Origin of the sequence: Acidithiobacillus sp. (genome assembly GCF_023256195.1) — a bacterium.
Classification (GTDB): domain Bacteria; phylum Pseudomonadota; class Gammaproteobacteria; order Acidithiobacillales; family Acidithiobacillaceae; genus Acidithiobacillus_A.
This window is the reverse complement of record NZ_JAGDWX010000030.1, coordinates 59,449-117,119: the sequence shown is the minus strand read 5'-3', so window position 1 is coordinate 117,119 and position 57,671 is coordinate 59,449. Positions and strand designations below refer to the sequence as shown.

53 protein-coding genes (2 of these 53 only partly in view) are annotated in these 57,671 nt (G+C 62.1%); 24 read left to right on the top strand and 29 right to left on the bottom strand.

Features of this window, described 5'->3' with window-relative positions; genetic code table 11:
* The 4 genes from Q0C23_RS07955 to Q0C23_RS07940 form a co-directional block, all read right to left on the bottom strand.
* Positions 1-216, bottom strand: the 5' portion of a protein-coding gene (locus Q0C23_RS07955) for a DUF3293 domain-containing protein (protein ID WP_291511835.1). Its footprint begins 162 nt before the window's first position; only the first 216 of its 378 coding nucleotides appear in the window; it begins with the start codon at positions 214-216; the stop codon falls past the left edge of the window.
* 4 nt (positions 217-220) lie between these two features.
* A complete protein-coding gene (dacB, locus tag Q0C23_RS07950) occupies positions 221-1,657 on the bottom strand; it encodes a D-alanyl-D-alanine carboxypeptidase/D-alanyl-D-alanine-endopeptidase (RefSeq protein ID WP_291511834.1) in 1,437 nt (478 codons plus the stop codon).
* A 197-nt stretch (positions 1,658-1,854) separates the two neighbouring features.
* A complete protein-coding gene (locus Q0C23_RS07945) occupies positions 1,855-3,066 on the bottom strand; it encodes an MFS transporter (protein ID WP_291511833.1) in 1,212 nt (403 codons plus the stop codon).
* A gap of 53 nt (positions 3,067-3,119) precedes the next feature.
* A complete protein-coding gene (locus Q0C23_RS07940; protein ID WP_291511832.1) occupies positions 3,120-3,647 on the bottom strand; it encodes a c-type cytochrome in 528 nt (175 codons plus the stop codon).
* 68 nt (positions 3,648-3,715) lie between these two features.
* Between Q0C23_RS07940 and Q0C23_RS07935 the strand changes: the two genes are divergently transcribed.
* Positions 3,716-4,072, top strand: coding sequence for a hypothetical protein (locus Q0C23_RS07935; protein ID WP_291511831.1), 357 nt, complete (start codon positions 3,716-3,718; stop codon positions 4,070-4,072).
* A 228-nt stretch (positions 4,073-4,300) separates the two neighbouring features.
* Entirely contained in the window at positions 4,301-5,407 is a 1,107-nt protein-coding gene (locus Q0C23_RS07930; RefSeq protein WP_291511830.1) for a fatty acid desaturase, read from the top strand.
* Between the two features lie 73 nt (positions 5,408-5,480).
* Here Q0C23_RS07930 and Q0C23_RS07925 read toward each other — a convergent pair whose 3' ends face one another.
* Together Q0C23_RS07925 and rfaD are read right to left on the bottom strand one after the other, a co-directional pair.
* Positions 5,481-6,491, bottom strand: coding sequence for an NAD-dependent epimerase (locus Q0C23_RS07925; protein WP_291511829.1), 1,011 nt, complete (start codon positions 6,489-6,491; stop codon positions 5,481-5,483).
* On the bottom strand, positions 6,488-7,477 hold the full coding sequence (rfaD, locus tag Q0C23_RS07920) for an ADP-glyceromanno-heptose 6-epimerase (protein ID WP_291511828.1): 990 nt from the start codon (positions 7,475-7,477) through the stop codon (positions 6,488-6,490). The genes Q0C23_RS07925 and rfaD overlap by 4 nt, the downstream gene beginning before the upstream one ends.
* Before the next feature lie 59 nt (positions 7,478-7,536).
* Between rfaD and Q0C23_RS07915 the strand changes: the two genes are divergently transcribed.
* The 4 genes from Q0C23_RS07915 to fdhD all read left to right on the top strand — a co-directional run bounded on the left by Q0C23_RS07915 (position 7,537) and on the right by fdhD (position 13,751).
* Positions 7,537-9,531: a monovalent cation:proton antiporter family protein gene (locus Q0C23_RS07915; RefSeq protein WP_291511827.1), complete on the top strand. Its 1,995-nt coding sequence runs from the start codon at positions 7,537-7,539 to the stop codon at positions 9,529-9,531.
* 10 nt (positions 9,532-9,541) lie between these two features.
* Positions 9,542-10,399: a fumarylacetoacetate hydrolase family protein gene (locus tag Q0C23_RS07910; protein WP_291511826.1), complete on the top strand. Its 858-nt coding sequence runs from the start codon at positions 9,542-9,544 to the stop codon at positions 10,397-10,399.
* Between the two features lie 75 nt (positions 10,400-10,474).
* A complete protein-coding gene (locus tag Q0C23_RS07905) occupies positions 10,475-12,790 on the top strand; it encodes an FdhF/YdeP family oxidoreductase (RefSeq protein WP_291511825.1) in 2,316 nt (771 codons plus the stop codon).
* An 82-nt stretch (positions 12,791-12,872) separates the two neighbouring features.
* The gene (fdhD, locus tag Q0C23_RS07900; protein ID WP_291511824.1) at positions 12,873-13,751 is read left to right on the top strand and encodes a formate dehydrogenase accessory sulfurtransferase FdhD; all 879 of its coding nucleotides are present in this window, start codon (positions 12,873-12,875) and stop codon (positions 13,749-13,751) included.
* A 33-nt stretch (positions 13,752-13,784) separates the two neighbouring features.
* Here the strand turns inward: fdhD and speA are convergent, their stop codons facing one another.
* From speA to Q0C23_RS07885, 3 genes are all read right to left on the bottom strand, one after another.
* Positions 13,785-15,674, bottom strand: coding sequence for a biosynthetic arginine decarboxylase (gene speA, locus Q0C23_RS07895; RefSeq protein ID WP_291511823.1), 1,890 nt, complete (start codon positions 15,672-15,674; stop codon positions 13,785-13,787).
* A 122-nt stretch (positions 15,675-15,796) separates the two neighbouring features.
* Positions 15,797-17,206, bottom strand: coding sequence for a PhoH family protein (locus Q0C23_RS07890; RefSeq protein ID WP_291511822.1), 1,410 nt, complete (start codon positions 17,204-17,206; stop codon positions 15,797-15,799).
* Positions 17,203-17,682 (bottom strand): peroxiredoxin, encoded by a 480-nt coding sequence (locus Q0C23_RS07885; protein ID WP_291511821.1) that lies wholly within the window; start codon positions 17,680-17,682, stop codon positions 17,203-17,205. The genes Q0C23_RS07890 and Q0C23_RS07885 overlap by 4 nt, the downstream gene beginning before the upstream one ends.
* Positions 17,683-17,808: 126 nt before the next feature.
* Between Q0C23_RS07885 and Q0C23_RS07880 the strand changes: the two genes are divergently transcribed.
* Entirely contained in the window at positions 17,809-18,333 is a 525-nt protein-coding gene (locus Q0C23_RS07880; RefSeq protein ID WP_291511820.1) for a Fur family transcriptional regulator, read from the top strand.
* On the opposite strand, the gene Q0C23_RS07875 is transcribed toward Q0C23_RS07880, so the two are convergent.
* Together Q0C23_RS07875 and Q0C23_RS07870 are read right to left on the bottom strand one after the other, a co-directional pair.
* On the bottom strand, positions 18,221-19,798 hold the full coding sequence (locus Q0C23_RS07875) for a glycosyltransferase family 39 protein (protein ID WP_291511819.1): 1,578 nt from the start codon (positions 19,796-19,798) through the stop codon (positions 18,221-18,223). The two genes, Q0C23_RS07880 and Q0C23_RS07875, sit on opposite strands and share 113 nt — an antisense overlap.
* 76 nt (positions 19,799-19,874) lie before the next feature.
* Positions 19,875-20,660, bottom strand: a complete 786-nt coding sequence (locus Q0C23_RS07870; protein ID WP_291511818.1) for an HAD-IA family hydrolase — start codon at positions 20,658-20,660, stop codon at positions 19,875-19,877.
* A 169-nt stretch (positions 20,661-20,829) separates the two neighbouring features.
* Between Q0C23_RS07870 and dksA the strand changes: the two genes are divergently transcribed.
* The 7 genes from dksA to Q0C23_RS07840 all read left to right on the top strand — a co-directional run bounded on the left by dksA (position 20,830) and on the right by Q0C23_RS07840 (position 27,696).
* Positions 20,830-21,291, top strand: coding sequence for an RNA polymerase-binding protein DksA (dksA, locus tag Q0C23_RS07865; protein WP_291511817.1), 462 nt, complete (start codon positions 20,830-20,832; stop codon positions 21,289-21,291).
* Between the two features lie 208 nt (positions 21,292-21,499).
* Entirely contained in the window at positions 21,500-22,495 is a 996-nt protein-coding gene (locus Q0C23_RS07860) for a 2-hydroxyacid dehydrogenase (RefSeq protein WP_291511816.1), read from the top strand.
* 60 nt (positions 22,496-22,555) lie between these two features.
* Positions 22,556-22,939 (top strand): EexN family lipoprotein, encoded by a 384-nt coding sequence (locus Q0C23_RS09860; protein ID WP_367273188.1) that lies wholly within the window; start codon positions 22,556-22,558, stop codon positions 22,937-22,939.
* Positions 22,940-23,224: 285 nt separating this feature from the next.
* Positions 23,225-24,445: a glycine betaine/L-proline ABC transporter ATP-binding protein gene (locus Q0C23_RS07855; protein WP_291511815.1), complete on the top strand. Its 1,221-nt coding sequence runs from the start codon at positions 23,225-23,227 to the stop codon at positions 24,443-24,445.
* 99 nt (positions 24,446-24,544) lie between these two features.
* Positions 24,545-25,399 (top strand): proline/glycine betaine ABC transporter permease, encoded by an 855-nt coding sequence (locus Q0C23_RS07850; RefSeq protein ID WP_291511814.1) that lies wholly within the window; start codon positions 24,545-24,547, stop codon positions 25,397-25,399.
* A 3-nt stretch (positions 25,400-25,402) separates the two neighbouring features.
* Complete coding sequence (locus Q0C23_RS07845) at positions 25,403-26,275, top strand: glycine betaine ABC transporter substrate-binding protein (RefSeq protein ID WP_291511813.1); 873 nt, start codon at positions 25,403-25,405, stop codon at positions 26,273-26,275.
* Positions 26,276-26,343: 68 nt separating this feature from the next.
* On the top strand, positions 26,344-27,696 hold the full coding sequence (locus Q0C23_RS07840) for a hypothetical protein (RefSeq protein WP_291511812.1): 1,353 nt from the start codon (positions 26,344-26,346) through the stop codon (positions 27,694-27,696).
* Positions 27,697-27,744: 48 nt separating this feature from the next.
* Here Q0C23_RS07840 and Q0C23_RS07835 read toward each other — a convergent pair whose 3' ends face one another.
* Entirely contained in the window at positions 27,745-29,124 is a 1,380-nt protein-coding gene (locus Q0C23_RS07835; RefSeq protein ID WP_291511811.1) for a glutamate decarboxylase, read from the bottom strand.
* Between the two features lie 436 nt (positions 29,125-29,560).
* Between Q0C23_RS07835 and Q0C23_RS07830 the strand changes: the two genes are divergently transcribed.
* Positions 29,561-31,279 (top strand): ABC transporter permease subunit, encoded by a 1,719-nt coding sequence (locus Q0C23_RS07830; RefSeq protein ID WP_291511810.1) that lies wholly within the window; start codon positions 29,561-29,563, stop codon positions 31,277-31,279.
* A gap of 8 nt (positions 31,280-31,287) precedes the next feature.
* Positions 31,288-32,592, top strand: a complete 1,305-nt coding sequence (locus Q0C23_RS07825; RefSeq protein ID WP_291511809.1) for a nitrate/sulfonate/bicarbonate ABC transporter ATP-binding protein — start codon at positions 31,288-31,290, stop codon at positions 32,590-32,592.
* Positions 32,593-32,612: 20 nt separating this feature from the next.
* Here Q0C23_RS07825 and Q0C23_RS07820 read toward each other — a convergent pair whose 3' ends face one another.
* The 13 genes from Q0C23_RS07820 to thiL all read right to left on the bottom strand — a co-directional run bounded on the left by Q0C23_RS07820 (position 32,613) and on the right by thiL (position 44,553).
* Positions 32,613-33,227 carry a flavin prenyltransferase UbiX gene (locus Q0C23_RS07820; RefSeq protein WP_291511808.1) on the bottom strand — a complete coding sequence of 205 codons (615 nt, stop codon included), beginning with the start codon at positions 33,225-33,227 and terminating at the stop codon, positions 32,613-32,615.
* Positions 33,217-34,593, bottom strand: coding sequence for a UDP-N-acetylmuramate:L-alanyl-gamma-D-glutamyl-meso-diaminopimelate ligase (gene mpl, locus Q0C23_RS07815; protein WP_291511807.1), 1,377 nt, complete (start codon positions 34,591-34,593; stop codon positions 33,217-33,219). Before mpl ends, Q0C23_RS07820 begins: the two co-directional genes overlap by 11 nt.
* Before the next feature lie 2 nt (positions 34,594-34,595).
* Complete coding sequence (locus tag Q0C23_RS07810) at positions 34,596-35,174, bottom strand: hypothetical protein (RefSeq protein ID WP_291511806.1); 579 nt, start codon at positions 35,172-35,174, stop codon at positions 34,596-34,598.
* The gene (locus tag Q0C23_RS07805) at positions 35,174-35,956 is read right to left on the bottom strand and encodes a thiazole synthase (RefSeq protein WP_291511805.1); all 783 of its coding nucleotides are present in this window, start codon (positions 35,954-35,956) and stop codon (positions 35,174-35,176) included. The genes Q0C23_RS07810 and Q0C23_RS07805 overlap by 1 nt, the downstream gene beginning before the upstream one ends.
* Positions 35,957-35,992: 36 nt before the next feature.
* Positions 35,993-36,193, bottom strand: a complete 201-nt coding sequence (gene thiS / locus Q0C23_RS07800; protein ID WP_291511804.1) for a sulfur carrier protein ThiS — start codon at positions 36,191-36,193, stop codon at positions 35,993-35,995.
* A 129-nt stretch (positions 36,194-36,322) separates the two neighbouring features.
* A complete protein-coding gene (locus Q0C23_RS07795; RefSeq protein WP_291511803.1) occupies positions 36,323-36,937 on the bottom strand; it encodes a ferritin-like domain-containing protein in 615 nt (204 codons plus the stop codon).
* Between the two features lie 128 nt (positions 36,938-37,065).
* Positions 37,066-37,773 carry an anti-sigma factor gene (locus Q0C23_RS07790; protein WP_291511802.1) on the bottom strand — a complete coding sequence of 236 codons (708 nt, stop codon included), beginning with the start codon at positions 37,771-37,773 and terminating at the stop codon, positions 37,066-37,068.
* On the bottom strand, positions 37,745-38,305 hold the full coding sequence (locus Q0C23_RS07785; protein ID WP_291511801.1) for a sigma-70 family RNA polymerase sigma factor: 561 nt from the start codon (positions 38,303-38,305) through the stop codon (positions 37,745-37,747). Before Q0C23_RS07785 ends, Q0C23_RS07790 begins: the two co-directional genes overlap by 29 nt.
* 87 nt (positions 38,306-38,392) lie before the next feature.
* Positions 38,393-41,035: an alanine--tRNA ligase gene (gene alaS, locus Q0C23_RS07780; protein WP_291511800.1), complete on the bottom strand. Its 2,643-nt coding sequence runs from the start codon at positions 41,033-41,035 to the stop codon at positions 38,393-38,395.
* Between the two features lie 30 nt (positions 41,036-41,065).
* The gene (locus tag Q0C23_RS07775; protein ID WP_291511799.1) at positions 41,066-41,548 is read right to left on the bottom strand and encodes a regulatory protein RecX; all 483 of its coding nucleotides are present in this window, start codon (positions 41,546-41,548) and stop codon (positions 41,066-41,068) included.
* Positions 41,545-42,588 (bottom strand): recombinase RecA, encoded by a 1,044-nt coding sequence (gene recA / locus Q0C23_RS07770; protein WP_291511798.1) that lies wholly within the window; start codon positions 42,586-42,588, stop codon positions 41,545-41,547. Before recA ends, Q0C23_RS07775 begins: the two co-directional genes overlap by 4 nt.
* A 137-nt stretch (positions 42,589-42,725) precedes the next feature.
* A complete protein-coding gene (locus Q0C23_RS07765) occupies positions 42,726-43,550 on the bottom strand; it encodes a CinA family protein (protein WP_291511797.1) in 825 nt (274 codons plus the stop codon).
* Positions 43,540-44,553: a thiamine-phosphate kinase gene (thiL, locus tag Q0C23_RS07760; RefSeq protein ID WP_291511796.1), complete on the bottom strand. Its 1,014-nt coding sequence runs from the start codon at positions 44,551-44,553 to the stop codon at positions 43,540-43,542. Before thiL ends, Q0C23_RS07765 begins: the two co-directional genes overlap by 11 nt.
* 103 nt (positions 44,554-44,656) lie before the next feature.
* Between thiL and gluQRS the strand changes: the two genes are divergently transcribed.
* The 7 genes from gluQRS to hflD all read left to right on the top strand — a co-directional run bounded on the left by gluQRS (position 44,657) and on the right by hflD (position 51,625).
* Positions 44,657-45,601, top strand: a complete 945-nt coding sequence (gene gluQRS, locus Q0C23_RS07755) for a tRNA glutamyl-Q(34) synthetase GluQRS (RefSeq protein ID WP_291511795.1) — start codon at positions 44,657-44,659, stop codon at positions 45,599-45,601.
* Positions 45,602-45,653: 52 nt separating this feature from the next.
* Complete coding sequence (locus Q0C23_RS07750) at positions 45,654-46,439, top strand: MBL fold metallo-hydrolase (protein ID WP_291511794.1); 786 nt, start codon at positions 45,654-45,656, stop codon at positions 46,437-46,439.
* A gap of 28 nt (positions 46,440-46,467) precedes the next feature.
* Positions 46,468-46,812 carry a hypothetical protein gene (locus Q0C23_RS07745; protein ID WP_291511793.1) on the top strand — a complete coding sequence of 115 codons (345 nt, stop codon included), beginning with the start codon at positions 46,468-46,470 and terminating at the stop codon, positions 46,810-46,812.
* 49 nt (positions 46,813-46,861) lie between these two features.
* A complete protein-coding gene (gene sfsA / locus Q0C23_RS07740) occupies positions 46,862-47,560 on the top strand; it encodes a DNA/RNA nuclease SfsA (protein WP_291511792.1) in 699 nt (232 codons plus the stop codon).
* An 18-nt stretch (positions 47,561-47,578) separates the two neighbouring features.
* The gene (map, locus tag Q0C23_RS07735) at positions 47,579-48,388 is read left to right on the top strand and encodes a type I methionyl aminopeptidase (protein ID WP_291511791.1); all 810 of its coding nucleotides are present in this window, start codon (positions 47,579-47,581) and stop codon (positions 48,386-48,388) included.
* Positions 48,389-48,456: 68 nt separating this feature from the next.
* Positions 48,457-50,970, top strand: coding sequence for a [protein-PII] uridylyltransferase (gene glnD, locus Q0C23_RS07730; protein WP_291511790.1), 2,514 nt, complete (start codon positions 48,457-48,459; stop codon positions 50,968-50,970).
* Between the two features lie 4 nt (positions 50,971-50,974).
* The gene (gene hflD / locus Q0C23_RS07725; RefSeq protein ID WP_291511789.1) at positions 50,975-51,625 is read left to right on the top strand and encodes a high frequency lysogenization protein HflD; all 651 of its coding nucleotides are present in this window, start codon (positions 50,975-50,977) and stop codon (positions 51,623-51,625) included.
* A 110-nt stretch (positions 51,626-51,735) separates the two neighbouring features.
* On the opposite strand, the gene Q0C23_RS07720 is transcribed toward hflD, so the two are convergent.
* From Q0C23_RS07720 to ligA, 3 genes are all read right to left on the bottom strand, one after another.
* A complete protein-coding gene (locus Q0C23_RS07720) occupies positions 51,736-52,893 on the bottom strand; it encodes a mechanosensitive ion channel family protein (RefSeq protein WP_291511788.1) in 1,158 nt (385 codons plus the stop codon).
* Between the two features lie 179 nt (positions 52,894-53,072).
* Positions 53,073-53,591, bottom strand: coding sequence for an ATP synthase F1 subunit epsilon (gene atpC / locus Q0C23_RS07715; RefSeq protein ID WP_291511787.1), 519 nt, complete (start codon positions 53,589-53,591; stop codon positions 53,073-53,075).
* Positions 53,584-55,611 carry an NAD-dependent DNA ligase LigA gene (gene ligA / locus Q0C23_RS07710; RefSeq protein WP_291511786.1) on the bottom strand — a complete coding sequence of 676 codons (2,028 nt, stop codon included), beginning with the start codon at positions 55,609-55,611 and terminating at the stop codon, positions 53,584-53,586. The genes atpC and ligA overlap by 8 nt, the downstream gene beginning before the upstream one ends.
* Before the next feature lie 93 nt (positions 55,612-55,704).
* Here ligA and Q0C23_RS07705 point away from each other — a divergent pair, with 93 nt between their 5' ends.
* Positions 55,705-56,394, top strand: coding sequence for an HAD family phosphatase (locus tag Q0C23_RS07705; protein ID WP_291511785.1), 690 nt, complete (start codon positions 55,705-55,707; stop codon positions 56,392-56,394).
* Positions 56,395-56,424: 30 nt separating this feature from the next.
* Here Q0C23_RS07705 and smc read toward each other — a convergent pair whose 3' ends face one another.
* A protein-coding gene (gene smc / locus Q0C23_RS07700) for a chromosome segregation protein SMC (RefSeq protein WP_291511784.1) crosses the window boundary here: on the bottom strand, positions 56,425-57,671 show its end. It continues 2,221 nt past the right edge of the window; only the last 1,247 of its 3,468 coding nucleotides appear in the window; its start codon lies beyond the right edge, outside the window; the stop codon is at positions 56,425-56,427.

Here is a 57,671-nt window from a genome sequence, read left to right as displayed (position 1 = left end):
GCCACCCCACACACTTCGTGGAGTTTCGGATATTTCTCGTGCAAGACGCTGTTTAAGCTGGCGATCTGCACGGAGATTACGCCAGAGGCTTTGGCGCTGCGAGTGCGGATTCCAGGCGCCTAGGATCGCGCCGCGATGTCCGCCGGCCGGACCGCCAATCGTCCAGTTGTGCCGGAGGCTTGGGCAGACGTAGTTGGATGACCGATACGCTTCCATGAGTTCAGCCACCTGCACCGGCAACAGCAGAGACGCTCTTCGCTTCGCTCGGCGTTTCCAACGCAAGGGTGCGCACCCATTCCCGCACAAAATGGTCCATGATTCGGCGCAAGGCCGTGCGTGACACGGAAAAATCGTTGACCAGAATCGCAAATACATAGGCCTGTCCGGGTTTGACGTAGAGGATACCAGCCAAAGACAAGGCTTCGGCCAGGGTGCCAGTCTTGGCCAGAACGATCCCCGCGTCCAGATCCTGTAAACGGTGGCGCAGGGTGCCATCGCTGCCCGCTTCCGGCAAGGAGGCGGCATATACAGGCCACCATGGCTGACGCAGGGCCCAGCTCAGCAGGTGCACCAGATCGTTGGCGCTCAGCCGATCCTCTCGCGACAGACCACTGGCGTCCACCAGTCGCGTCTCGGCATCGACCAGTCCCCGTGCGCGCGCCCAATCCTGCAGGCCGGCCACGGCCGAGCTCCGGGTGCCGGTGCGACCTTGGGCGAGGTCCGCCAGGCGCAGCAGGGTCTCGATGTGCGTGTTTTGACTGACCTTGTTGATGACTTGGATTTCCTCTGCCAATGGCGGCGACCAATGCTCTGCCAGCAAGAGCTTGGCGTGGGCCAGGGGGGGCATCGCTGCTCCCACAGTTGGCATGCCCTCCCCTGCATCGGCGTGGACGGAAAGAGGCTGTACCTGAATTCGATTGGAAACGACTATCCCCTGCTCTTGCAGCGCGGTCATCAGAGCTACAGCGGCAAAGCGTGGGGGATCGGGCTGTGCAAGACCCGCAACAAAAACCCCAGATCCCACACGTACACTGCCGGACAGGCGCCAGCCGGAAGCCTCGGCCACCAGACGGATCGGCTCGACTTCCTGCTGTTTGCCTACCGTGCGCACGGCGTTGTGGATGAAGCCCTGAGGATTCGGCGTAATCTGCGCCTCGGCCAGAACGCCCGATCTTGCTGCCGGACGGATGCGTACCAGGACACTGGCATCGTTGATGGTGAGCCCGTGAATGGGAGCGCCATACCAAAATCGCTGATCGTCCGAGGTCCAGCCGGGTGGCGGACTGGATTCCGCTGGGAATGGCCCATCCACGGCGACGATACCTTCGGGAATGCGGCGCACGCCCGCCTTCCACAACTGCGCGGCCAGGTCGCGCAGAGCGATCAAGGGATCGGGTCCGTGCTCTGATCGGCCGGTGTAGGGAAAGCTGCGGGAAGAGAGATTGGGATCGCCACCACCCACAAGATACAAGGGACCCAGAACCGTGCCCCGATCCAGGCCCTCGGCCCGCAGCTCCGTGCGTTGGCGCGCATCGGCTCCGAGACGATCCAAGACGTAGGCAGTGCTGAACAGCTTTAGAACGGAAGCGGGAGCAAGCGCCGTGTTCGCCTGATGGGCAAAGATCGGCTGTGCCTCGTCTGCTCTCTGGATGAGCACGCTCCACTTCCCATCGGCCGCGTGGGTCGGCAGCGCCGGCAGGGGCGTCGCGTGTACTCTCGGAACCCCAAACCAACCGCCGCACACCAGCAACAGCAGGCCCAGTCGGAGCAGCCTGCACCCAGGGATCGGCGGACAGCGTCGTGTTATGCGCATGAAAAAACTTTCGGGCATCGCTCGGTTCCTTCTGGGTTCGCTCAGACCCTATGGCGGTGTTCTGGGAAGAGGTCCTTTGGCAACAGGTATGCAATCACCAGACTAGGCAATGCGGCGACGAATGCCAAGAGAAAAAATGTGGTAAAACCCACTTCAGCCGCCAGAAATCCGCTGTAGCTTCCAGCCACCGTAGAGGCGACGGACATCAGTGCGGAGCCGATGGCAAAATGGGTGGCCTCGAAACTCTTCTGACAGCGCTGCATGAGAAACACCATAAGCACGGCAGTACCCAAGCCTGCCGCGGCCTGCTCGAAAGCCACCACCAGGCCGACCCAGAGCAGATCGGGCGTTGCCCACGCCAGCCAGGCGTAGGCAGGAATGGCAAAGGACTGCACGGCCGCCAAAGGGAGAAGCGCGCGGCGCAGTCCCCAGCGGGCAATGATCACCCCCCCCAGCAGGGCGCCGCCGATACCGGTCAGGGTACCGACCGCCCCGGTGAGCAGGCCGCGTGCCACCAGCCCATACCCGAGATGGTTGAGAAAGGGCGTGACCATGGCAAACATCAAGGCATCCCCTGCACGAAAAAAAAGGATGAAGGCCAGCGCCCAGACGATATGTTTTTGTCCCAGGTAAGAGCGAAAGGCCTGCACGGTGGCGATGCGGCGGCTTGCCCTGACTACTGCCGAGGGTGGTTGCGGGAGGATCCAGCGATGGAAGGCGGCGAGCAGCCACAGCATCCCCCCTGCTGTAAGGAAGCAGGCGGTCCAGGATACCCAGCCCGCCAGGACAACCAGTCCACCGTTGCCCACCAGCATGGCCACACGATAGGCGGCAACGCGCAGACCGGAGTAGGCGGCCTGTGCATCTACCGCCAGGGTCTGAATGTAGTAGCCATCCACGGACATATCGTGGGTGGCTGAGAGAAAGGCCATGAGCGCAAAAATCTTGAAAGCCAGATCCAGGTCGAGCTTCTGGGCCGGCCAAATGAGCAGGATGGCGACAGCGCCCAGGAGCAGCTCCATGAGGACCAGCCAGCTTTTCTTGTTGCCAAACAGATCGATGAAGGGGCTCCAGAACCATTTGAGATTCCAGGGGAGGCCCAACAGGGATAACAGACCGATGGTCTGCAGACTGGCGCCCGCAAAGGTAAAGAACTGGACCGATACCTGCTGCACCAGGGAAAAGGGCAGACCCTCAGCATAATAGGTGCTGGCAATCCAGGAGAATTTCTTCAGTCGCTCGTGAATTCGCATGGCTCAAAACAAAAACCCCCGCCAAAGCGGGGGTTGGATCGCCGACTGAGTACTCAGGAGGCTTTGGGAGGAGCGATAGGCTTTTGAGCAAGTACCCAACTGGCCAGCTCTTTGGCCTGTTCCGGCGTAACATTCTGGGCCGGCATGGGCATACCGCCCCATACGCCAGCGACGCCGTGCTGAATGGCGTGACTGACGGTCGCCAGAGCCTTGGGATCGCCCTTATACTTATAGGCTACCCAGGCAAAGGCCGGACCAACCACCTTGGCTTCCACCTGATGACAGGCAAAACAGCCCTTGGCTTCCGCCAGGGATTTGGCCTTGGCCATCTGGTCGCTGCTCATGGCGGCTGCCACCTTGACCAGGTGACCGCCCCCACTCTGCGGCTGGAAAGCCGCAGGCGAATTGGTCGCGGCAGAGGAACCACTGTCGGAGGAAGAGCTGGAACTGGTCGCACCGGAATCACTGCTTCCGGTGGACTCGCTCTGCTTCCCTTGGCCACAGCCGGCGGCCAGCGCAACTACGCAGGACATGGCCAGGATGCGGAGCCAAGACGCCCGAATGTTATCTACACGAATCATGATGCCCCTCCCTGTTCAGAGGACTCTGACAAGCGTTGGTAAAGATGGGTTATTAATCGGAACTGCCGTTGTCGCTGCTGCTCGTGCCGGCACTGCTGGACGAGCCGCTTTCATCGGAAGAAGCAGCGGATTCCATCGGAGCGGTGGAGCTGGAGGACATATCGCTGGAGCTGCTGCTCTCGGTCGCGGCGCTGCCGTTGTCCGAAGAAGCGGAAGACGAGGACTCGGTGGTGGCGGAGCTGCTCGCCGGGGCGCTGGACTCTTCCTTCTTGGCACAGGCGCTGGCAAGAGCGATGACGCCGGCGATGAAGATAACGCGAGCGACGGGCTTGAATTTGGCTACGTCTAACATGTTTGCACTTCTCCTTGCACGATGGATGAACAACACAGATGTAACTACACGAAGGTCGCTGACATACCTCTGAGAAAGAGTAGCACCTTCAGCGCCGAAAGGGGAAGAGCCCACGGCCGATGGTCGCGCCTGGTCGTGCGCCGGTGGTGGTCCGAAGGCAGACCCGCAGCATATGAGTGCATTCGGCCGCCCAAGGGCACCAACACGTGCTGCCCAGGACTTGCCTGACGAACTTCATCTTAGCATAATCGCGTATTAATATCGTTGTTCATGTACCTATCTTGCTGGAGGAGGGAGTGCAATGTCCGAAGCAAACGCGTCTCAGGACTGGGAAGCCCTGCAATCGGTAAAGCTACAAGAGCTGCGTAACGCCATCTCACCCGAGCGCTACCGTCGTTCGCCGGCGCGAGCGCTGCTGTGGTACGGATTTGACGGCGCGCTCTATCTGCTCAGCATCGCCGGTGCCCTTCTGCTCCCGTGGTGGTGGGCGCAGATACTCTGTGGGTTGTTGGCGGGCTCGGCCGTTGCCTTCATGTTTGTCTGGGCCCACGACGCCGCCCACGGCGCCCTCTTCCAGAGCAAGCGTGTGGGAGAGATACTCGGAACCCTCTTCATGTTGCCTTCCCTCAACATGTATCGCCTCTGGGCCTTTGGCCACAACCGCGTGCACCACGGCTTCACCAGTCTGGTATCCATCGACTGGATCTGGCGCCCCTGGACACCGGCGGAGTATCGCGCCAAGAGCGTCTGGCAACGACTCCTCTATCGGCTGGAGCGCAGCCCCTACGGCTGCGCTCTGCACTATCTCCTGCGGGTGTGGTGGCCTGGGATGGTACGTTTTCGCGCCGATCCAAAGAACAAGGACCAGCGTTCCTTTTTGCTGGCAAAGATCTATACCCTGCTCTTTTTCTTAGTGTTTTCCGCCGTGGCGCTGTGGCTGTCGGGCTGGGTTGGCTGGTTTGCGGCCCTGATCCTGCCTTTCGTGGTCTTCAACTACTACATCGCCTTGTTCGTGTTTCTTCACCACACCCATCCCGATCTTCCTTTTTTCTCGGAAAAAGAGGAATGGAGTCAGAGCATTGGGCAGATGTATTGCAGTACCGTCGTACGTTGCTCGGCCTTGAGTGAGGCCCTCATCCACGGCATCCTGATACACGCGCCGCATCACGTGGACCCGCGTATCCCTTTCTATCATCTGCGCGGTGCCTATGCGGATCTGCGCAAACATTATGGCGCCTATCTACACGAGAGTCGCTTCAGCTTTGCGCTGGTACGCCGGATTTTTCGCCAGTGCCAGCTTTACGATTATGAGAACAAGCGGTGGCTGAGTTTTCGCTCCCTACGGCAAATGGTGCCGGGGGCTGAATTTGCAGAGGGAGCGCAGATCGGGGCAGTCACTCCACACTAGGCGTAAACGCCGGCTCATCCGGCGTTCGACCCCTTGTCTCGTGCATGGCCCGGATCCGGAAGCGGCCCGCCGGCTACTGTGTGCCGTAATACTGGCGATACCACTGCACGAACTGCTCGAGCCCCCGCACCAGAGGGGTGCGCGGGGCGAAGTCCACCAATCTCGCGAGATCGTCCACCTCGGCGTAGGTGGCGAGCACGTCGCCCGCCTGCATGGGTAACAATTCCAACTGTGCCTTGCGTCCCAGGCACTCCTCCAGAATGGTAATGAAATCGAGAAGTTCCACCGGCTGATGATTGCCGATATTGTAGATCCGAAAGGGCGCCGCACTGCTGGCCGGATCCACCGGCCACTGCGTCTGTCTCTGGGGCGGATGATCTACAAGACGCACGACTGCCTCGACGATATCGTCAATATAGGTAAAGTCGCGCTGCATCCGACCGTGATTGAATACGGGAATGGGCTCGCCGGCCAGGATCTTGCGGGTAAAGCTGAAGTAGGCCATGTCAGGCCGCCCCCATGGCCCGTAGACGGTAAAAAATCGTAGCCCCGTGCTGGGAATGTCGTAGAGCTGCGCGTAGCTGTGGGCCATCAGTTCGGCCGCCCTTTTGGTGGCGGCATAAAGGCTTACCGGATGGTCCACGGGGTCGTGTTCGCTGTAGGGCAAGCGGCTGTTGGCGCCATAAACCGAGCTGGACGAGGCAAAGAGAAGATGCTTTACACCTTGCTGGCGACAGCCCTCAAGGATGTGTACGAAACCCGTGAGATTGCTGTCGGCATAACTGTAAGGGTTATCCAAGGAGTAGCGGACGCCCGCCTGCGCGGCGAGGTTTACCACCAGATCGAAGTGGGGCCCGGAGAACACCGCATGCATTTCCGCACGCTGGGCGATATCTCTGTGCAGGAAGGTGAAGGCGGGATGTCCCTCCAGTTGATTCAGACGGGCACGCTTGAGCGCCGGGTCGTAGTAATCGTTGAGGTTGTCGAGGCCGGTGACCGTCCAGCCTTCGGCCAGCAGGCGTCGACACAGGTGAAAGCCGATGAAGCCTGCGACGCCGGTGACGAGCACACGACCGGGCGTCACGCGCTCTGCCCCTCGAGCCAGGCGATGTAGCGGGCCACGCCCTCTTCCACCGACAGCATAGGCGCCTGGTAACCCGCCGCCCGCAACTGGCGGATGTCGGCCTCGGTAAAGCTCTGGTATTTATCGTGCAGACTCTCGGGCATGGGAATGTAACGGATGACCTCGGTTTTCTGGAGCTTTTCCAGGTCGCGGCTCGGACCGCCCTGGCGGGCTTCGATAGCGTTGATGACGGCCACCGCCATGGCGTTGAAGGTTCGCGCCACGCCCGTGCCCACATTGTAGATGCCCGAGCGCGGATGCTCGAGAAAGTGCATGTTGACGGCACAGACGTCGTCGACGTGGATGAAGTCCCGGCGCTGCTCGCCATCGGCATAACCGCCGGAGCCGGCAAAGAGATGCACGTGTCCATCGAGGCGATATTGGCGGGAGAAATGCAGGGCAACGGAGGCCATCCGCCCCTTGTGGAATTCTCGCGGCCCATACACGTTGAAATACCGGAATCCGTGGACGGGCGCACGCAGCTCCTGCCAGTGGCGACGCAGGTATTGATCGAACTGGAATTTGCTGAAGCCGTAAATGTTGAGTGGATCTTCTGCGTCCCGAGTCTCCGTGAAGCGACCGCTGCGGCCGTACACCGAGGCGCTGGAGGCGTAGAGCAGCGGCACATCCTGTCTCTGCGCCCAATGCAGCAGGGCCTTGCTGTATTCATAGTTGTTGGTCATGACGTAGCGACCGTCGCTGGCCATGGTGTCGGAACAGGCACCCTCGTGGAAAATCGCTTCCACACCCGCGAAGCTCCCGGACTCGAGGCGGGCAAGGAAAGTCTCCGCTTCCAGATAATCGGCAATGTCCAGGCCCGAGAGATTGCGGAACTTGTCCGCCTGCTGAAGGTGGTCCACCACCAGGATATCGCGCTCTCCCCGCGCGTTGAGTGCGGCCACCAGATTGGCGCCGATGAAACCTGCCCCGCCCGTAACGATGATCATAATGTCGTGCTCCTTTTGCGCTATGATAACAAAAAACCCGCCCGGGAGACCCCTCAACCATGCCCGACTCCAGCCTGCTCATCGTCGTCGTGCTGCTGGCGACGACGGTAGTCCTCGTCGGACTTTTGAAGTGGCTGCGCCTACCGGCGATATTCGCCTATCTGCTGACGGGCGTCCTGCTGGGACCGCACGCCCTGGCGGTGGTGCCCGATCTCGAACGCACGCGGCAACTGGCGGAATTCGGGGTGGTTTTTCTCATGTTCAGCATCGGCTTGGAGTTCAGTCCGGCGCAGTTCATCACCATGCGGCGTCTGGTGTTCGGCATGGGCAGTCTGCAGGTACTGGCCTCGCTGGCGGCCTTTCTTGGCATGGCGGCGGTCTTGGGGCTGGGCTGGCGCAGTGGAGTCGTCGTCGGCGGAATCCTGGCGATGTCATCGACGGCCATGGTGGCGCGGGTACTGGCGGAGAAAATGGAAAGTGCCTCCCGCCACGGTCGAATCGCCATCAGTATCCTGCTGTTCCAGGATCTCGCCGTGGTGCCGCTGCTGGTATTGATCCCCGCCCTGGCCGGGGATCGGGCTGCCCTGCCCGCCGCCCTCGCCTTCGCTGGGGTAAAAGCGGCGGTGGTTCTGTTGATTCTGCTGGTGCTGGGGCGGCCGGTGATTCGGCCTTGGTTCCAGCTGGTGGCGCAGCGTAAGTCCAGTGAGCTTTTCACGCTCAACGTCCTCTTCGTCACCCTGGGGCTTGCCTGGATCACCGAGGCGGCAGGTCTATCCTTGGCCCTGGGCGCCTTCGTGGCGGGTATGCTCATTGCCGAAACCGCCTACCGTTATCAGGTAGAGGCGGACATCGCGGCCTTCCGCGACATTCTTCTGGGGCTGTTCTTCATTACCATCGGCATGCTGGTGGATCTGCGCCTGATCCTGGCCGATCTTGCCTGGATCCTTGCCCTACTGGCAGCGATCCTGATCATCAAGGGTGCGGTGGTCTGGGGCAGCTGCCGCCTATTCGGCTTCGAGCAGGGAGTGGCGCTGCGTACGGCGCTGGTGCTGGCGCAGGCGGGAGAGTTCGGTTTTGTCCTCTTGTCCCTGGCCAATCAATTCCACCTGTTGCCCGCACCGGTGCTGCAGCCGCTCCTCGGTGCCATGCTGATGTCGCTGATGCTCGCGCCCATTCTCCTGGAGCACAACGGCTGGATAGCGCGACAACTCGTCGGTAGCTACCGGCGCAGTCGCGAGCGTGCCCTCCGCGAAATTCGCGGCATCCAGCTCAAGGAGCACGTCATTCTCTGCGGCTACGGACGGGTGGGCCAGAGTATCGGTCGGGTGCTGGAAGAAGAAGGCATTCCGTACCTGGCCCTGGACCTCGATCCCGCCCGCGTGCGCCAGGCGCAATCGGCCGGTGAATCCATTTTCTTCGGCGACGCGAGTCGTCGTGACGTCCTGCTCGCTTCGGGTTTGGCCGATGCTCGCGCCCTGGTGGTAACTTTTGGGGATGTGACGATCAGTCGTCGGGTTCTGGCCGTGGCTGCGGAATTGCAGCCGCAGCTGCCGATTCTGGCTCGCGCCCACGACGACAGTCAGATTGCCATCCTGGAGGCCGCCGGCGCCGACGAGGTCGTGCCGGAAGTGACGGAAGGCGCGCTCATGCTCGCCTCTCAGACCCTGCTGCAGTTGGGCTTCCCCATGAGTCAGGTGTTGCGCCGGGTGCGTCGCTTCCGGCAGGAACGCTATCACGTCTTCCGCGCCAGCTTCTGGGGCGGTTCGGAACCGGGCGAGGACCGGGACTCTCCACGGCTGCTCTCCGTCGCCTTGGGTGATACCGGCTGGGCCATTGGCAAGACTTTGGCCGAGCTGGATCTGCCCGCTTTGGGGGTGCAGGTCACGGCGCTGCGCAGGCGGGGTATCCGCGGGCGTGATCCGGCCAACAGCATGCGTTTGCGCGCCGGCGACGTGCTGGTTATCTTCGGGGATCCCAAAAGTCTGCAGGCCGTGGAGCAGTTCTTGCTGGAAGGCCCGGACGCGGGTGCCTTTGCCACCCCGAACAACGACTAGGAGGTGTGCTGTGCAGTGGAGCCGTTATGTTCGCAGGGGCGTGGTGGAGTGGGGAGTCTGGCTGGAGGAAGAGCTATTCTCCCTGCAATCGCTGGACGAGACGCTCCAGCCCCAGCACTTGCTACAGGAAGACCCGAAAATCCTCTCCCGCCATCTGCGCCGGCGCCGTACCGCGCATATCCGTTCTGTCGATCCGGAGAGCATCCGCTATCTGCCGCCCACATCGCCACAGAAAATACTCTGCGCCGGCTTGAACTATCGCGATCATGCGCTGGAGAGTGGGGCAGAGTTGCCCGGCGCTCCCAACTTTTTCATCCGCTTTCCCGATACCCTGTGCGGCTCTGGTGAGGCCCTCCCCTACCCCGCCCAGTCCGAGGCCATGGACTACGAGGGCGAGCTGTTGGTCATCCTGGGTCGGACCGTCCATGGCAGGGTCCATCGTCGCGAGGCTCTCGCGGCCGTGGCCGGCTACAGCATCTTCAACGACGTCAGCCTGCGCGACTATCAGTTCCGAACGAGTCAGTGGACCCTGGGTAAGAACTTCCCCAACAGCGGCCCCTGCGGTCCGCGTGTGACAACCCCGGAGGAACTGCCCGAAGGGGCCCGGGGACTTTATCTGCGCACCGAGGTCGACGGCGATGTCCTTCAAGACGGCAATACCGCGGATCTCCTCTTTGATGTCGCCACACTCATTCAGGCGCTGGCTGAGGTGACGCCCCTGCATCCGGGCGACCTCGTCGCCACCGGCACTCCGGCTGGCGTCGGCTTTGCTCGCAAGCCGCCCCGCTTCCTGCAGCCCGGCAATCTCGTTCGGGTGGAGATCGAGGGCTTGGGCTTTTTGGAGAATCGGGTAGTCCCTGCGCCTTGACAGGGCTTGTCCCCCTGCCTAGGTTTAATGGAACATACCAAACGGTTTGCAACTGGCCTGCTCGGGGGGATGGACATGGCACAAAAGCAGAGAAGGATCACAGGAACTCGGGTAGGTGCGGCAGGTGGCTGGGGCTCGCTGCGCGGCATCGTCGACGTCTACGGCGCGGAACACCCAGTGCCCGGCGTCGGCCGGACCCTGATCCAGCTCAACAAACCCGGCGGCACCATGTGCACTTCCTGCGCCTGGGGAAAGCCGGCCAAGCCGGGGCTTTTCGAGATCTGTGAGAATGGTGCCAAAGCTACTATCTGGGATCTGACCACCGATCGCTGCACGCCGGAATTCTTCGCTGAACACTCCTTGGAAGAGCTGCGCCGTTGGTCCGACCACGACCTGGAGATGCAAGGTCGTCTGACCGAGCCCCTGCGCTACGATGTCGGTTCCGATCGCTATATACGCTGCACCTGGGACGAGGCCTTCGCCAGCATCGGAGCCACGCTTCGGCAGCTCGATCCGCAGTCGGTGGTCTTCTACGCCTCCGGTCGCGCCTCGTTGGAAACGTCCTACCTCTACGCCCTGTTCGCACGGCTTTACGGCCATAACAACCTTCCCGATAGCTCGAACATGTGCCATGAGACTACCTCCGTGAGCCTGAAGGAGCACATCGGTACCCCCGTGGGCACCTGCGTTCTGGAAGATTTTGAACACTGCGATGCCATCTTCTATTTTGGTCAGAACCCTGCCACCAACAGCGGCCGCTTTCTGCACCCCTTGCAGAAGGCCGTGCGTCGCGGCTGTCGTCTCATCGTGTTCAATCCCGTGATGGAAAAGGGTCTCGTGGAGTTCATCGATCCGCAAAATCCCCTGGAAATGCTGACGGGCCACGGCACGCGCCTGGCGCATCAGTATCTGCAGGTAAAGGCCGGCGGCGATATCGCGGCCATTGTCGGCGTGTGCAAACATCTGCTGGAAATGGACGACGCAGCGCTCCAGAGAGGGGGTCCCGGCATCCTCGATCGCGACTTCCTGCAGGAGCACTGTCATCAACACGAAGCCTTCCTGGAACAGGTGCGTCGGACCTCTTGGGAAGAGATCGAGCAACACTCTGGTCTCCAGCGCGACGCGCTCGCCAGTGCAGCGTCGGTCTACGCTGAGGCGCAGCGCGTGATTGGCGTCTACGGGATGGGTCTGACCCAGCACGTACACGGTTCCCAGGCCATCGGGACGCTGCTGAATCTTCTCTTGCTGCGGGGCAATATCGGCCGCGAGGGTGCGGGCATCTGCCCCGTGCGCGGGCATTCCAATGTGCAGGGACAGCGCACCGTGGGTATCTCGGAAAAACCCGAGCTCGTGCCTCTGGATCGTTTGGCGGAGCTCTTCGACTTCCAACCGCCGCGCGAGCAGGGACTGGCTACCGTCGACGCCTGCGAAGCTATTCGCGCCGGGAGGGTCAAAGCCTTTATCGCGCTGGGTGGCAACTTTCTGCGGGCCATCCCGGAGCAGGAAGCCATGGAGAAGGCTTGGGCTGCTCAGGAGCTGACGGTCAGCATCGCAACCAAGCTCAACCGCAGTCACCTCTTTCCGGGCAAGGAGGCCTGGCTGCTGCCCTGCCTGGTGCGCTCCGAGATCGACGTACAGGCCGGCGGAGCGCAGGTCGTCACCATCGAGGATAGTTTCAGCCACATCCACGCCTCGCACGGACAACACGAACCGGCCAGCCCCCATCTGCGCTCCGAGTTGGCCATCGTGACGGGCATGGCCAAGGCGACTCTGGCGCCGAACCCGCGCTGTGACTGGGATGCTTGGACTGCAGACTACGGCAAGGTGCGCGACCTCATCGCGGCCACCTACCCAGAATTTCACGACTTCAACGCACGTCTGGATACGCCGGGCGGTTTCTACCGCGGTAACCCTGCCCGCGAGCGGCGCTGGCAGACGGCCAGTGGCAAGGCGGAGTTTACCTTACCCACGGTGCTGTCTTCCCTGGGGCTGGGCGATGCACCGGGGCGCTACCATCTCATCACCATGCGTTCCAACGATCAGTTCAATACCACCATCTACGGCTATAGCGATCGTCTGCGTGGCCTGGAAGGCTCGCGTATGGTCCTGTTGATGAACAGCGAAGATATGACGGCGGCAGGACTGCGCGAGGGCCAGGAGGTCAGCCTGCAGTCCGATGCCGGAGACGAGTTGGTACGGCAGGTGGATGGCTTGCGCGTCACGACTTTTCCTCTGCCCCGCGGTTGCGTGGGAGGGTACTACCCGGAGCTCAATCCACTGATACCCCTGTGGTATCACGACGAACACTCGAAAACTCCCGCCGCCAAAGGTGTACCCGTGCGTATCCATACCGGTGCCATCCGCGAGAGCCGACATGCCGCTGCATTGTAAGAGCGCGCTGGCCCGAATGGGCCTTGGGATGCCGCGCGGGACCGTCCGGAACGTCCGGGTGTTCGGTTTACTGGGTGGCTGAGTGAATCGCGAGCCAGAGATCGGTGGGGTGATCTGGTCTTCGGCCAGATGTCTTGATAAAGAGGTAGACTTCGGGGTCCATCGTGAGGCCATTCTCGAAGAGTGCGCCGTCTCCATCGTCATCAACGGTGCGGTCTATGGAGTGATGATGCTCACCCCCCGGGACCTCGAGGACTTCGTGTTGGGCTTTCTGTGGACCGAGGACGTGCTGCACTCGCCTGAGGATATCCTCGCCTGTGAACGGGAGCAAAGCGCGGATGGTCAGGCCCTGTATCTGCAGCTGCGAACCGAGGCGGCCATGCGTGCCGATGCCAGACGTCGCTGTCTGCCGGGAGGCAGTGCCTGCGGACTGTGCGGCGTGCCGAACTTCAGCGGATTGCAGCCCTTTCCACCGATCCGTGACGAGGGCCGAATCTCCTGTACCCTGATTGAACAGAGCCTGGCCCGCCTCTGTGCGGAGCAGCAGCTCAACCACCATACCGGTACCGCACATGCCGCCGGAATCGGCACCGAGGATGCTTTCATCGTACGTGAGGATATCGGTCGTCACAATGCTGTGGACAAGGCCATCGGCGCCGCTCTGCGTTGCGGCTGGAGCGCAGGAGATGCCCGGCTGTTGGCGGTCTCCTCGCGTCTCAGTTTTGAGATCGCGTTGAAGGCCTTGAGCTTTGGTATTCCGACGGTAGTGGCCGTATCGGGTGTCAGTAGTCTGGCGATCCAGCTGGCGGAGCGCTGCGGCTTGACCCTCATCGGCTACGCCCGAGACGGGCGACTGACGATCTATGCCAACGCCTGGCGCATCCTTCGATCCGCCAGCCCGAGGGCAGAACCCCCTGGTCCGAGCTTCGATTTAGAGATACCGCGCTGTGCCGGCGATTGAGCCACGGCAGCCGCTCAGCCGCGGGTTGGGGTTCTACTCGAGGTAAGTGTAGCCCTTCAGTCCTTCCTCATACTGGCGCAGGAAGTCTCGGGCCTCATCGGGGCTGAGGTCTGTCCGCGCCGCCAGCTGCTCGCCAAAGCCCTGAGCCAAGGATTGGGCCGAAAACTGTACATAGGCCAGCACTTCTTCGACGGTATCGCCGGGTACGGGCTCCTGCAACTGAAAACCGCCGTCGTCGGTACAGACTACGTTCACGGCATCGGTATCACCGAAAAGGTTGTGCATATCGCCCAGGATCTCCTGATAGGCGCCTACGAGGAAGAACCCCAGATGGTAGGCTTCGCCGCGGGTCCAGGGATGCAGCGGCAGAGTCGGTCCGACGCCGTCGGCAAAAACGTAGCTGTCGATGCGCCCGTCGGAGTCGCAGGTGATGTCCTCAAGCCGACCGCGCCGCGTCGGTTCGCTGTCCAGCCGATGGATGGGTAGGATGGGGAAGACTTGATCGATAGCCCACACGTCGGGCAAGGACTGAAAAAGGGAAAAGTTGACGAAATATTTATCTACGAGCTTTTCTTCCAGTTCATCCAGAATCTCACGATGGGCGCGTTTGGCAGGGTCCAGGAGGGTCCGCACCCGCCACATTAGGTGCGCATAGCTGTTCTCGGCCTGTGCCCGTTCCGGCAGCTTCAACAGGCCGAGACGAAAAGCCTCCTGATTTTCCGCCAGAAGGAAAACCGCCTCTTGATAGATTTCCATGGCTTGTGTCGCGCTGGCGCCGCGAAGCCGATCCAGAAGCCGCTGCCAGGCCTGCGCAGAGAGGCTGGTGGTCGAGCCTGCCGGCGGATGCTCGCCCGGCGCTGGCTCTACATCGATGATGTTGCTGATGAGTACGGCGTGGTGAGCAGTCAGCGCGCGGCCGGACTCGGACACGATCTCCGGGTAGGGGAGCTGTTCGCGCTGGCAGAGCTCGGCCAGGATTCCCACCACCGTCTGCGCGTAATCGGCGACGCGGTAGTTGGCGGAGCAGTAGGCGCGGGAGTGGGTGCCCTCGTAATCGACGCCGAGCCCCCCGCCCACGTCCACCACGCGAATATCCGCACCCTGCCCCCGCAGTTCTTGATAAAGACGGGCACATTCGCGCATACCACCCTGAATGTGCTGAATATTCGGAATCTGGGATCCTAGGTGGAAATGCAGCAGTTGCAGATTCTGCAGCGCCCCGGCTCGGCGTAGCTCCTCCAGAAGTTGAAGAATCTCGTGGGAAGAGAGGCCAAACTTGGATTTTTCTCCACCCGTGTTCTGCCATTTGCCCGCACCGGCGGAAGCCAGCCGAGCGCGTACGCCGATACGAGGCTGTACCCGGAGTTCACGGGCAATCTGCAGGATCAAGGGCAGTTCGGAACTTTTCTCTACCACCAGAAAAACCCGCCGACCCAGCCGCTCACCCATGAGCGCCAGGCGGATGTACTCGGCATCCTTGTAACCGTTGCAGATGATGGTGGCTTTTTCCGGTGACAGAGCCAGCACCGTCAGCAGTTCCGGCTTGCTCCCCGCTTCCAGACCGACGCTGCCGTCACCTGCCTGCAGGATGCTCTCTACCACCCGTCGATGCTGGTTGACCTTGATGGGATAGACGGGCGTGTAGGCCGCCGGGTAATTCCAGTTCTCCATGGCTGCACCAAAAGCGGCTCGCAGGCTGTGAACACGCTGGGCAAGGATCTGCGGGAAGCGCAGCAGACAGGGCAGGGTCAGGCCCTGCTCTCCCAGAGCGGCCACGACCTCGCTCAGGCGCACCCCTTCCGAACCGGGCGATCCGTGGGGGAACACCCGCAGGAAACCGGACTCGTCGATATCGAAATATCCGGCGCTCCAGTGAGGCAGATTGTAAAGCTTGCGACTGTCGGCAACGGTCCAGGAGGGCATGGCGGCGGTTTCCGGGGATGGCACGTGATGGGAGCCCAAAAGATACCGGACTGACGTGGAGAATCAAGAAATGGGCAGAGTTCTCGTGGAGGGTCGCGCCAGCGCTGCCTCCAAAGCGGAACTTACAGAGCCTCGTTGGCAAAATCTGCCAAGCGCGAACGCTCGCCGCGTCGCAGGGTGACGTGACCGCTGTGCTCCCAGGATTTGAAACGATCCACCACATAGGTGAGACCCGAGGTGGTTTCCGATAGATACGGGGTGTCGATCTGCGCGATATTGCCCAGGCATACCACTTTGGTTCCGGGTCCCGCGCGGGTGATCAGGGTCTTCATTTCCTTGGGGGTGAGATTCTGTGCCTCGTCGATGATGACGAACTTCTCCAGAAAGGTCCGCCCCCGCATGAAGCTCATGGATTTGATGCGAATACGCTTGTTCACCAGATCCTGAGTGGCGCTGCGTCCCCAGCTGCCTCCTTCCTCGCCGCCGCGTGCGAGGATCTCGAGGTTGTCCTCCAGCGCCCCCATCCATGGCTGCATCTTTTCTTCTTCCGTGCCGGGCAAAAAACCGATCTCATCACCGACGGGCACCGTCGCCCGCGTGATGATGACCTCTGAATATTGTTTGTTCTCGAAAATCTGGTGCAAGGCCGCTGCCAAGGTCAGCAGGGTCTTGCCGGTCCCGGCGGAGCCAATGATGCTGACGAAATCGATGTGCGGATCCATGAGCAGATTCAGGGCAAAATTCTGTTCCGGGTTGCGCGCGCGAATGCCCCACACGGAATGCCGTTCTGTGCGGAAGTCGCTGACCCGCTCGATGACCGCCTGCTGTCCCTCGATACGCCGGACGATGGCGGCAAAGCCTTCCTGGGCATCGTCGCTCTGCGGCAGAAACAGAAACTGATTGGGATACCAGTGTTCCGCGGACGGGCCGGTAATCCGATAGAAACTGCGCCCGGTTTCCTGCCAGGCATCCAGATCGCGGCTGTGAACGTCCCAAAAATCGGGGCTGAGGATCTCCACCCCGGTATAGAGAAGATCGACGTCCTCCAGGGTCTGGTCGTTCCGATAATCCTCGACGCGAATGGCCAGCGTGCGCCCTTTGATGCGCAGGTTGATATCCTTGCTGACCAGCACGACGTCTTTTTCCGGATGCCGATTCTGCAGCGCCAAGGTGACCGCGAGAATCTCGTGATCGGCCTTGCCTCCGGCGAGATCCGCCGGCAGGGCCTGTTCATAGGCGGCCGTCTGGAAGAACAGTCGACCTTGGGCGTGCGGCAGGGGTAAGCCTATCTCCAGGTCTTCGTGGCCTTCCAGCAGATCGTCCAGGGTCCGACTGACCTGGCGGACGTTGCGCGCCTGCTCACTGAGCCCTTTCTTGTGCTGATCGAGTTCCTCCAGAACCACCATGGGGAGGAAGATGTCGTGCTCTTGAAAGCGAAAAAGAGCCGAGGGGTCGTGCATGAGCACGTTGGTGTCGAGCACGTACAGCCGAGGTCGAGGTGCTGCCGTCAGCGAGCTGACCACAGCGGTCATGGCAGTGTCTTGACGATGTCGAGAATGTGGGCCGCGTGCCCGGCAACCTTGACCTTGCGTTCGATATGGGCCAGCTGTCCGGCACGATCCACGACAAAGGTGCTACGTTCGATTCCCAGATAAGTCTTGCCGTAGTTTTTCTTTTCCTGGATGACGTCGTAGGCGCGACAGACCTTTTCATCGGCATCGCTGATCAAGGGGAAAGGCAGGGAAAACTTGTCGATGAAGCGCTGGTGACTGGCCAGCGAGTCGCGTGAGACACCGATGACTTCTGCACCCATGGCCTGGAACTCCGGGTACATTGTGGCGAAGTCCTGGGCTTCCAAACTACAGCCCGGAGTGTTGTCCTTGGGGTAGAAATAGAGGACCACTTTGCGACCGAGGAGGCTCTTCAAGCAGAGCTCACCGCCGCTGGAGACGGGTGCGCAGAATTCCGGAGCCGGCTGGCCAACGGACAGGGACGTTGCTGTAGTCATGGTCTCTCCCGCAGAATCTCTGGCTCAATCTAGCGCGTGCTGCGGTGCCTTGTCCAGCCGCCTCGAGAAAGGTCCTCGTCGGCTCCAGCCCTTGCTCCGACGAGGTCCGCGAGCCTAAACTGAGCCATGGCAGATGGTCGGCACGGGCAAGACCCAGAACTCTCGGCGGCACTTCGGATTCGAGCTTCGGGAAGCCGTGCTACCCGCTGGCGGATTCGCATCCTGCAGGCGCTGCTGGATGCCGGCAAGCCCCTCAGCCACCAAGAATTGCAGGAGAGCCTGCGGCAGGACACCGGGGAGTTGGTGGATCGGGTAACCCTCTACCGCAATCTGGATTGGCTGCTGCAGCAAGGTCTGGCGCATCGCATCACTACCGACGATCGGGTCTGGCGCTTCGGTGTCGCCAACGATGCGGCACATCCGCCACACCCCCACTTTCGCTGTCTACGCTGCGGTGAGTTGCTTTGTCTGGCCGATACCCAGTTACCCAGACCCGAGCTGCCCCAGGGTTATGCCCTGCGTGACGTAGACATGGTGGTCAATGGAATCTGCCCCCACTGCCAGGGCCAGAGCGCGACTGAGGACCCAGAAAGTCGCGACACAACAGCAGCGTCACCCGATGCCAGGTCACCCCGGCAGAGGTCGCGCTGAAGTTTTCCGGCCTGCCGCAACGGCGGAACTGTCGGATCCAGGAGCTCGGAATCGCCGCGTTTTCTCCATCGAGGACCAATAATGCGTTCTCGCCCAGGCGACCCTCGTAGCCGGGCCACAACAGATACTGGTTGCCGTGGATACTGCACTTGCTCGGCTCGCTGGAAAAACTTTGGTAGTACACAAAGGGATGGGTCGGCAGATAAAAAGCCAGGGTGGCACTGTACTGGTAGAAGTTGGTTACGACGAAAGCCGGTTGGGCCCGTTCGAGCCGATCCTGCGCCGCGGCTGCCAGTTCGCGCCAGCCACGGGTCTGCTTGAAGGGAACGTACCACTTGCTGGGTAAAGGTACGCCAAGGGCGTGTAGTTGCGGGAGTGCCAAAACCGTCGCGATGAGCAGGGTGCAGACGGCAAGGGAGGCCAGGGCCCATTGCCGCCAGGGCGCGCGGCTCAGGGGGCCCGCGGCCCAGATGATCAGTCCCAGATAGGCGGCAATGGGCCAGTTGGCATCGACTTGGCCGGAAAGACTCTTCAGCGCGTAGAAGACCCAGGTAATCAGACTGATCCAGACCAACACGGCGCTGCGACCGGCAGGCCAGGATCGGCGCTCCCGCCACAGCAGCACGGCCAGCAAGAAAAAGGGGAGTACGCCCAGGACCCCAATCTGTCCGCCCAAGAAACTCCACCAGGACGACCAGCCACCCTGCCCGCCCGTGACATTTCCCCAGGTGGCCAGCACGGTGGCCCATCCATGCTGGGAATTCCACCTGAGGTTGGGTGCCAGGATCAGCAACGCCACAACGACTCCGAGCCAGGGCCAGGGCGTTCGCAGTTGCCGACGTCCGGAGCCGTGGCCGAGAAGCGTGACGAGTACTGCCGCGGGCAGAACCCCCAAGTTGTATTTGGCCTGCAGACCCAATCCTACGGCAGTCCCCGCCAAAAGCCAGGCCCACCGCTGCTCACAGACGATGGCCCGCCAGAATGCCCAGAGCGCCAGAAGCCAGAGCAGCAGCATGGGCACATCCGTGGTCATGACCAGCCCGCCCAGGAAATAGACCGGAATACAGGCCATCCACAAGGCCGCGAGGCGCGCGGGTGCCGGCTCACCGTGCACCTCTCGAGCGAATAGATAGGCGACGCCCGCCAGCGCCAGCGCAAAGATCGGCGCAAACAGGCGCACTGCTAGCAGACTGTTACCCGCCAGCAGCGTACTGAGGGCCAGTATGCCGGCGATGAGTGGAGACTTGGTGTAATAGCCCCAGGCCAGATGCCTGGACCACAGCCAGTACTGCGCCTCATCGCCGGAGATGCCGAAAGGGCCCCATAGGATGAGGGCGTAATGAACGCCCACCAGCAGAGCCAGACCAAGCCACAGCAGCGGTGACTCCGCCAGAATCTTCGGGAGCACCCTATCCCGGGCTTGCCACGCGTTTTTCTCCAGGCCCGTTGTTGTCTTTTGCATCATAGGTATTTCGACCATACGCCCTATGTTGTGGAACGCCCGCGAGAACCGACGCGGTAATCGCAGGGTTGCGGGAAGCCTAGGCGCTTGGACGCGTCGATTTGGCGGCGTGCGCCTCTTCCCACCAGGCTTGAAGCTCCTCGAGTCCGACACAGACCGGCTTACCGCAATCCTTACCCTGGACGATGCGTGCCGGTGCCTCGGGTTCGCCAAGATGGTCCAGGACTCGCAGCGCGCCAGAGAAATCCTGTCCGCGGGTGTAGTCGGTCTGGGTGACGACGGTATGAAGTCCTGCTGCCAGGGCCGAACGCAGGCCGTTTTCCGAGTCCTCCAGGGCCAGGCAATCTGCGGGATCCGCTGCGAGAGCTTGCAGGACGTGGGTGTAGATGTCCGGGGCCGGCTTTTTGTGCGGGACGATATCGCCGGCGCCGATATAGTGGAAGACGCGCTCCCCCTCCTCGCCCAAGGTGCTGCGAAGCAGCGCTTCGACATTATCCGGGGTGGTCGTGGTGGCGATACCCAGCCGCCAGCCCGCAGCCCGTGCGGCCCGCAGCAGGCGGGCAACACCGGGGCGCAAAGCGACTGCGCCGCTCTGGACAATCTCCACATAAAGGTCTGTCTTGCGACGATGGATGCGCGCGATATCGGCATCGCTGAGCCGCTGGTGTTGCGGATGATCGTCAAGGAAGCGACGCAGGCGTTCCTTACCACCGGTGACCTTGAGATAGCGACCGTAGGTCTCCACATCCCAGACAAAATTCAGACCCGCCTCAGCAAAGGCACGGTTGAAAGCCACCCGGTGGGCGTCCCGCTCGGTGTCCGCCAAGGTACCATCTACATCAAAGATCAGGGTATTCAGAGGCATTTTCTGGCGCCACTCCATTTCAGACTCTGCTTATAATTTGAGAACGCGAAGGACGCCTACCAGCCGTCCGGTCGGTCGGCTCGCAGTATAGCCGCCCACGGAGGAATTGCCAAAGCCTGGCTTCTCTGTTAAACGTAGCGCCATTTACCGAGAGGACAGGAACCTTTCCATGACCGACCAACGTGCCAATCCCGTCGCATCTCCCGCCAGCAGCCAGCAGTTTACGGCCTTCACTCCCTATCAACCGGCTCCGGACGAGGCCTACATGAGCCCCGCGCAGCTTGCGCACTTTCGGAAGATCCTGGAAGACTGGCGCGACGAGCTGATGTCCGAGGTGGAGCGCACGGTCCAGAACATGCAGGTCGAAAACGTCAATTATTCCGACCCCAACGACCGGGCTAGTCTGGAGACCGATATGGGTCTGGAGCTGCGGGCACGCGACCGGGAGCGAAAACTGATCCGCAAGATCAACCAGGCGCTGGCCCGTATCGATGCCGGTGAGTACGGATATTGCGAAAGCTGCGGTGTAGAGATCGGTCTGCGTCGCCTGGAGGCGCGCCCCACCGCCACCTTGTGCATCGACTGCAAAACCCTGGAAGAAAAGCGCGAAAAGCAGATGGCCCAGGACTGATTCCCTCGCGCTGAGGTTCTGAGCACCGTCTCCGCCCAGTTGCCCCAACGGCCCACGCGGGCGCGGGCGATCCACGCCGTGGCTTGGCATTCTGCGCTTCTCGCAGTGGGAACTGTAAGAACGTAAAAGCGTCCTCGCGCATCCCCACAGTCCGGACTAGGCTTAAGGATATATCGGGTCCTTTTCCTGTCCTTCGGAGGGTTCTCCCATGCGCTGCCTGGTCACCAGCGCCCGCCCCTATGACGAGCAGTTCCTTCGCGCAGCTAACCAGGGGCGCCACGACTTGGTTTTCGTGGAAACCACACTCAGCGCAGAAACCGCCTTCGTTGCTCAGGGCTTTCCGGCTATCTGTCCTTTCTTCAACGACACGCTGGATGCCCATACCTTGGAAACCCTAGCGCGTTTGGGAACCAGGCTGCTGGTCCTGCGCAGCACCGGTTTCAATCACGTCGACGTCCCCGCCGCCGAAAAACACGGCATCGCCGTGATGCGGGTACGGGATTATTCGCCCTACTCGGTGGCGGAATTCACCATCGGCATGATGCTCACGCTGAATCGCCACTTACACAAAGCCTATAACCGCGTACGTGATGGCAACTTCCTCCTCGACGGCTTGCTCGGTTTTGACATGCACGGTAAAACCGTCGGCATCATCGGAACCGGCAGCATTGGTACCGCGCTCGCCCGTATCCTCAAGGGTATGGGCTGTCATCTCCTGGGTTACGATATCGCGCCCAATCCCGTTTGCCTGGAGCTAGGCGTCGTCTACGTCCCACTAGAAGCGCTCCTCAGAAAAAGTCAGATCATCAGTCTCCACATACCCTTGGTGCCGGAAACGCGCCACCTGATCGATGCCGAGCGAATTGCGCTCATGCCCGAAGGAGCCATGCTCATCAACACCAGTCGAGGTCCATTGATCGATACCAAGGCCCTGATAGCGGCGCTGAAAAGCCGCCATCTAGGCGCCGTGGGGCTGGATGTTTATGAGGAAGAAGCGGAGCTATATTTCAGGGATCACTGTGACGACATCATCTGTGACGATACTTTTGAACGCTTGCTCACTTTCCCAAATGTGATCGTCACTGGCCATCAGGCCTTCTTTACGCGCGAAGCGCTCAGTACCATTGCTGAGACAACGATCCAGAATCTGGATACCTACAGCCAGGGAAAAGATAGCCCGAATTATGTACGCGCAGCGCGCTAGTCTGCCGGAATAACAGCGCGGGGTGTGACCAGTCTGCGCCGTGACTTGAACTCATACATCATGGAATCCATAATAGAGGGAGACCATTTTTTATGGAGGTTGCAAATGGATGCGTTGCGCCATGTCGTGGAGAGTCGATTTACCCATACCTGCGAAGATCCCGATCCTCACCATAAGCTGTTTCGCGTGAATCTGCGGCACGTACGCAGTCTCCTGATTTCTGCCGTCGCATTAGGCCTTGCGGGTTGCTCCATTGGTGGACACGGACCGCATGGTGGACACAACGTGTCCTGGTATCTGCACCATCAAAAAGCCATGCGAGCACAGCTGGCATGGTGCCAAAACAGCGCGGGAAGAGATAAGTATCGTTCTTGCAAGAACGCGAGAACGGCACAGGGCAGAGCCCTGGGTCATAACGTCAAAAACACCATCAACAGCCTGTAATAACGGGCAGAAAGTAGCACCCGCCACTGTTTCGGCAGCGGACATTGCATCTGCTCATGACTGGACGCAAAGCGTTCTAGCGATCTGATATAATTAAAAAAATTTAACAAATTAAGCGATTTTTCATGGTTCGTCGATGGACTTTTAATGGATTGGTTTGACAATTGTTAACCTATCCTATAGAATTTAAAAGAAATTCATACGACAATATGGGGATCGATGGATCAGAACGCTGCCAAAATTGAGATCAGGCACGCTAGCAAGGTCTTCGGCCGGGAAGAGCGTTTGGCTCTGGATCTCTTGGATAAGGGTCTGAGCAAATCGGAGGTTCAGAAAAGAACCGGTGTGGTCGTCGGCATACACGACATCTCCCTGAATATACTGGCGGGCGAGATATTTGTCATAATGGGCCTGTCCGGTAGTGGTAAATCGACTCTGTTGCGGTTGATCAATCGTCTACACGAAGCCAGCCGGGGATCGATCCTGGTGGATGGTGTGGATGTCACGAAGATGAAAGCGTCGGAATTGCGTGCCCTGCGCCGTCGTGCCTTCGGGATGGTCTTTCAGAACTTTGGCCTTCTCCCTCAACGCACGGTATTGGGAAACGTGGAATTCGGTCTGGAGATTCAGGGAATACCACGGTCGCAAAGACGAGAAAGAGCGCAGGAGGTCATTGAAACCGTAGGGCTGCAAGGATACGAACAGAGATACGCGGCGGAACTGTCCGGAGGCATGCAGCAGCGCGTTGGTTTAGCCCGCGCCCTGGCGGCAGACCCGGAGATACTGCTGATGGACGAAGCTTTTAGTGCCCTGGATCCCATCATCCGCAGCCAACTGCAGGACGATCTCCTGGAAATCCAGGATCGTTTGAATAAGACCATCGTCTTCGTTTCCCACGATCTGGATGAAGCGCTCAAATTGGGAAATCGTATCGCTATTCTGCGCGATGGACGCCTGATCCAGGTGGGTGATCCACAAGAGATCCTCTCCCATCCGGCGGACGAATATGTGTCGACCTTCGTCGAAGGGGCGGATCGCAGCAAGGTGCTCACGGCCCGCGATGTCATGCAGAACGTACGGACCGCTGCCAACCCCAAGGATTCTCCGCGGGTCGTGCTGCGCAAGATGGAACGCAGCGGCTTTGGCGGACTGATGGTGATCGATAATGGGCGGCGCCTGCATGGCTATATCGATCTGTCTGCGGTACGCAGTCAGCGGGAAAAGGAACAACTCTCGACGGATCTATTCCGACCCATTCCCACCGCCGATGCGAACGCGAAGCTGGTGGACCTCATCCAGATCATCACCGATAAAGGATCGCCTGTGGCGGTGATCGACGCTCGCCAACGGGTCATCGGTGTAGTAGACAAGAGCACGATTCTGGCGGCACTGGCTCAGAACGACGACGGTCCGACCGTGGAGGAAAACCACGCCGATCCGACGCCGGCAGTCGCGATGGCGTCCGTACCAGCTTCGCAGGCGGAGAGCTCTGCCAGCGGCAGCTGAGAAAAACGTGTCGCGGTATAGGCGACCGGGTACCGATGCAATGTCCGCAACGCTGACTCGGCCCTTATGGAAGCAAGCTGTAGCGAGGAGGTAGCAGCGGTGACGTCAATACCGACCATTCCCTTGGGACACTGGGTGAGCCACGGAGTGGACTATCTGACGGCGCACTATGGGGCTAGCTTGAATGCCGTCAGCCACTTCATCCACTCCCTCATATCTCTCCTGGAGCATGGGTTGCGGGCTGTACCGGTCCTGATTTTCATACCCCTGGTAGCCGTGCTGTCCCTGCTGGCCTTGGGCTGGCAGCGACCGCGGGCCTGGGGCTTGGCGCTTTTTTCTCTGTTCGGCCTTGGTTTGGTCTGGGATCTACACCTGTGGCACGCCCTGATACAGACGCTGGCGCTGGTGCTTGCGGCCGAGTTGCTCATCCTCATCGTGGGCATCCCCCTGGGGATTTTCGCCGCACAGAGCCACCTCGCCGAAAAGATCCTGCGGCCTATCCTGGATGTGATGCAGACCATGCCTGCCTTTGTCTACTTGGTGCCTGCCGTGATCTTTTTTGGACTGGGTCTGGTCCCCGGGGTGATCGCCACGACTATTTTCGCCCTGCCGCCCCTGGTGCGCCTGACGGCCTTGGGCATACGCCAGGTTCCCGCAGAGTTGGTGGAGGCCACGGAGTCCTTTGGGGCTACCTGGTGGCAGCTGCTATGGAAAGTCCAGATACCCACGGCCCTGCCCTCCATCATGGCGGGCGTCAATCAGTCCATCATGCTGGGCCTGTCCATGGTAGTGATTGCCTCCATGATCGGAGCCGGCGGTCTGGGTAACGAGGTACTCCAGGGCATTACGCAATTGGATGTGGGCAAAAGTTTCGTCGGCGGGATCAGTGTGGTCATTCTCGCCATCATCATCGATCGTCTTACTCAGGCCTTCGGTCAGCAGCGCAAGGAGTGATTCATGAACACACCCATTCACAAGCTTCTCTGTCGCGCAATACTCGTCAGTATCATCGGTACCGGCGTCGCGTTGGCAGCGGATAAGCCCACGGTGAGCATCACCAATGTGGCATCGTGGTCCAGCAGTAATATCACCACCCATATCGCCGCCCGGATCATTCAGGACCAGCTGCATTATCCGGTAAAAATCATCGATACCGAAGCCGGACCGATGTGGGCCGCCGTGGCCACAGGGCGTGCCGATGCCACTCTCACCGCCTGGCTACCGGTGATCCAGAAAAGCTACTGGCAGCGCTATAAACATCAGGTCGTAAACCTCGGTCCCATCACCAAGGGCACCTGGGCCGGTCTCGCGGTGCCGGATTATGTGCCGGTGCACAGCCTTTCCCAATTGGAGCAGTATCACCAGAAGTTCCACGATCGCATCGTCGGCATCGGCTCGGGCGCCGGGGTGATGATCACCACCCAGAAGGCTATCGAGAGCTATGGCATGCGGCACATGCGCCTATTGAGCAGTTCGACGCCAGCCATGGAGGCAGAGCTCAAGCGTTCCATCGCGGCCCACCGATGGATCGTGGTGACCGCCTGGACTCCCTTGAGTATTTGGGCGCGCTTTCATCTGCGCGAACTCTCGGATCCGAAGAATGTCTATGGTAAGCCTGGCAACATCGATGCCGTCATAAACCCCAAATTGGAGAAAAAAGCGCCCCAGGTCGTCGCTTTCCTGCGCCAGTTTTACATTTCCATCGGCAGCCTGGAGAAGCTCATGAACGAGCGACGCCAAGGCGCGTCTTTGGACAAGGTAGTTCAGCAGTGGATCAAGGCACACCAATCGGAAATTACTTCCTGGGTACAAAAAAGTCGTAGCGCCTGAACTTGACACACCCAGCCCGATCATCCCAGAAGGAGGGATAAGCGCCCTAGCAAAAAGGAGGAAGCACCATGTCTTACCAGATGCAGCGGATGGTACTCGTAGCCCTGGTCGTGGGCCTCGGCCAACCCGTCGTGGCGGCCGCGCAGACACCGAGCAAGGCACAACTACAAAGTGAAGTAGAACGTCTGCAGAGAGAGCTCGATGTTCTGAAAGCGCAATTGGCGAGATCACACCCACAAACGCAACCGACAACGATATCCGGTCAGAAAGTGGCCCATACGTCGCCAACGCAGACTGGCACGGTGGCGGCCAAGAAGAAAAAACCCCAGTCGACATCGGCACTCACCATTGGCGGCGGCCTGGTGACGGAGTATCAGTATCAGCGGCCAGACAACACGGGCGGTCATTTGATCCTCGATTATCTCGACCTGAACGTGCACGGGCATTACGGCAAACATTGGATTTATGCGGCGGATGAACGATTTTCGACGGTCAACATCAAAAATCATGCCTATCTACATTATGGCTGGTTCGCCTACAATTTCGGTAAAAATTATCAGCAACAGCAGATAAAATTCGGGCTATTTCACGAGCCCTTCGGCAACCTTCCCTATGGTTACGACTCCTTTTGGGGAAGCTTGGCCTACTACGCTGGGTTTACGGATCATCAAGGGGCGGGAGTGGGCTATCGTCTCCAGGATGGGCCGTGGCAGGTGAATCTTGCGGCCTTCAAGAACGATAATCTGGGCCAGCCCAGCACCTACGCCGGAGGCGTCCCCACCGACGGCTATCACAGCGACAATGGTGGGGCCGTCCGTCTGGCCTATCACTGGCGAGGGAATGCGCGGGACCATCGCGCCGTCTTCTCCGTCGCAGCCAAAGGCGGGCAGCTGCAGGCCGGGGATCGGCAAGGAAGCCGCTGGGCTGTCACCGCAGCCATGGACGGGACCTGGGGGCCCTGGAACCTTAAACTGCAAGCAGTGGACTACGCCTATAACGTGCCACGCGACGCCGGCTACGGCGGTATGCTCCTGCCGCGTAGCTCCATCATCGCTGAGAATTACGGTTTTGCGTACCACATGCCGGCCAAGGGTCAACTCTACGGGGTAAGCCTCAAGCGTAGTTTTCCGGTGCGTTGGGGGCCTGTGCACACGGTCAGTCTGTACGACGACTATGGCTACCTGCACGTGGCCACAGCCGGTGGCTTCAACGTCGGTAGCGTGGCCAATCCGCACCGGGTGGGTGACGTACAGCTGAATGTTGCCGGCGTGGAGTTCGCCGCCAATCCCGTCTACATCTGGGCCGATGTGATCAGCGGCCGTAACGCCGCCATGGCCTTCGATGGTCCCGACGATGGCGCCTGGCACACTCGCTTCAACCTCGCCATCGGCGCCTATTTCGATGGCACCATCAAGAACTGAGGCATCCATCGCAGGCGGCCGCTGCGCGAACGCGGGCCGCCATCCTCGTCAATTGTGATGGAATATCGGGGCTTGGTGCTCTGGGGTTTGGGCATGGCCCTGACGGAGCTCGCGTATGGTCGCCTTGAGATCGTTGAGAAACAATTCGGCCAAATCGCGACTGAAGCCCTCGCGTAGGACCAGACGCAGGATGGCAATATCCTCGCAATCGGCGGGCAAGGTATACGCTGGTACCTGCCAGCCACGCCCTCGCAGCCGCTCGGAAATGGCAAAGACGTCGAAGTCGCGTATTTCCTTTCGTAGACGCAAGGCGATCACGGGGATGGTATCTCCGCGGTTGATGATCTGGAACTGCTGCGTCTTTTCCAGGGCGTCTGCCAACCACAGAGCGGTATCCCGGAGATTTTGCATGATCCGGGTGTAGCCTTCCCGTCCCAGTCGCAAAAAATTGTAGTATTGACCGACGATCTGATTCCCCGGGCGGGAAAAATTCAGGGTAAAGGTGGGCATGTCACCGCCCAGATAATTGACGTGAAAGACCAAGGCATCTGGCAGGCAGTCGCGATCGCGCCAGAGGGCCCAGCCGACTCCCGGATACACCAAGCCGTACTTGTGCCCTGAACAGTTGATGGAAACTACCTGGGGCAAACGAAAATCCCAGACCAGATCCGGCTGCAAAAAGGGTGCGACGAAGCCCCCGCTGGCAGCGTCGACATGCATGGGGACTGCGTAGCCCAGCTTTTCCGTCAGAGGCACCAGGGCATCGTGGATGGCCGCGATAGGGTCGTACTCACCGGTAAAGGTCGTTCCCAGCACCGCCACCACGCCAATGGTATTCTCGTCCACAGCGGCCGCCACGGCTTGCGGCGACAGCGTATAACGATCCTCTTGCATGGGTAGGTAACGTGGCTCTACCTCCCAGTAGCGACAGAATTTCTCCCAGACCACCTGGACGTTGCGACCCAGGATCAGGTTGGGCTTGTGCGCGGGCCGGCCGGCCTTTTCCCGCGCCTGCCGCCAGCGCCACTTGAGCGCCATACCGGCGAGCATGACGGCCTCGCTGGAACCAATCGCCGAGACGCCAACGGCCTTACCCTGCTGCGGCGCGTGAAAAAGCCGCGCCAGCATGTTCACGCAGCGGGTCTCGATCTCCGCAGTCTGGGGATATTCGTCCTTGTCGATCAGGTTCTTGTCGAAGGTCTCCGCCATCAGCTGCTCGGCCTCCGGTTCCATCCAGGTGGTCACGAAGGTTGCCAGGTTCAGGCGAGCGTTACCGTCCAGCATCAGTTCGTCGTGGATGAGCTGATAGGCGGTGCGGGCGTCCATTTCCTTTTCCGGCAGTCGATATTTCGGTACGGAGCAATCCATACTTCGACTGGCGAAAGCCGGTTGTAGAGTGCCGTCATCCTCTTGCCACGATTTGACCATATCTCTTTCTCCTGCGCGCAGTTATGGAAGGATAGCTTGTCAACAGACACACACAGTCCGACTCCCAGTAGGATCAGAGGTTCCAGATGGCCGGAAAGCGGATCTGTAGACCTGGGAATTGCGTGGCATTTTGCAGAATCTACTGTGACATGCAGGCTGCCATTGCGTATCGATGTGGCGCGAGCCTCGCAATCCGTCAAAGGGGATCGAAAAACAGACCTGGTTGTCATGATATTGTCACAATTCCTCGTTATACTCGGGCGATGGAACTGCTCGATAGTCGCTTGGGTCAAGGTCGTGTTGCTTTTGGGGCGGCTACACACCTCAAAACCCGAGACGACGCGGGCAGTGGTCGTATAAGTGACTGAATCGATGTTCTATTAGGACAGGTCCCGAGGGTAGCCTTGCATAGCCACAGCGCTCGAAAAGGATTGCCATGAGTCGCGTTCACAACGCCGGCATCTGGCTGGCGCTGCGTGGGAATCGGCAGGATCTGCTGCTGCTGCCGCTGGTCGTGTTGGGATTTTTCACGCTATCCCACGCCATCCGGCAGATGGCGGTACCTTTTTCCATCGGTCAACCGCTGCCCATTTCCACCGAGCCCAATGCCCTCTTCGACGATGCCCTCTTCACCACTCTGCGTATGCTCGCCGCCGTACTGGCTTCTCTGCTTTTTACGGTGGTGTACGCCACCCTGGCGGCCAAGAACCGCTATGCCGGGAAGATTCTCATCCCGCTCCTGGATATCCTCCAGTCCGTTCCCATCCTGGGTTATCTCTCCATCACCGTGACGGGCTTCATCGCGCTCTTTCCAGGAAGCCTGGTGGGTGTGCAACTGGCGGTTATCTTTGCCGTCTTCACCTCACAGGTCTGGAACATGACCTTTGCCTTTTATCAAGCCCTCATCACTCTGCCCCACGATCTGGACGAGGCCGCCCGCCTCTATCGCCTGAATGCATGGCAGCGCTTTTTTCGCCTGGAACTGCCCTTCGCCGTCCCCCCTTTGTTGTGGAACACCATGATGTCCATGTCGGGTGGCTGGTTTTTTGTCGTTGCAGCGGAGGCCATTACCGTGGCGGGGCATGAGGTCATGGTCCCCGGCATCGGCTCCTACATCGCCATGGCGATCCAGCAGAAAGATCTGGTGGCCATTTTCTGGGCGATCTTGGCCATGATCGTCGTCATCGGCCTCTACGATTTTCTGCTTTTTCGACCGCTGGTAGCCTGGGCTGACAAATTCAAGTGGGAGATCGGCACCGATCTGCAACGACCCCGGTCCATCGTTCTGGAGGGTCTGCGCCGTAGCCGTATTGCCCAGGTCTTCGCGCGCTTGCTCGAAGCGCTATGGGAGATTTCCCTGCGATGGCTGCCTCCGGGCCGGCCTCACTGGCAGGACGAGCGGCCCCCCACACCCTGGCGCGACGGCTTTTTTTCCGTCGCTATGGTCCTTGCCCTGGGGCTCTTCTCCTGGCACTTGGTTGAGACCCTCCTCCGTCATTTCAGCACGCAGGAAATCGTGCACGTTTTCTTGCTCGGTCTCGTCACTGGCCTGCGTGTCTTTATCCTGGTCGTGCTTTCTTTGTTGGTCTGGGTACCTGTGGGCATTCTCGTGGGCCTGCGCCCCGGCCTTTCCGGACGCGTCCAGGCTGTGATCCAGTTTCTCGCGGCCTTTCCTGCCAACCTGCTGTTTCCCCTGGTGGTGCTCGCCATTCTCCGCTGGCACTTGAACGTCAACGTCTGGGTAAGTCCCTTGATGATCCTTGGCAGCCAATGGTACGTGCTCTTCAATGTCATCGGCGCTGCCGCCGCCCTGCCCAGCGACCTCAAGGAGGCGGCGCGCAATCTGGGCCTGCGGGGCTGGCTGCTGTGGAAGCGTCTGCTGCTGCCCGGAACCTTTCCCGGCACCGTGACGGGCGGTATCACGGCCAGCGGTGGCGCCTGGAACGCGTCCATCGTCGCCGAAGTGGTATCCTGGGGCCATCATACGCTCATCGCTACGGGACTCGGCGCCTACATCACCCTGGCCACCGCCGCCGGCCAACTCGACGCCGTAGCTTTGGGCATCGGTGTGATGTCCTTTTACGTGGTACTCGTCAATCGCCTGTTCTGGCGCCGGCTCTACCATCTGGCGGCGCACCGTCTACGCTTGGATTGAGCAAACACATGCCCACCGATACGCTCCCTGCCCTCTACCGCTTACGTGGCGTCTCTCGCCGTTTCGCCAATCCCGAGGGGGCTGAAATCCGCGTGCTCGAGGATGTCGATCTGGACCTGCGGGACGGCGAGATCCTGGTCATCGTTGGTCGCTCCGGCTCCGGTAAGTCCACTCTGCTCCGTGTTCTCGCCGGTCTTTTACCCGCCAGTGGCGGTGAGGTATGTTTTTGCGGCGAACCCGTGCGCGGGCCGGTGGCAGGTGCGGCCATGGTGTTTCAAAGTTTTGCGCTTTTTCCATGGCTCAACGTCTTGCAGAACGTGGAGCTGGGCCTGGAGGCACGGCGCGTACCGCGCAAGGAGCGGCGGGCGCGGGCCTTGGCGGCCATCGACGCCATCGGCTTGGACGGATTTGAATCGGCCTTCCCCCGGGAACTTTCGGGAGGCATGCGTCAGCGGGTAGGCTTCGCCCGCGCTCTGGTGGTGGAACCACAGGTCCTGCTCATGGACGAGGCCTTCTCCGCCCTGGACGTACTGACCGCCGAGACTTTGCGCGGCGATCTCTTGGATCTCTGGCTCGAGCACCGGACGGCCACTCGCGGCATCCTGCTGGTCTCACACAATATCGAAGAGGCCGTGCTCCTGGCCGACCGCGTTCTGGTGTTCGGTAGCCACCCGGGACGCGTCCGCCAAGAGATAGCCATTCCCCTGCCACACCCCCGGGATCGCAATGCCGAGGATTTTCGTGCGTTGGTAGAGGAGATCTACGCATCGATGACGGCAGGCGACGGGCATACCCCGCTGGTAGCCGATCTCCCGGACATTCATCGCGTGTTGCCGGCCGTATCCGTCAACCGCATGGCGGGCCTCCTGGAGACCCTGGACAGCCTGGGCAACGGGAGCCAGCCGGGGATACGTCCGGCGGAGCTGGCACGCTCCATGGCTTTTTCCGTGGACGATCTCCTGCCACTTCTGGATAGCCTCCAACTGCTGGGTTTTGTGGAGCTCGTCGACGACCGGGTGCAACTGAGTGCCGCGGGCAGGCGCTTCGTACAGGGGGATACTCAGGAGCGCAAAACCCTCTTCGCCCGTCATCTGCTCCAGCACGTGCCTTTGGCGGCCCACATCCGCAGCGTCCTGGATGCGCGTAGCGGTCATCGCGCGCCCGCCGCCCGCTTCTTGTCCGAGCTCGAGGATCGACTACCCGAAGACAAAGCCCGTTCGGTACTGGAAACCATCATTTACTGGGGTCGCTACGCCGAGATCTTCGCCTACGACGATCGTCGTGCCGAATTCAGTCTGGACGATCCCCACTGAGCGCTTTCCCGAGGCCCGCTTCAAAGGCCCCACTGGGGACCGAAATCGCGACCGACGCCGAGCTGATCGAGAATACGCGCAACAACGAAGTCCAGCAGCTCGTCGATGCTCTGGGGTCGGGTATAGAATCCGGGGCTTGCCGGCAAGATGCATACGCCGAGCCGGGCCAACTTCAGCATGTTCTCGAGGTGGATGGCGGAGACGGGGCTCTCGCGGGGGACCAGGACGAGCTTGCGTCCCTCCTTGAGCATGACATCGGCGGCCCGCTCCGAGAGGTTGTTGGAGAGCCCTTGCGCGACGGCTGCCAGCGTGCCTCCGGAACAAGGGCAGATGACCAGGGCATCCGGAGCGTGAGAACCGGAGGCGAGCGGCGAAAACCAATCGCGCTCGTCGTAGCAGCGCAACGTCCCGGTATCGGGCAGAGCGGCACGCAGGACGGTGGCCATTTCCTCGACGTCGGTGGGCAGTACTTGTCCCAGTTCCTCCCGCCAAACGATCCGTGCCGCAGCGGAAAAGACCAAGGCCACGTCGCAGTGTGCGGCGAGAAGATGGTGCAGGAGCCGCTGCGCGTAGGGCGCCCCCGAGGCGCCGGTGACTGCCACGCCGATGCGCCCCGGCCTCCCGCTATCGGCCATCGCTCATCCCTTGGCCCATCTGTTTCTGCTCCAGGGCCCGAAGCAAGCGCTCGTGGATGCCGCCGAAAGCCCCGTTGCTCATCACCAGAAGGTGATCCCCTGGGCGCGCTACGTCGACGACGGCGTGCACCAAGGCATCGAGATCGGTGAAGACGTGCTCTGGATGACCCAGCGCCGCTGCAAGGTCCCAAGACAGGTCCGGCGGCGCGTAGGCAAAGAAGGCGTCGGCGGCGTCCAGACTGGCTTTGAGCTCGTCTCGGTGCACGCCCAGTCGCATGGTGTTGGAGCGCGGCTCCAGCACCGCCAGCACGCGCCCCTGAGGCTCCCGGGCCCGCAGGGCCTGCAAGGTGGCGGCGATGGCCGTGGGATGGTGGGCAAAGTCGTCGTAGACTCGGATGCCTGCAACCTTGCCGCGCTCCTCCAGGCGGCGGCGAACGCCCGCAAATTGCGACAGGGCCGCGCAGGAGATCGCGACGGGTACACCCGCGTGCCGGGCGGCAAGGATGGCGGCCAGGCCATTTTCAGCATTGAAGCCGCCATACAGACTCCACGCCACCCGGCCCTGCAGCTGTCCGTCCTCATACACCCGCCAGGCGGAGCCCGCTGGGTCTTCCAGCTCCACGGTCCACCGGCCCTTGCCGGCAAAGGGAATGGCTTCGGACCAACAGCCGCGATCCAGAACCCGCTGCAGGGCGGGAAGTCCGTCGCGGTAGATCACCTGGCCGTTGCCCGGCACAGTGCGCAGCAGGTAGTGGAACTGGGTCTCGATGGCGGCTAGATCGGGATAGATGTCGGCGTGATCGTACTCCAGGTGGTTGAGCACTACGGTACGGGGACGGTAGTGCACGAATTTCGCGCGTTTGTCGAAAAAGGCCGTGTCGTACTCGTCGGCCTCGATGACGAAAAAGGGTCCCTGGCCGAGACGCCCGGATTCGGAAAAGTTCTTGGGCGCCCCACCGATGAGGAACCCCGGCGCGAGACCCGCGTGCTCCAGGATCCAGGCGAGCATGGCGGTGGTCGTGGTCTTGCCGTGGGTTCCGGCAACGGCCAGGATCCAGCGCCCGGCCAGCAGCTCCCGCGTCAACCAGGCCGGGCCGGAGTCGTAGGGAATCCCCTCCGCCAGTACGGCTTCCACAGTGGGATTGCCGCGGGACAAGGCGTTGCCGATCAAGACCAGATCCGGCCGTGGGGATGGCAACTCGGAGTCGTAACCCAGCGTCATCTCGATACCGGCCTCAGCCAGCAGCTCGCTCATGGGCGGGTAGATGGCGGCATCCACCCCCGTCACCCGGTATCCCGCCGCCTGGGCAATCCGCGCCAGACTGCCCATGAAGGTGCCGCAGATCCCGAGGATGTGGATGTGCATGGCTAGTGCATGGTACCGAGGCGGGGCGATTCCAGGCGCTGGTCGAAAAGACGGTTGGCCAGGTCGTAGAGAGCGTTGAAACGCTCCTGGATCTCCTGATACTGACTACGCAGCTCGGCCTCCGCGGCGAGCACGGGGTGGTCTTCCAGGGCGCGACTCAAGAAATCCCGGGCCATGCCGAGCCGCTCCAATACCTCAAAGTAGGCCCAGGCATCGGGGGGCTGGGCGTTGGCCGAGCTGACTTCCTGCTGATAGTACCAGACCAGGGCGGCGCGGGTGACGGCGCGGGCCGCCGTGGACTCCTCCAGATCCACCATCTGCCACTCGAGGCTGACCGTATCCTGCCAGTCGAGATAGCAGCGCCAGCGGCCGCCGTGCTCATCCACCACGTGCTCGAGACGCACACCCACACCCTGATCGGCCAAGCGGGCGATGAGCCGCTCCGCTTCCTCCCAGTCTTCGGCGTAGGCTGGCGGCGCGCCGACGCTCACCTGCCCCATCACCAGTCGCTCGATGGCCTCGAGAAAGTGGCGATCGAGATCGGCGTGTCGGGCATATTCCAGGGCGTCTTCGGCTTCCATCAGAAGAAGGTCCCATCCAGAGGACTGCTGGCGTTGGCGTAAAGCTTGCGCGGCATGCGTCCGGCACGGAAGGCGGCCCGCCCCGCCTCTACCCCCAGACGCATGGCGCGAGCCATGAGCACGGGATCGCGAGCGGCGGCGATGGCGGTATTGAGGAGCACACCGTCACAGCCCAGTTCCATGGCCACCGCCACGTCCGAAGCGGTGCCTACCCCCGCATCGACGAGGATAGGCACCGTCGCCTGTTCGAGAATGATGCGCAGGTTATAGGGATTGCGGATGCCGAGCCCGGAACCGATGGGTGCGGCGAGGGGCATCACCGCCACGCAGCCCATGCTGGCAAAGGCCTTGCAGGCCACCGGATCGTCCGTACTGTACACCATCACCTTAAAGCCCTCGGCGATGAGTTTCTCGGCGGCGATGAAGGTCTGTCGCATGTCCGGGTAGAGGGTATCGGCGTCGCCGATCACCTCCAGCTTGACCAAATCCCAACCCCCCAGCTCACGGGCCAGGCGGCAGGTGCGGATGGCGTCCTCAGCGGTGTAGCAGCCCGCCGTGTTGGGTAGGATGGTGAACCGGTCTGCCGGCAGGACATCCAGCAGATTGGGCTCCTTGGGATCCTGTCCGAGGTTTACCCGCCGCAGGGCCACGGTGACGATCTCCGCGCCAGCGGCATCGATGGCTGCGCGGGTCTCGGCAAAATCTCGATACTTTCCGGTACCTACCAACAGACGGGAGCGGAAACTGCGATCACCGATGCGAAGAAGATCCTCATCGTTCATAAGCTTTTCTCTGGGAGACGGAGTGAGGGGAGCAGATCATCCGCCGCCCACGGCGCGGATGATCTCCAGACGGTCCCCTTCGCGCAGAAGGGTCTCGGGGTGCAGACTGCGGGGTACGACCTCGCGATTGAGCTCTACGGCCACGCGTTGGCCGGCAAAATCGAGCTGCTCCAGTAGCTCCGCCACGTTCACACCATCGCGTAGCTCGTGGGGCTGACCATTGACCATGACAATCATCCGACGATGCTAGAACTCCCGCCGAGAAGCGTCAAGGGTAACGGTCTGGCGCGGCCCAGTCTCCGCGTCGACTCCCGAAGGCCAACAAAAAACGCCCCAGCGGGGCGTTTCTTGTAGAGTCTGAATGGCTCAGCTTGGCATGGCGGAAATGAAGGCCGCCGGCACCGGGAATTCTCCCAGGGCGTTGCGCAATACCGCGAAGTGCATGGCCTCGTCGCCCTCGATGTTGGCAGCGGCATGGGCGAGTTCCGGATTGCTGAACTTGGGCACCACGCTCAGATAGGCTTTGGCGGCGCCGATCTCGAGACCCGCGGCAAACTCGAGCACGTCCTTTTGGGTCTTGAGCTTGTCCAAGGGGAAGTTCCAGGCCGCTGCGAGCTTGGCCATGGGGGCGTTCAGCGGCGCCTTGGGTGCTACCGGCTTGCCACCCAGCTTCTCGATGGTCTCTTGCAGAATGGCAGCGTGGGCCTCGTGATCCTTCTGAAAGGCCAAGGCCACCTTGAGTACGGCGGGCTCCAGCAGCTTACTTTCCGCCCCCACCTGATAGGCGGCGATGGCTTGGTGTTCTGCATTCAGAGCAAAGTTGAGAATATCCAGATCGCCTTTGGCGCTGGGCTTGGCCATGGGGCCGGCGAGAGCGACGCTGGGCAGCAGGCTGCCGGCAGCGGCGAGTCCCAGAGAAAAAAGAGCACTCTTCTTGAAAAAGTCGCGACGGTCGTGGGTATTCTGCAATTCGGACGACATGGTTTTCTCCTTGTGCATGGACCTGCTCGAAAAAACGCGGTGGAAACGCATAGGGCGTTGCGCACCATCACCACTTACGCAGGCAAAGCATCGTTGGATGCAGGTGGCGATTGCAGCACACACTCCATTCAGGAACGTATCAGATAGGCCTTGAACAAGATGGGTCCGGTGGGCTGGCCGGTGGGCGATCCACCCGCGGGCTCCATGGTCACCGCTACCAGTTCCACGGATTGCATGTCGATGTGATCCGGCGCCGGCAGTATCGGCGATTCACTGGGCTGTGTGGGCAGCAGTCCCATGGAGATGGGTTTGCGATGCGGCACCAGTGCCCAGAGTTGATAACTGTGTCCCTGCGGTAGAGCGACATTTTCCAGGGTGCGCAGGCGCATGTCGTGGGCATTGGCTCGGATCACCCAGGTCGGCTTGCCCTGCGCGTTGGTGAGCACCGCGGTATAGGGCATCTGTGGCGGGGTCGGCCAGAACCAGACCACCAGCAAAGCCACCGTCAGGGCCGCACTCAGAGCTGGCCACCAGGAAGCCCGCCACCAGCTCTGGGCCGGTGCCGTGGCCATCCTCGCCGGACCTGTGTGGCCCGGCAGTTGGGCCTGTACGGCATGCCATACGCTCGCCGGCGCCGGCCGCGCGGGTCCCGTCAGCGCCTTTGGCATCAGCGCGTCTTCCCATCGTGCAACGATACGGGCAAGCCAGGGCCGTTGACGCAGCATGTGCGCGAAGCGTAGGCGTGCCCGTCCCTGCAGCGTGCCCAGCACATAGCTCGCGGCCAGCAGCTCGGCCAATCTTGGGAATTTACGCAGCTCCATGTTCCAGACACTCACGCAAGGCCAGCAGTCCTCTTCGAATCCAACTTTTCACGGTGCCCAGAGCCGTCCCTGAAAAATGCGCCACCTCTTCGTAGGTGGCAGCGCGATAAAAGGCCTGGGAAATGGCTTGGCGCTGATCTGCGGGAAGCTGCGCCAGACATTCCTCCAGCAGTTGTCGCTCGCGGGCGCAGGGAGCCGAAGCCTCCTCTGCAGAGAAATCCGCCCGTTCCCAGTCCGGCTCTTCCCACTCCGGCAGATCTTTGGGCAGGCGCCGCAGAAAATCGATGGCCTGATAGCGCACGATCGCGGCCGCCCAGGCCAGTGGCGAGCGTCCCGCTTCATAGTCTGCCGCCCTTAACCAGATCTTCAGGTAGGCCTCTTGCAGACATTCTGCCGCCTTGCCTTCCTCCCGTAGTATACGCAGAGCTACTGGGTACAGATGCGCGGAACTACGATCGTAAAAGCGCTTGAAGGCCCGCTGATCGCCTTGGGCGGTGGCGAACAGCAGTTGCTCCAGCTCTTCTGTATCTTCGGCAGACCTGCTCATTCCGGGCGAGTTCCTCGTTGACTCCGCAACCTATGTTCCGGAGCATACCCACTGCTGCAGCTCTGCACCAGTTGCACGGTATGGATCTCAGGCGGAGGACAGCCGCTGGCCGAGCCACTCCCGTGCCAGGGCAAAGGCTGCTGCCAGCCGCTCCGGATGCTCCGCTCCCGCCTGCGCCAGATCGGCGCGACCGCCGCCCTTGCCACCCATGACTTCCGCCACCGCGTGCACCAGAGGACCGGCTGCCACCTTATCCGTGAGATCCTTGCTGACGGCGGCGATGAGCGCCACCTTTCGGTCCTGAATTCCGGCCAGCAGCAGCACCCCATGCGGGATCTCGCTGCGCAGGCGATCCACCAGCTCGCGCAGACCCTTGCCATCCACGCCTTCGATCTGCTGAAGGAGCACGGGTACCCCGGCGATGGCCTCGGCGGCGGATGCCAGGCGCTCCCCGGCCTGCGCCGCCAGCTTCTGCCGGAGGCGCTCGAGCTCCTTTTCCAATTGCCGTTGACGCTCGAGGGTCTGTGCCAGACGCTGATCCAGTTCCGCCGGAGCGACCCGCAAGAGTGCCGCGGCCGCCCGAAGACGCTGTTCATCGGCCTGCATGGCGGCAACGGCGGCAGCACCGGCAACGGCCTCGATGCGCCGAATGCCCGCAGCTACACCGCTTTCCGAAAGGATCTTGAAGCAGCCGATGTCACCGGTGGCGTGCACGTGGGTGCCACCGCAGAACTCCAGGGAGTAGTCGCCGAGGCGCAGGACACGGACCTCTTCACCGTATTTCTCGCCAAACAAAGCCAGGGCACCGAGAGACTGAGCCTCCGCCAGAGGCAGCACCTGCACATCGGCGGCGACATTGGCGCGTATCGCGGCATTGACCCAACTTTCCAGACTCTGCAGCTCGGCCGGTGTGAGGGGCTCTGGATGACTGAAGTCGAATCGCAGCCGGTCGGGGGTCACCAAAGAACCTTTCTGCTGCACGTGACTGCCGAGCAGCGTGCGCAACGCCGCGTGCAGCAGGTGGGTAGCAGAATGGTGGGCGGCGGTGGCGGCGCGCGCCTCGGCATCCACCTCGGCGTGTAAGATCTGGCCGGTGTGCAGTTCTCCCGACTCCAGCACGCCTATGTGCAGGTGCAGGCTGGCTACGGGTTTCTGGGTATCTTGGACCACGAAGCGCAGTCCGGTGGCGTCCGTCAGTATGCCACGGTCTCCCACCTGACCGCCGGACTCGCCGTAGAAAGGGGTCTGATCGAGTATCACGCTACCGGTCTCGCCCGTGCGCAGCACATCCACTCGCTGCCCGGCGCGAATCAGTGCCAGCACCCGACCGGCGCCACTACAGCCGCTGTAGCCAAGAAATTCCGTCGCGGGCAGTTCCATGGCCAGATCGTGGGTGAGGCGGTCGGCCTTCACCTCACCACTGCCCACCCAGGCCGCGCGGGAACGCTGGCGCTGTTCCGCCAGAGCCGCCTCGAAGCCCGGCAGATCCAGGGCCAACCCGCGTTCGCGCGCGATATCGGCCGTCAGATCCACCGGAAAACCGTAGGTATCGGAGAGGCGGAAGATGACCTCGCCGGGAATGGGCGCACCGGCGGGCAGACGGCCGATGGCATCCTCCAGCAGCTCGAGGCCGCGCTCGAGGGTTTCGCGAAAGCGGGCCTCCTCCCGTTGCAGCTGGCGTTGGATGTCTCGCTCCGCGCGCCGTAGCTCCGGATAGGCCTCGCCCATGACCGCCGTCAAGGGCGACACGAGACGGTGAAAGAAGATATCGCCCAGTCCCAGTTTACGCCCATGGCGCACAGCGCGGCGAATGATCCGGCGCAGCACGTAGCCGCGTCCCTCGTTGCCGGGCAGGACCCCGTCGGCCATGAGGAAACTGCAGGCGCGAATGTGATCCGCCAGTACCCGCAGACTGGTGTCCGTCGCCGGATCCGCACCGTAGACCGTGCCGGAGATCTCCGCAGCCGCCTGGATGAGGGGCTGGAAGAGATCGGTGTCGTAGTTGTTGTGCACACCCTGGAGCACGGCTGCCAGGCGCTCGAGGCCCATGCCGGTATCGACGGAGGGTTTGGGCAGCGGCGTCAGATGCCCGCTGGAGTCGCGATCGTACTGCATGAAAACCAGATTCCAGATCTCGATGTAGCGGTCGCCATCGGCATCGGGACTGCCGGGCGGGCCACCGGCGATCTCCGGGCCGTGGTCGTAGAAGATCTCGGAACAGGGACCGCAGGGGCCAGTGTCGCCCATGCTCCAAAAGTTATCCTTCTCACCGCAACGGGAAAAACGCGCCGGATCGATCCCCATCTCCTTCAGCCAGATGTCCTCGGCCTCTGGATCCTCTTCGAAGACCGTCACCCACAGTCGCTCTGGCGGCAGGCCGAGAACCTCCGTGAGAAAATTCCAGGCATAGGCGATGACCTCGCGCTTGAAATAATCGCCAAAGGAGAAATTGCCGAGCATCTCAAAGAAGGTGTGGTGGCGCGCGGTGTAACCCACATTTTCCAGGTCATTGTGCTTGCCGCCGGCACGCATGCAGCGCTGTGCCGACACCGCCCGGCTGTAGGGCCGCTGCTCGAGGCCGAGAAAGGTGTCCTTGAAGGGCACCATGCCGGCGTTGGTAAAGAGCAGCGTGGGGTCATTGCGGGGTACCAGGGGGCTCGATGGCACCACCTCGTGGCCGCGAGCGGCGAAATACTCGAGAAAGGCTTGGCGAATGGCTTGGGATCTCATGAGGCTTCCAGTCTGGTGATGATGGTGGTTTCAGTCCGCCGGGAATTCCGGTTGGTGATTACCGTAATGCGCACGCAATACGGCAGCGATGATCTCGCCGGGAAAACCGCGCGCCTGCAAAAAGCGGACGCGCCGCCCCCAATCCTTGGGCGAGGTCGGCGCCTGGCTGCCGAAACGCTTTTCCAGGGCGAGGCTTGCGACTTCGCGCCAGTCGGTATCGCCCAGGAGCGCATCGTCATCCACCCTGGCGCCGGCACGCTGCAGATCGTGGCGCAGCCGCCAAGGACCGAAACCCCGCTGCCGGGTGCTGCGCAGGCGCGCCTCGGCATAGCGCGCATCGCTCAGCAAACCCTCCGCCTCCAGACGGTCCAGGACAGCATCCACCAAAACTTGGTCCGCACAGGAACGCAGCAGCAGCCGGCGCAATTCGGTCCGGGCGTATTCCCGTCGTGCCAAGTGGCGCAGTGCCCGGGCCTCCAGGGCCGCCCGAGTCACCGCCTCGGATCCCGTCAATCGCCGGCCTCGGCAGCGAGCCCCGGCCCTTCCTCGGCAAAGGCCAGGGGATGACCGCTGGCGGCCGCCCGAACCCGTTCCTCGATCTCCTTGGCCATCTCCGGTCGCTCCTTGAGGAACTGGCGGGCGTTGTCCTTACCCTGCCCGATCCGTTCGCCCTTGTAGCTGTACCAGGCACCGCTCTTTTCGATGATGTCGAACTTGACCCCCAGATCCACCAGCTCCGACAGGCGCGAGATGCCCTCGCCGTAGTAGATGGCGAACTCTGCCTCGCGAAAGGGCGGTGCGACCTTGTTCTTCACCACCTTCACCCGGGTATCGCTGCCCAAGACCTCATCGCCTTTTTTGATGGTGCCGATACGGCGGATGTCGAGACGTACCGAGGCATAGAACTTGAGGGCATTGCCGCCCGTGGTGGTTTCGGGGCTGCCGTACATCACCCCGATCTTCATGCGGATCTGGTTGATGAAGATGACCAAAGTGTTCGTGCGGGAAATGTTGGCCGTGAGTTTGCGCAGGGCCTGACTCATGAGGCGGGCCTGCAGGCCGACGTGGGAGTCGCCCATCTCTCCCTCGATCTCGGCCTTGGGCGTCAACGCCGCCACGGAATCCACGACGATGAGATCCACGGCTCCGGAACGCACCAGCATGTCGGCGATCTCCAGCGCCTGCTCGCCGGTATCGGGCTGGGAGATCAGGAGATTCTCGAGATCCACACCCAGTTTCTGGGCGTAGCTGGGATCGAGGGCGTGTTCGGCATCGATGAAGGCAGCCGTTCCGCCGCTGGCCTGACAGCTGGCAATGGCGTGCAGGGTGAGGGTGGTCTTGCCCGAAGACTCGGGGCCGTAGATCTCCACCACGCGTCCGCGCGGCAGACCACCGACCCCGAGCGCAAGGTCGAGGCCCAGGGAGCCCGTGGAATACACCTGGATATCCTTGACGGCACTTTGCTCGCCGAGGCGCATGATCGCACCTTTGCCGAACTGCTTGTCGATCTGGGACAGGGCGGCGGCCAAGGCCTTGCTGCGATGTTCATCCATGGGTCACTGCTCTCCTATGCGAGGGACACGCCAAGCGCCGGGCTCCGGCAGCCCGACATTGTGCCAAACGTTCGCAGCATTCTAACCGAGGCGCCGACAATGACCAATGGACGGATGGCCAAAGGCGGGGACCGCCCTCAACGCGGCATCAGCAGGGCGATGAGATTGCCGAGCGCCACGCTGCCGGCAGCATACTGCACGGCCCAGCGGTCTCCGGGAAAGTGGTAGACGGCGGCTTGCCCGGGCTCTCCCCGTCGCCCCCAGGCGATGCAGACGGTGCCGATGGGCTTGCCGGGGACCGCGCCTCCCGGACCGGCAATACCACTGATGGCCAGGGCCAGATCGCCGAAGCGCAAGGCGCCGGCCAGCATCTCCAGGACCACTGCCTCGGACACGGCGCCGTAACGCTCCAGGGTCTGCGTCTGGACGCCCAAGAGGCTTTCCTTGGCAGGGTTGGCATAAGTGACGAGCCCAGCCTGCAGCACTGCGGAGGAGCCGGGCAAGGCGGCGACGCGGGCGGCCACCCCACCGGCGGTGCACGACTCCGCGGTGGCCAGGGTCAGCCCACGACTGTGCGCCTGCTGCAACAGTGCCCACTCCGGAGGCGCGAGGTCCAGGGCAAGACCGCGGTCCTGGCGCCAATCCTCTCCGGGCAACCGCCGCGTGCCATCACCAAAGTCGCTGAGGGGCATCGTCGACAAGGGCCAGTGTTCCTGCGCCCACCGAGCCAGAGTCGGCCAGTCCAGAGGATCGAGTACGTGGCGATGGGGGCTGCCATCCTGCCACCTGCGGTATTCCGGGAAATCGCCCAGCGCCAGGGCAAGACCGGAGACCTCGGGCAGCCGCTGCACGATTTCCAGGCGGACCCGCCAGCCTGCCTGCTCCCCCCAGCTCGCCAGGCGCTGGGCATGCGGCAGCTGGGCCGGTCGCCAGGGCAAGAAAATCCGGGCCTCAGAAGACATGTTCGTGCCCCCCGTGCCCCTCTACCTGTTGGACATGCCCGCGCCAGCGCAATTCGATGCCTGCGCTCGCCGGCACGATCTCACCGACGCGCGTCAGGGGCGTGTCCGTGGCACGACCGATATCGAGCAAGGCCTGCTCCAGCTCCGGAGCGGTGCAGAGGATGAGCTCGTAGTCGTCGCCGCCCGTCAGCGGCCAACGCTGCCAGGCCGACCAATCCTCGCCCAGGGCAGGCCGCAGGGCGCTGCTGACGGGCAAGGCATCGACATCGACACGCGCCCCCACCCCAGAAGCCTGAAGAATGTGACCGAGATCGGCGAGAAAACCGTCGGATATGTCCTGGGCGCAGCCGACCCCGCAGCCTGCCGCCGCCTCCCCCAGCGCCACACGTGGAGAAGGACGCAGCCGACGCTGCTCCAGTGCGTCCTCGGCCTCGGCGCTCAAACCCTGAGGCCTGCGTGCCGGCAGACCACGCCGGGACCGTGCAATGTCCAATGCCGCCGCCGCATCGCCGAGGCTGCCGCTGACCCAGATCCCCTGGCCTGGGCGGGCGGCATCCCGTCGCATGGGGGCTGGCCGCTGCGCCCCGAGAAGGACGACGGTGATGGTGAGGGGGCCGTCGGTGGCGACAGTATCGCCACCGATCAGTCGCAGTCCCCAGGGAAGGGCCATGGCACGCCAGCCCGCGATGAACTCGTCCACCCACCGGCCCCAGTCTTCGCCATGACCCGCCGGCAGACTGAGGTTCAGTAGTGCCCAGCGGGGTGTGGCGCCCATGGCGGCAAGGTCGCTGAGATTCACTGCCAGGGCCTTCCAGGCAAGGTCACTGGCCGCCACGTCGGCAAAGAAGTGCCGACCGGCTACCATGGTGTCGCTGCAGACGGCCAGCGCTTCCGGACAGCGTACCACCGCCGCATCATCGCCCATACCGATGAGCAGATCGGGGTCCGCCTCGCCCAAGGCCTTCCGGAGCACTTCGATGAGGCCAAACTCGCCCAGCTGCATGGTCTACCCTCCTCCTGTTTCACCCGCGATCCCGGACACCACTGCCATCCAGGAAGGCTCGCCCCCTCTTGGGCGAATCTCCGCACCATTCTATAGTGGCACCATGCCGCTTCCTTCGCAGCCATTGCAAGCTGGGGATGGGTCCCGACCGCCGGCCCGCGGGCGCTTTGCACCCACCCCCAGCGGCCCCCTCCACGCGGGCTCCGTCCTCGCTGCCATCGGTAGTTATCTCTCCGTCAAGGCTATTGGTGGGGAGTGGTATCTGCGCATGGAAGATCTGGACCGACCGCGGCAGAAGCCAGGTGCTGCGGCCACGATCCAGCGCCAGTTGGAGCGCCTCGCTCTGGAATGGGACGACGCGGTTCTCTGGCAGTCTGAGCACCGGGAGCGCTATCGCGCTGCGCTGGATTCGCTAATCGCTGCGGGAGCCGCTTTCCCCTGTGGCTGTAGTCGTGCTGCCCTGCAGCAAAACGCTGGACACTGTCCCTGCCGAGAACGGTTGCCCGTAGCAGCACGCGCGTGGCGGCTTCGCCCCATGGAAATGGCTACAGCGGTCTGGGAGGATCGCTGGCGTGGCCCACAAATCCCCCCGGCACTGCGCCCACCTCCGGCGCTGTTACGCGCCGATGGTATCGTGGCCTACGTGCTTGCGGCGGTGGTGGACGACGGCTTTCAGGGAATATCCGAGGTGGTCCGCGGTGAGGATCTTCTGCCCTTGACGGGCGTGCAACGACAGCTTCAAACGCATCTCGGTCTACCGCACCCTAGCTATGCCCACCTGCCGCTACTGCGCGATGAACGGGGCCGCAAGCTCTCCAAAAGTGCCGGTGCACCGGCCTGCGACACGCCACCGGAGCAGGCCTGGGAGGCCAGTCTCCGCTACCTTGGCTGGGATCTGCCGAAAACCTTGCAAGGTGCGGATGCCAGGACCCTGCGGGATTGGGCGCTACAGTGTCTGCGTGAAGGCGCCCCGCTCTGGCCACGCGCTCCCAAAGCCCGGACCTCGTCAACGGGACCTAGGGAAGGAGACTCGCCATTCCAAAAATAGTACGTTAGAATCCGCAGATGTTTTTTATTAGAACCCAGCGAGCTAGCCTTCCATGTCTACCGTACTGTACGCCGATGCGTCTCATAAATGTGTCGCTTTCACCGACCTCGTCGAAGGTGAAGGGATTCAGGCCAATCAGTTCCTCATCGTGCACGAGGGTGAGGGCATGCTGCTGGACCCGGGCGGCAATCTGACCTACAAGCACCTTCTGGCGGGCATGGCCGAGTATTTCCTGCCATCCCACCTGGATTATGTCTTTGCCTCTCACGAGGATCCCGATATCGTTGCCTCGGCCAACGGCTGGCTGCTCATCACCGAGGCCAAGATCCTCATCGCCGACGAATGGACCCGTTTCCTGCCGCACTTCTGTACCAAGGGTATGACCGCAGGCCGGGTCATCGGTATTCCACCGGCGGGTATGTGGATCGATCTGGGAGGACAGGAGCTGGCCATCGTGCCCGCCCACTATCTGCACGCCGTGGGTAATTTTCAGATCTACGACCCCGTCTCGCGCATCCTCTTCAGTGGCGACGTCGGTGCCAACCTCGTTTCCGGTGACGCGGCAGCCCAGGCCATCGAGGGTGCTGAGGCCTTTGCCGCGCATCGGGCTGCATCCGGTATGGACGGTTTCCACCGCCGCTACATGGGGGGGCGCAAGGTCTGCGCCTTGTGGGCGGAGATGGTGCGGGGCATGGACGTGGAATGGATCGTGCCGCAGCACGGCGCCTCTTTTCGCGGCAAGGAGACCGTTACTGCCTTTCTCGACTGGTTCTCCGGACTCGACAGCGGCCCCGACCTGGTCGATGCCGGCGATTTTCATTTCCCGCCTCCCCGTTGACCGCACCCCTCGCTGCAAGGAGCCTGTCATGTCCCCTGAAGCATTCGACGCACTCTACCATCGCCTGCAAGAGCACTGTCCCGAGCTCCTGGGCCTCGCCCTCATCGCGGGTGATGGCACACTGCTCCTGGAGCAAGGACGCACCGTCGGCGACCCCCGTCTTATCGGTATTGTCGGCGCTGCTTTGGCGCGCCTGGGCGAGCACATCAGCGAGGAGCTGGGGCAGTGCCGCCGGCAGGAAATCGGGATCCGATGTCAGGAGCACCGCGCTTTGTTCTACCCCCTTAGCGGTGATCGTATCCTGATGGCGGTAACGCCGGCGGCGGTGATCCTTCCCGAAGCCTGCACCGCCTTGATCTGGGGCAAAGACTGAAAGGCGCTTGCAGGGGACAGGCTCCCGTCCCTGGGGCTATACTCGGGACATGCAACTGCCCGAGTTGACCTCCGCCACCCTGCTGCGGCGCTATCGTCGTTTTTTGGCGGACTGTCGTCTGGAGGACGGCCGGGTGGTCACCGTCCACTGTCCCAATTCCGGCAGCATGCGCAGCTGCGCCACGCCCGGTCAGCCGGTGCTGCTGTCGTACCAAGCATCGGCACGTCGCAAGTACCCCTGGACCTGGGAACTCTATTGGAGTGGGGCCAGCTGGGTCTGCATCAACACCCAACGCCCCAACGCCATTGTCGCCGAGGCCATCGGCAACGGCCGGGTCCCGGAACTGGAAGGTTATCCGCAGCTGCGGCGCGAAGTACCCTATGGCGACCGCGCCCGTATCGACATGCTCCTGATGGGCGGCGACAAAGCTCCGGCCTTCGTGGAGGTGAAGTCCTGCACGATGCTGGATCCGGACGGGGTGGTGCGCTTCCCCGATGCGGTGTCCCTGCGCGCACGACGCCACCTGGAGGAGCTGGAGAAAGTGGTGGCGACGGGCGCGCGCGGGGTGTTGTTTTTTCTCATGGGTCGGGAGGATGGGCAAGGCTTCGCGCCAGCGGCCAGCATCGATCCGCACTATGCCGAGGCCTTGCGTGCTGCCCGTCGCAAGGGCGTGGAGATCCTCGCCTACCGCAGCGAGGTCAGTCCTGATAGAATAATTCTAGATGCGGCAGAAACCCTACTTTTATAGCCGCGCGAGGAGTTTTTCATGTTGCGTCGAAGTCAGGAACGCCCCCCCGTTCACATCCACAGCCCGGCTGAAATCGAGAAGATGCGGGTCGCCGGCCAGCTCACGGCCCAGGTGCTGAAGATGATCGCTCCCTACGTGCAAGCCGGCATCAGCACGGGCGAGCTGGATCGTATCTGCCACGATTACATCGTCAACGAACTCGATGCCATTCCTGCCCCTCTGAATTATCAGCCGAGCCCGGAATATCCGCCCTACCCCAAATCCGTCTGCATTTCCCTCAACCACGTCATCTGCCACGGTATCCCCGGCGATCGGATTCTGAAGGATGGCGACATCCTCAACATCGACGTGACCGTCATCAAGGACGGTTACCACGGCGACAGCAGTAAGATGTTTCTGGTGGGTAACGTGCCGCTGAAGGCGCGGCGAGTGGTGGAGGTGGCGCACGAGAGCATGGTGCGGGGCATTGCCCAAGTCCGTCCGGGGGCAACCCTGGGCGATATCGGTCACGCCATCCAGAGCTACGCCGAAGCCCAGCATTGTTCGGTGGTGCGCGAGTTTTGCGGGCACGGTATCGGTCGCGTCTTCCACGATGAGCCGCAGGTGCTGCACTACGGCAATCCCGGCGAGGGATTGCGTCTGGTGCCGGGCATGACCTTTACCATCGAGCCCATGATCAATGCCGGCAAGCGCCACATCAAGGCCCTGCCCGACGGCTGGACCATCGTCACCAAGGACCACAGCCCCTCGGCCCAGTGGGAACACACCATTCTGGTCACGGAGGATGGCCACGAGGTGCTGACGCAGCTGCCGGGCGATCCCCTCTGAAAGTGACTACCACGCAGGCTCCGGTGCCGAGTTCGGCGCCGCGTTCTTCGGCGGGAAGGGATGCCGCGGTGGCTGCATCCCCGGTACGAGCGCGCCTGCGTCAACGGGCCCGATGGCACGACCAGAGCTTGCGGCAGTTGTGGCGCGAGGCCAATGCCGGGCGCAGACGCCACGATGCCTGTCTCATTGCCGTGGGCGGTTATGGCCGGGGCACGCTCTTCCCTGGTTCCGATCTGGATCTGCTGGTACTCGTGGATGCGCGCGACGATCCCGAGCGGGATGCCTTCGTCAGCCGCTTTTTTACCCTGGTCTGGGATCAAGGCTTCCCCATCGGCCACAGCGTGCGCAGTGTGGCGCAGTGCCTGGCCGAGGCGCACGCCGATCTCAGTATTGCCACGACCCTGCACGAGATGCGCTTTCTCGCCGGCTCCACCGTTCTGTATCGTGCCTTGCAATCCGATCTCGAGACTCGCCCACCCTGGGATCCCCTGGCCTTCTACGCGGCCAAGATTGCCGAGCAGGATCAGCGTCATAGGCGCTTCTCTGACACCGCCTATCACCTGGAACCCAACATCAAGGACGGTCCCGGTGGACTGAGGGACGTCCACCAGTTGCTGTGGCTTTCCGCGCGGCTTTTTGGAGAGGCTCGTCTTGCGCCGCTCTGCCGGCAGGGCCTGATGCGTCCGGCGGAATATCGCCAACTCCTGCGCGCCCGCGCGTTTTTGGAAACCCTGCGCGAACAGCTGCACCTGTGTGCCGGCCGCGGCGAGGATCGTCTGCGCCTCGAGTATCAGGAGCCTCTGGCGAGACAGCTCGGCTTCCACGGGCGCGGCGAGCGCAGCGCTGTAGAACGCATGATGCAGCGGCTCTACCAGGTCTTTGCCGACGTTCTGCGCGTATCCGCTATCGTCCAGGAGGCCATCGGTCACTTCCTGAGCGAGGGGCGCCACCTATCGGGGGGCGCCGCGGAGAGGAGCCCGTCCCAGGCTTTATCGTTGCCGGAAGCCGTGGCACCCCCCCTGGCGCAGCTGCTCGCAACGCTCGCCCAGGTGGCGGAGCGCAAGAATGCGGATGCGTTGGAAGGCGGCCTCTGGCGTGATGTCCATGCCATGCGGGGTCGCTACCATGCGCGCGATCTGACCGGCGACCCCGCGGCACGCGCCGTCTTTTTAGAGGCTCTGCGCGATCCGGTTCGGGCCGCCCGCTTTTTGACCCTGCTCCACGATACGCGGCTGCTAGGGCGCCTGCTGCCGCCCTATCAGGCCATTACCGGCCTGATCCAGCACGATCTCTTTCACGTCTACACCGTGGATCAGCACACGCTGTTCGTCCTCAAGGAGCTGGCACGGCTGTGGCAGCAAGGGGACGATCCCCTGCTCGCACAGGCGCGCGCCCGGATACCGCATCCGGAACTCCTGGTGCTGGCCGCTCTCTTTCACGACATCGCCAAGGGACAGGGAGGCGATCACTCCAGCAAAGGGGCAGAACTTATTCAGCGATTTGCCCACGATATGCATCTCGAGCCGGATGCCGGGGCACTGCTGGTCTGGCTCGTCCACAACCACCTGCTCCTGTCTACGGTGTCGCAGCGCCGGGATCTGGAAGATCCGCAGGTCATCCGCAACTTTGCCGAGCGCATGGGCAATCAAGGCCACCTGGCCCATCTGTTTCTGCTGACCATCGCCGATATGCGCGCTACCAACCCGGACCTATGGAACGATTGGAAGGCGAGCCTGCTGCGCAAGCTTTTCGACGCCACTTGGACCGCCCTGGAGGGGGGCGATGCCGTTCTTGCCGACCACGGCCCTGTCATCCGCGCCCGACAAGCGGCGGTACTGGCGGAACTGGACGCTTCCGCGCGGGAACCGATCCTGGAGCTGTGGCAGGAGATGCGGTCCGGCTACTTTCTGCGCTACCGAGCCGATGAGCTGCTCTGGCAGGCGCAACAGATCAGCGCACACCACGGTCGGGGCTATCTGGTACGTCTGCGGGATCACCCCGTGGAGGGCAGTGAAATTCTCATCTACGGTCCCGACAAGGCCGGCCTTTTCGAGGAGATCACCGCTACCCTGGATCGGCACTCCCTCAACATCCTCGATGCCCGCATCGACACCAGCCACGACGGCCGTGTCCTCGATACCTTCGTAGTCCTGGACGAGTCGCATAACTATGCGCGTCCCGCCGCGGCACAGGAGATGCTGCGCCGGGACTTGCGCGCCGTCCTGCATGGTGAGGTCCCGCGCAAACCGCACTTCGGTATGCGCCATCGCGATCTGCGCCACCGCTATTTTGCCGATCTGCCCCTGGAACTTTTCGTCGACAACGACACCCTGGCGGAAGATACCCTGCTGGAGATCCGCGCGCCGGATCGGCTCGGGCTTCTCTATCGCGTAGGTGGCACCCTGCGCCGGCTGGGCTTCAACATCTTTGGGGCCAAGGTCTCTACCTTTGGGGAAAGCGTGGAAGACACCTTTTTCATCCGCAACGCCCAGAACCGCAAACTCCGTACCCATGAGATCGAGGCGCTCACCACGGCGCTGAGGGAGGCTCTCGGCAGCGACGGGGCCGTGACGGAGGCTTAGGGATATGGCGATGCTCACGAATCCGGCGCGACGCGCCGACCGCACCCTGGCCCTTGCCGGCATCCTGCGCGCCGCCCAGGAGGTGCAGGACGCCGCTCGCCGCGGCATCCACGACAACAGCATGCTCGGCTACTGCGTGCAAAGTATCCTCAGCCTCGAAGGCCGGGACAGCGCCGCCGTGCTCGGCGGATTGCCAAGCCTCAGACGCGCTTTGCAGGGTCTCTGCCCGCTGCTCCAGCGCGGCCCTGGCAGTGCCGAGGAGGCGGAACAGATGCGTTATGCCCTGTCGCTGGCCAAGCTGGGCAAAGCCTTGACCCACCACCACGGCGCCACCGAGCGGGTCCGCCGCGGCATAGACGAGGCCCGACGCCAGATCGAACATTTCGGCGACCCGATCCACCCCAGCGTGCTGGGGGGGCTCGCCAATACCTACGCTGAAGGCATCGGCATACTCTCACCACGGATCATCGTCAGCGGCGAAAGTCGCTTTCTCACCCAGGAAGAGGATACGGTGCGCATCCGCACCCTGCTGCTGGCGGGCGTGCGCGCCGCGGTGCTCTGGCGTCAGGCCGGTGGATCCGTCTTTACGACCTTCTGGGAGCGCGGTGCTCTGTGTCTGGAGAGCCGCGATCTCCTGGCGCATCTGAGCTCCTGATTCCGGTCGTGATCCCGAGGGGCTGCCGGAGGGATGATTTAATTCACCGGCCTATCCGTCTGCGCAAAGCCAAGGCTCGCCAATCGGTCTTGGTCGACCACCGCTGATCATCACTGCCGATTTTCAGCGGTGGCCGCCGCTGCATCCTTGATTTTCTCATAGATACCCTCGAGAGCAAGGTTGGCCGCCTCGATGGATTGGGCCAGGTCCTTCCTCTCATCCACGGCCACGCTCAGCAGAAAGGTATTCATGGCGTTGGTCTTGTTCACCAGATTGACCGCCAGGCCTTGCGCGCGTGCCTCGCTCAGGATGCGAGCGGAGGGCACATCGATGGGCAGGCCCAGCAGCACGGGATAGCGGCCGCTGGCGCGCGCAAAGTAGGACGGGCCGTAGAGCGTCACACCGTTCTTCGCCTTCCAATAGGCCGCATCGATGATGCGATTGGCCTCGTCGATGACCGCGTTCAGTTCGGCAACGGTGCGAAAGCGCAGCAGGAGATGGAGCGTATTGTTGAAGCCATTGCGCGATTGAATGAAAATATCGGAGTGCTGAAAAAGCGGTGTTTTCTTGGCCTCGGAAATGACCAGCTCCATGGGTACGTCGGCGTTGACCATGGTCTCCACAGGATAAATGTAGCTGTCGTCCTCATGCGCATATTCCACCAATGCGCTGCTGCCCAGAAGTACGGAATTGGGGATACTGATGAGAGCGCCATCCTGTGTGAGCATCTTGGAGAACAGGGCTTTGATCTCGACGATCTGGCCAACACTGTTGATATTCCATACCCAGGAGTTCACATAGACCACATCGCCGTAATTCAGGGCGCCGCTGGCCGTGGCGAAGATCCCGGTGAGGAGATTGGAGGCAAAGGTATGAATGGCGAAACCCAGTACCACGCCACCAACCGCGCTACCTGCCAGTATTCCCGCGATACTGATGTGAAAAATTGAAAGAATGACCGCCAAGAGCACGACGTAGACGGCAATGCGGATCAACAGCGTCAGGCCGTAGAGATCCTTGCGGGTGCGGGCAAACCGTCTCTCGGCATAAGCTACAAGGTGGCTTGCTATCCACAGTCCGATAATGAAGACAATCAGACTCCAGACAATCTCACGAACCAGAGGGGCATAACCCATATATTGTGGGAAATAATGTTTCAGAGAGAAATTTATCGCAAGTCCTGCGGCGACAACCAGAATCAGCCCAAGCAGCATCTGCCACAATACCTTGGTGAAGATATGGCGTCCGGGATTGGGTGCCTGCACCACAACACCTCCGATATCAAAACCTGGGTTTTATACCAATCAGTCTAAAATAAATGAATCCGATCGGCAAGTTGTTAAGGGTACGCGCGCCACAAAAAACACAGGAGTCCAGCGTCATTGGCGCATTATAGATGCTTCTACAGTAACTATCCGACGGCATTTTGCGCGTGGCGCTGGAAGGATCACTCCTCCAGGGCTTCGGCATGGATCTTTGGCGCGGCCTGAGGTGCCGGGCGCTGCCAGTCGTAGTACTGGCCCTTGCCTTCCTGTACGGAGGCCCGGTAGCGTTCGAAGGCGCCCAGTTTGGCGAGCTCCCGTTGTAGTTCCAGCTCGGCTTTGGCGAAATCCATGTCCGAATGGCCGCGATGATCCTTGAGCGCCTGTTGGGCGGCGGCGATGCGGCTTTCGCTGAGCTTGGGATCGATGTCCGTCACGCGCAGACTGTTGTCGGCCAGCACCGTCACGATGTTCGGCTGGACTTCCACCATCCCGCCTTCCAGAAAGAGGATCTGCGGATGTCCCTCCACGGGTGTGATGCGCAGTTCACCGGCGCGCAGAATACTGATGAGAGGAGCGTGTCCCGGTAGGATACCCAGCTCGCCGAGCATGCCGGGGACGACGACGAACTCCACGAGCCCCGTAAACACCTCGCCATGAACATCCGCGACATTCAAGCGAAAGCTGCGCTTTCCACTAGACATTACCGTTTTCTCCTTTGGTCAGTAGGGCCAAGAGTGCACTCTCATCCAGACGTGGAATGGCCAGAGCCTCGGCCTTGGCCAGCTTGCTGCCCGGTGCATCGCCCACGACCACGTAATCCACCTGCGCCGAGACGGCCGATACCACCTTGCCGCCAGCCGCTTCGATCCGTTCCTTGGCCGCCTCGCGGCTCAGGTGCGGGAGGCTGCCCGTCAGCACCAGGCGCTTGCCTTGGAGCACACCCCCTAGGCTTTTGCGGACCGGGGGCCAGTGCAATCCGGCCGCCAGCAGGGCCTGGATCACCTCACGATTGTGCGGCTGGGCAAAGAAATGGCGGATGGCCTCGGCGACGATGGGCCCGACGTCCGGAACCTCACAGAGGTCCTCGGCGGGTGCGGCCATGAGCGCTTCCAGATCGCCGAAATGTTGCGCCAAGGCCTTCGCGGTGCTCTCGCCCACCTGGTGAATCCCCAGGGCGTAGAGGAATCGCGCGAATTCCGTCTGGCGTGAGTTGGCGATCTCGTCCAGGAGTTTCTGTGCGGATCTCTCGCCCATGCGCGGCAAACTCAGCAGCGTATCCTTGCGTAGCTGATAGAGATCCGCCACGGTTTTGACCAGCCCCCGATCCACCAGCTGGGCTACCAGCTTTTCACCCAGGCCGCGGATGTCCATGGCACGGCGCGAGGCAAAGTGGAGGATGGCGCCCATGCGTTGGGCTGGACAATACAGACCGCCGGTACAGCGGTGCGCCGCCTCATTGGGTAGCCGAAGCACCTCCGAGCCACAGACGGGGCAGCGGGTAGGCATCTGCCAGGGCTGGCTGGTGGCGGGCCGTCGGTCGCGCAGCACCGTGACGATCTCGGGAATGACATCGCCGGCACGGCGCACCAGAACCGTATCCCCGACGCGCACGTCCTTGCGCCGGACCTCGTCTTCGTTATGCAAGCTGGCACGACTGACCATCACTCCGGCCACCAGCACGGGCTGAAGCTGCGCCACCGGTGTCACCACGCCCGTGCGCCCGACGGACGCGACGATGTCCTCGACCAGGGTGCTCGCCTCATGAGCCGGAAATTTCCAGGCAATGGCCCAGCGCGGCGCCCGCGCGGTAAAACCCAAACGCTCCCGCAAACGCAGATCGTCCACTTTGAATACCAGGCCGTCGATCTCGAAGGGCATGCGCTCCCGCTGCGCCGCCATATCCTCATGATAGGCCAGAGCCGCGTCCAGATCGTGGATGGGGCGCAGGAATTCCGTCACCGAAAAACCCCAACGCGCAAAACGCTGCAGAATCTGCACGTGACTATCTCCCAGACTTTCCGAGCACTCGCCAAAGCCCCAGGGGAAAAAGGCCAGGGGGCGCCTTGCGGTCACGCGGGGATCCAACTGGCGTAGACTTCCGGCCGCGGCATTGCGGGGATTGGCAAAGGGCGTCTCGCCACGGCGCTCCCGCTCTCGGTTGAGGCGGCGGAAGGCCGCTATGGGCAGAACCACCTCTCCTCGCAGCTCGATGAGTTCCGGCCAGTCCGTACCCTGCAGCTCCAGCGGAACGTTGTGGATGGTACGGACGTTGTGGGTAACGTCTTCGCCTTCCACGCCGTCGCCGCGGGTTCCAGCGCGCACGAGCTTGCCGCCTTCGTAACGCAGATTGACGGACAGACCATCGAATTTGGGCTCCCCGCTGAGCACGAGTGCCGAGACCTCGGGCAAGGCTCGGCGCAGTCGCTCCCACCATTCGCCAAAGGCTTCGGGGGAGAAGACGTTGTCGAGAGAGGTCATGGGGATCCGATAATGCACCGTGCCAAAGCTCGACACCGGCGCCGCTCCTACCCGCTGGGTCGGAGAGTCGGCAACGCGCAGCTGCGGATACGCCTCCTCCAGATCGCGCAGTTCACGGAGCAGATCGTCGTACTCGGCATCGCTCATCACCGGCGCGTCTTCGCGGTAATAAGCGCGATTGGCAGCTTCCAGAAGCGTGCGCAATTCCTGCACGCGTGCCTGGGGGTCGGTCGAGGAGATCATGATGGGGTCAGTGCACCTGCGGTGGCCATGATATCAGGATAGCGCAAAGCACTTTTGCGGTATAATCTCGCCGCGCTTTCCCAAGGAGATTTCATGGCACTGGCTCTGTTTGATCTGGACAACACCCTGCTCGCCGGCGATTCGGATCATGCCTGGCTCGAATTCCTCAGCGAACAGGGTGTGGTGGATGGCGATACCCTGCGCCAGGCCAACGATCGCTACTACCGCGCCTATCTGGACGGGACCCTGGATATCCAGGAGTTTCTGTCTTTCGTGCTGGCTCCGCTGGCGCAGCAGCCGCGCAGTCGTCTGGAGAACTGGCACCGCCAGTACATGGAGGAACGGGTCGCCCCCATGATCACGCCCGAGGCGCGCGCGCTGGTGGAAAAACACCGTGAGGCCGGTGATACCTTGCTCATCATCACCGCCACCAACCGTTTCGTCACCGCGCCCATTGCCACGGCTCTGGGCGTACCGGAACTGCTGGCCACCGAAGTAGAGGCGGACGCGGATGGCGCCTTCACCGGTCGCAGTTATGGCATCCCCTGTTTTCGCGAGGGTAAGGTCCAGCGTCTTGCGCAGTGGCTGGGTGAGCGCGGCTGGGATTGGGAGGAAAGCCTCGCCCAGGCCACCTTCTACAGCGATTCCCACAACGATCTGCCCCTGCTGGAGGCCGTGGGGCAGCCCGTCGCCGTCGATCCCGATCCCGAGCTGGAGCGCACCGCCCGCCAGCGCGGCTGGCCGATCCTGCACCTGCACGGCGCCTGCCGACCCGCGGTCTGAATCGCCTGGCAGAACCTCTCCGGGAACTCCCTAGGCGTCTCGTTGCTGCCCGTGCTGCGCGAGAACATCGGCGATACGCACCGGCACCACTCGGGATATACCAGGATCGGGCATGGTGACCCCCAGGAGCTGTGCCGCAACCTGCAGCGTCAGATGTCGATGACTGACCACCAGAAATTGGGTCTGGTGGGCGAGCTCTGTCAAAAGGGCGCAAAATCGCCCGACATTGGCGTCGTCCAGGGGCGCGTCCACCTCGTCGAGGATGCAGAAAGGCGCGGGATTGAGGGCAAAGAGGGCAAACACCAGGGCCAGCGCCGTCAAGGCCTTCTCACCGCCCGAGAGTTGCTGCAGGTGGGCGTTGCGCTTGCCCGGCGGGCGCGCACGCAGGAGCAGTCCTGCCAGCAGCGGGTCGTCTCCATCAGGCTGCAGTTGCGCCTCGCCGCCACCGAAGAGGGTGGCAAAAATCCCCTGCAGGTGATCATTGACCTGCGCCAGGGTCTCCTGAAAACGCTCACTGGTTTCACGATCCATGGCGGCCATGGCCGTCTCCAGCGCGGCAAGCGCTGTCTCTAGATCCGTCATCTGCGCACTGAGATCCCCACTGCGCGCCATCACCTCCTGCAGCTCGTCCTCGGCCGCGAGATTGACCTTGCCCAGAGCGGAGATGGCCTCCTCGATCCGCGCCAGCTCCTGCTCCGCATCCCGGTCCTCCGGGGCCCTCCCCGGGTCTTCGCCAAGCTCGCCGGCCAATTTGGCGGCATCCGCCTCCAGCGCCTGCCGCTGCAACTCCAAGGTGTCCCGCTCCACCCGTGCTGCGGCCAGTCCCTGCTCCAGACGACGCAGGGCGCCGTCACGCCGCTGACTCTCACTCTGGGAAAGACGCCAGCTCTCCTCCACCGCAGCGAGCTCCCGCTGAGCCGTCTGAACCTGCTCGAGAATCTCGACACGATCAAGCTCTAGCACCTTGCGACGCTCTTGCAGAGCCGGCAATCGACTCTGCCGCTCGTCGCGCTCCGCCCTCAGCTGCGCCAGGGTACGGCAGAGCGCTGCTTCCTCCCCTTCCCACTCTTGCAGGCGCTCGCCCACCGCAACGCGCTGGGCACCGAGACGTTCCTTTTCCAGAGCCAGGCTTTGCTGCTGCTGGCGCAGCCGTCCGAGCAGTCCACGTTGCTGCGCCAGTTGACCGCGCAGCGCTTCCTCTTCTCGCCGCAGAAGCTGCTCCCGATCCTCGGACGGCTCATTCTGGCGCAGCTGCTCCAGCCGCTCGTCGACGGCTG

Coding starts and splice junctions, on each gene's coding strand:
- Q0C23_RS07945 (WP_291511833.1), bottom strand. CDS start 3,066: ATGCGAATTCACGAGCGACTGAAGAAATTCTCCTGGATTGCCAGCACC.
- Q0C23_RS07940 (WP_291511832.1), bottom strand. CDS start 3,647: ATGATTCGTGTAGATAACATTCGGGCGTCTTGGCTCCGCATCCTGGCC.
- Q0C23_RS07930 (WP_291511830.1), top strand. CDS start 4,301: ATGTCCGAAGCAAACGCGTCTCAGGACTGGGAAGCCCTGCAATCGGTA.
- rfaD (WP_291511828.1), bottom strand. CDS start 7,477: ATGATCATCGTTACGGGCGGGGCAGGTTTCATCGGCGCCAATCTGGTG.
- Q0C23_RS07915 (WP_291511827.1), top strand. CDS start 7,537: ATGCCCGACTCCAGCCTGCTCATCGTCGTCGTGCTGCTGGCGACGACG.
- Q0C23_RS07905 (WP_291511825.1), top strand. CDS start 10,475: ATGGCACAAAAGCAGAGAAGGATCACAGGAACTCGGGTAGGTGCGGCA.
- speA (WP_291511823.1), bottom strand. CDS start 15,674: ATGCCCTCCTGGACCGTTGCCGACAGTCGCAAGCTTTACAATCTGCCT.
- Q0C23_RS07890 (WP_291511822.1), bottom strand. CDS start 17,206: ATGACCGCTGTGGTCAGCTCGCTGACGGCAGCACCTCGACCTCGGCTG.
- Q0C23_RS07885 (WP_291511821.1), bottom strand. CDS start 17,682: ATGACTACAGCAACGTCCCTGTCCGTTGGCCAGCCGGCTCCGGAATTC.
- Q0C23_RS07880 (WP_291511820.1), top strand. CDS start 17,809: ATGGCAGATGGTCGGCACGGGCAAGACCCAGAACTCTCGGCGGCACTT.
- Q0C23_RS07875 (WP_291511819.1), bottom strand. CDS start 19,798: ATGATGCAAAAGACAACAACGGGCCTGGAGAAAAACGCGTGGCAAGCC.
- Q0C23_RS07870 (WP_291511818.1), bottom strand. CDS start 20,660: ATGCCTCTGAATACCCTGATCTTTGATGTAGATGGTACCTTGGCGGAC.
- dksA (WP_291511817.1), top strand. CDS start 20,830: ATGACCGACCAACGTGCCAATCCCGTCGCATCTCCCGCCAGCAGCCAG.
- Q0C23_RS07860 (WP_291511816.1), top strand. CDS start 21,500: ATGCGCTGCCTGGTCACCAGCGCCCGCCCCTATGACGAGCAGTTCCTT.
- Q0C23_RS09860 (WP_367273188.1), top strand. CDS start 22,556: ATGGAATCCATAATAGAGGGAGACCATTTTTTATGGAGGTTGCAAATG.
- Q0C23_RS07845 (WP_291511813.1), top strand. CDS start 25,403: ATGAACACACCCATTCACAAGCTTCTCTGTCGCGCAATACTCGTCAGT.
- Q0C23_RS07840 (WP_291511812.1), top strand. CDS start 26,344: ATGTCTTACCAGATGCAGCGGATGGTACTCGTAGCCCTGGTCGTGGGC.
- Q0C23_RS07835 (WP_291511811.1), bottom strand. CDS start 29,124: ATGGTCAAATCGTGGCAAGAGGATGACGGCACTCTACAACCGGCTTTC.
- Q0C23_RS07830 (WP_291511810.1), top strand. CDS start 29,561: ATGAGTCGCGTTCACAACGCCGGCATCTGGCTGGCGCTGCGTGGGAAT.
- Q0C23_RS07825 (WP_291511809.1), top strand. CDS start 31,288: ATGCCCACCGATACGCTCCCTGCCCTCTACCGCTTACGTGGCGTCTCT.
- Q0C23_RS07820 (WP_291511808.1), bottom strand. CDS start 33,227: ATGGCCGATAGCGGGAGGCCGGGGCGCATCGGCGTGGCAGTCACCGGC.
- mpl (WP_291511807.1), bottom strand. CDS start 34,593: ATGCACATCCACATCCTCGGGATCTGCGGCACCTTCATGGGCAGTCTG.
- Q0C23_RS07810 (WP_291511806.1), bottom strand. CDS start 35,174: ATGGAAGCCGAAGACGCCCTGGAATATGCCCGACACGCCGATCTCGAT.
- Q0C23_RS07805 (WP_291511805.1), bottom strand. CDS start 35,956: ATGAACGATGAGGATCTTCTTCGCATCGGTGATCGCAGTTTCCGCTCC.
- thiS (WP_291511804.1), bottom strand. CDS start 36,193: ATGATTGTCATGGTCAATGGTCAGCCCCACGAGCTACGCGATGGTGTG.
- Q0C23_RS07795 (WP_291511803.1), bottom strand. CDS start 36,937: ATGTCGTCCGAATTGCAGAATACCCACGACCGTCGCGACTTTTTCAAG.
- Q0C23_RS07785 (WP_291511801.1), bottom strand. CDS start 38,305: ATGAGCAGGTCTGCCGAAGATACAGAAGAGCTGGAGCAACTGCTGTTC.
- alaS (WP_291511800.1), bottom strand. CDS start 41,035: ATGAGATCCCAAGCCATTCGCCAAGCCTTTCTCGAGTATTTCGCCGCT.
- recA (WP_291511798.1), bottom strand. CDS start 42,588: ATGGATGAACATCGCAGCAAGGCCTTGGCCGCCGCCCTGTCCCAGATC.
- Q0C23_RS07765 (WP_291511797.1), bottom strand. CDS start 43,550: ATGTCTTCTGAGGCCCGGATTTTCTTGCCCTGGCGACCGGCCCAGCTG.
- thiL (WP_291511796.1), bottom strand. CDS start 44,553: ATGCAGCTGGGCGAGTTTGGCCTCATCGAAGTGCTCCGGAAGGCCTTG.
- gluQRS (WP_291511795.1), top strand. CDS start 44,657: ATGCCGCTTCCTTCGCAGCCATTGCAAGCTGGGGATGGGTCCCGACCG.
- Q0C23_RS07750 (WP_291511794.1), top strand. CDS start 45,654: ATGTCTACCGTACTGTACGCCGATGCGTCTCATAAATGTGTCGCTTTC.
- Q0C23_RS07745 (WP_291511793.1), top strand. CDS start 46,468: ATGTCCCCTGAAGCATTCGACGCACTCTACCATCGCCTGCAAGAGCAC.
- sfsA (WP_291511792.1), top strand. CDS start 46,862: ATGCAACTGCCCGAGTTGACCTCCGCCACCCTGCTGCGGCGCTATCGT.
- map (WP_291511791.1), top strand. CDS start 47,579: ATGTTGCGTCGAAGTCAGGAACGCCCCCCCGTTCACATCCACAGCCCG.
- hflD (WP_291511789.1), top strand. CDS start 50,975: ATGGCGATGCTCACGAATCCGGCGCGACGCGCCGACCGCACCCTGGCC.
- atpC (WP_291511787.1), bottom strand. CDS start 53,591: ATGTCTAGTGGAAAGCGCAGCTTTCGCTTGAATGTCGCGGATGTTCAT.
- ligA (WP_291511786.1), bottom strand. CDS start 55,611: ATGATCTCCTCGACCGACCCCCAGGCACGCGTGCAGGAATTGCGCACG.
- Q0C23_RS07705 (WP_291511785.1), top strand. CDS start 55,705: ATGGCACTGGCTCTGTTTGATCTGGACAACACCCTGCTCGCCGGCGAT.